Below are 55,931 nucleotides of genomic sequence, written 5' to 3'. Positions count from 1 at the left end.
GGTGGCGCCTTTTCGACTTGGGCCAACACCGATCTCAAGGTGGGCGACACGCTGGAAGCCATGCCCCCGATGGGCTCCTTCCACACCGAATTGGATGCAACCACAGACAAGACCTACCTTGGCTTTGCCGGTGGCTCTGGCATCACCCCTGTTCTGTCATTGATCAAAACCACACTGGCTGCCGAGCCGCAGTCCTCCTTCACCTTGATCTACGCCAACAAGGCGGTTGCCTCTATCATGTTCCGCGAGGAACTGGAAGATCTGAAAAACACCTACATGGGTCGCTTCAACGTGATCCATGTGTTGGAAACCGACGCGCAGGAAATCGACCTCTTCACCGGCATGGTGACCGAAGAAAAATGTGCGCAGTTCTTTCAGACCGGCTGGATTGACATCAACTCCGTGGACACAGCCTTCATCTGTGGTCCTGAACCAATGATGCTGGGTATTGCCAAGGCGTTGAAAGATCACGGGCTTTCTGAGGATCAAATCAAATTTGAGCTGTTCGCCTCTGGCCAACCAGGCCGCGCCAAACGCAAAGCCGTCAGCGCAGAGGATGCAAGCAAGCCAGTCACCGCACAGATCACTCTTGAGGGCGCAACCCAGACCATCGAGATGGACCGAGACACCTCCATCTTGGACGCGGCCCGTGCCAACACCATGGACGCGCCGTATGCCTGCAAAGCCGGTGTCTGCTCTACGTGTAAATGCCGGGTGATTGAAGGTGAGGTTGAGATGGTCGCCAACCATGCGCTCGAGGACTACGAAGTCGAAAAAGGCTTCATTCTCAGCTGCCAGTCTTATCCGATGACCGACAAAGTGGTCGTCGACTACGATCAATAACTCCAAAAACTGAGGGTGCCACAATCGGCGCCCTCAGTTGAATTGGTCACGGGACGTCTTTGGCCTGTGTTATGGCTTTGGCTCGGTCTCAAAGGCCGCGCCAAGACCGACTCCATAATCCAGAGCTTGGATGCGCGTGTCATAGCCAAGGCTGAAATCGAGATAAAAGTCCTCGTCCAGATAGGCCGCACCCACGGTTGGACGGAACGCCTGCGAACCAAACTTATAGTCCGCGCCAATCGCCAAAACCGCGCTTTCTGGCTCATCATCATGGAACATGCGGACCCCTACGCCCCAATCACCACCAAACGTATAGGTCAGCCCAACCCCAAATGACGGATCTGCCTGCGCGGCAGAACCACCAATCAAAGCGGCACCCAAAAGACCCACTGCAAAAACACGTTTCATGATTTTCTTTCCCACCTCAGTTGTTTGGCGGAAAAATATCATAGACATTGCAAATTGGCCAATGTGTCAAATCCACACGCTCCAAGTTGTGACCAAGTTCCAACATCAACCGCGGCCGGGCTCTCAGACTGCTAACTTGCTAGGCGCCTGTAAATTCAAATGGCGTCAGTTCCGCCACCATCGGTACCCCCATCACCTGTTCCACCTCCGTCCGTGCCTCCAGTGTCGGTTCCACTATCACCAGTGTCCGTGCCTGAGTCCCCGCCGCCGTCAGACGTGGCGCCCCCATCGCTGCCCGTGGTGCCCGTTTCGCCACCACCGGTAGACGCTGTATCCGTGCCAGTTGTGGTTGCTCCGCCCCCCGACGCAGCCGGTTGTTGCGTTTCAAATGCGGCCCCGACGCCGATCCCATAGTCCAACGCTTGCAAACGGGTGTCGTACCCCAAACTAAAGTCGATATAGAAATCCTCATCCAAATAGGCGGCGCCTACGGTGGGCCGGAAAGATTGAGAGCCAAACTTATAGTCGAAACCCAGCGCCAAAACGGCGCTTTCTGGTTCATCATCGTGGAAAACACGCACCCCCACAGCCCAATCGCCACCGAAGATATACGTCAGCCCAAACCCAAATGAAGGGTCGGCATTGGCTGCGCCGCTGCTCACCAAAAAAGCCGCCAGAAAGGCGTTTAAAATATGTTTCATCAAATCATCACCCATACAAAAACAACAAGAATGGGCAGATTTTAACACAAATGTGTAAAGTGATCCAAAAACAATCTAAAGACGAAATAGCCTGTCAATTGTATCAGGCCAAACCGCGCACACCACCCAACACCAGATTGGTTGCCAATTCCGCATAACGCTCTCGCGCCTCGGTATCCGCGCCGTGTTGCCACATGTAATACCAGTTCAACATGCCAAACACAGACATCGTGGTTTCCCTCAGCCGCACCGGATCATCGTCGAACACACTTTCGGCGCTGGCGGCAACCACCTTGCTCACCTGGTTGACCAAATCCCGCTGATAGCCACGCAAAACCTTCTGTTGCTGTTCAGGCAAAGCCTGCATAGCTGTACTTTGCACCCGATGCTCATAATCTGCACCTTGATAGGCAAAAAGGATTTCGCGCACCACCATTCTCAATTGAGCTTTGGCACCCAAGCCACTCAAATCAATCTCACAAATTCGATTTCTCAGATCTTTCAAGTAGCTGTCCAACACATCAAACAGCAACGCGTCTTTGCTGTCGTAATAGTGGTAGATATTGGCCTTGGAGATCCCACATTCCTTGGCCAATACCGACATCGAAGCCCGGTCATATCCTTGCTCGGCAAACACACGTGCTGCCGATTTCAGGATATGAACACGCTTCTGTTCGTGATCTTTGGCAATGGTGCGCGCCATCAGTTGCCGCCTCGATTGTCCACAACACGCTTGGCTTTGCCTTGGCTGCGTTCCACATCGCCAGGTTCGCCCACTATCACTTCAACTGACACGCCAATCATATCCTTGATGTGCTTGGTCAACATACGCGCTGACGCGGTTTTGGAAAGGTTGTCCGCCGCCGTTGGCGTGGCCTCCACAAACACTCGCATTGCGTCCATGCGACCCGATTTATACAGTTCAATCTGGTAATATGGCGCAAGCCCACCAGTCGCAAGCACCTGCTCCTCGACCTGAGATGGGAACACATTGACACCTCGCAGGATAATCATGTCATCCGACCGGCCTGTGATCTTCTCCATCCGCCGCATTGACCGCGCGGTGCCTGGCAAAAGCCGCGTCAAATCCCGGGTGCGATACCGGATCATCGGCAAGCCTTCTTTGGTCAATGTCGTGAACACCAACTCGCCCAGTTCACCATCCTCGACGACTTCTCCGGTCTCTGGGTTGATAACCTCCGGGTAAAAATGATCCTCCCAAATCACCGGCCCATCTTTGGTCTCCACACATTCATTGGCCACACCGGGCCCCATAATTTCGCTCAGCCCGTAAATGTCGACCGCATGCATATCAAACGCAGCTTCGACCTCTTTGCGCATCGCATCAGTCCAGGGCTCCGCCCCAAACACACCCACCGACAAGGAGCTCTCTCGTGGATCCATGCCAAGCTTATGATATTGCTCCAAAATGTTGAGCATGTAACTTGGCGTGACCATAATCCCGTCAGGCTGAAAATCGGTGATCAACCCAACCTGTTTCTCGGTCTGCCCGCCACTCATTGGCACGACAGTGGCGCCCAAACGTTCGATACCGTAGTGCGCCCCCAGACCGCCGGTGAACAGCCCATATCCATATGCGTTGTGCACCAGATCACCGGCCCGCAAACCAGACGCCCGCAAGCTGCGTGCCATTAGGTCGGCCCAGTTGTCGATGTCACCTTTGGTGTACCCCACAACCGTTGGTTTACCTGTTGTACCAGACGAGGCATGCAGCCGTGCGATCTGCTGACGTGGCACCGCCAAAAGGCCAAAGGGATAATTGTCCCGCAGATCGTTTTTATAAGAAAACGGGAACTTCGCCAGATCACTCAAGCTCTGCAAATCGTCCGGATGCACCCCCGCAGCGTCAAACCGCTGCTTATACATGGGCACGTTTTTATAGGCATGATTGAGCGACCACTTCAGCCGTTCCAGCTGAGTTGAGCGGATTTCATCAATCGACGCAATTTCAATGGGTTCCAGCTCGTCTTTGCGTGGTGACAAATCTTTCATAACGTCCTCCCCGACGTCGTTTATTCTTCAAACAGATGGCCTTTAATCGCACGTGAGGCACCGCGAAATTCGGCAATCACCTGACCATCCTGGTTGGACACGGACACATCATAAATCCCGCTGCGCCCGGCCAGGCTAACTTCCCGCGCAACCGCGGTCAGCACGTCCCCCTCGCGCCCTGGCGCGATGTAAGAAATGGTGTTGTGCTGTGCCACGGTCGCCTGATTGCGGCTGTTGCAGGCAAAGGCAAAGGCGCTGTCCGCCAGCGTAAACGTAAACCCGCCGTGGCAAATTCCATGTCCGTTACAGTGCTCTGGCTTCACCATCATGCTAAGCCTCGCGCAACCTTCGTCCACGTCAACGATCTGCATACCCATATGCTGGCTGGCGCGATCCGTGGACCACATCGCCGCCGCACTTTTTTCAGCCCGCTCCTTTGGCGTCATCTGTGCCTCCCAACACAATCTCCTCACGCTCCAGCTTGCATAAACCGAACGGTTGGTCAATAAATGATTCACGGAGACATATCGGGGAGAGAGCCATGTCCATCCAAAACATTTCGAGCTTTGCCGCAGGCCACTGGGTCGCGCCCGGCGCAGGTGCGCGCCATATCGCTTCTGCCATCACCGGAGAAGTGATCGCCACCGCAGGAAATGACGCCCTCGATGTTCAGGCCATGCTCGATTACGCCCGCAACGTTGGTGGCCCCGCCTTACGTAAAATGACGTTCCATGATCGCGCTCGCATGCTCAAAGCGCTCGCCCTGCATCTGCGCCAGAACCGCAAAGCCATGTACGAGCTCTCCTTCAACACCGGCGCCACCCAAGCTGACCATCAAATCGACATCGACGGTGGCATTGGCACAATGCTGGTGTTTGCCTCCAAAGGTCGCCGCGAGATGCCCGACAGCACCATCTATGTCGATGGTGAGTTGGAGCAACTCTCCCGCAACGGCACTTTCATGGGCCAACACATCTGCACCCCAATCCAAGGCGTCGCGGTGCACATCAACGCCTTCAACTTCCCGGTTTGGGGCATGTTGGAAAAGCTTGCGCCCACCCTGCTCGCCGGCGTGCCTGCAATTGTCAAACCAGCCACCTCAACATGCTACGTCACCGAGCTTTGCGTGCACATTATGATTGACAGTGGCATCTTGCCCGACGGCGCGGTGCAACTGGTGGCAGGCGGCTTGGGCGACATGTTGGACCATCTGAATTGCCAAGACGCTGTGGCTTTCACCGGCTCCGCTGACACTGCGTTAAAACTGCGGTCCAACCCTTTGATTTTGGGAAACTCGGTACGGTTCACGTCAGAGGCCGACAGCCTGAATGCCTCGATCCTAGGGCCAGATGCCAAACCCGGTTCGCCAGAATTTGACCTCTTCATTAAAGAAGTGTCTCGCGAAATGACCACCAAAGCGGGTCAGAAATGCACCGCAATTCGCCGCATCATTGCGCCTGAGGCCGTGACTGAAGCTGTCATCGAAGCTCTCTCCGCCCGCCTGTCCAAAACCGTGATTGGCGATCCTCGTTTGGAAACCACCCGCATGGGCGCGCTGGTCTCCGCAGGTCAAAAACGGGATGTGCTCGAAAAAGCCGCATTGCTGGGCACGGAGGCTGAACGCGTCTTTGGCAACCCGGATGACTTCACTGTCGAGGGCGCCGACGCCAACAAAGGCGCCTTTGTGCCACCAATGCTGTTCCACTGTGCCGCACCCGACACAGCCAAACACGTACACGCCTCTGAAGCCTTTGGTCCTGTTTCCACCCTCATGGGCTACCGCGATCTTGATCATGCCATTGCGCTGGCCAACAAAGGTCAGGGCTCGCTTGTTGCCTCCATCATCACCCGTGACGCAGAGGTTGCCCGCGAGGTTGCCATGGGCGCTGGCGCCTTCCACGGACGGCTCTATTTCAACAACCGCGACAGCATGGGGGAAAGCACCGGCCACGGCTCACCCCTGCCCCATATGGTTCACGGCGGCCCCGGCCGCGCCGGCGGCGGCGAAGAGCTTGGCGGCATCCGCGCCGTGAAACACTACATGCAACGCACAGCCATCCAGGGCAGCCCCGACATCCTCACTGGCATCAGACAGCAATGGGTTCCTGGCGCCAAAGAAAGTGACGCAGGCGCCCACCCCTTCACCCGCCGCTTTGGCGAACTGGCGGTTGGCGAAACCCTCTACACCAAACCTCGTGAGATCACGCTGGAGGACATCGAGCACTTCGCCAACTTCACCGGAGACACCTTCTATGCCCACATGGACGAGGACGCGGCTGCGCGAAACCCGTTCTTCCCCGGCCGCGTTGCCCATGGCTACCTGCTGCTGTCCTTCGCCGCCGGTCTCTTTGTCGAACCCAACGAAGGCCCTGTTCTGGCCAACACCGGCCTCGACACCCTGCGCTTCATGAAGCCTGTAGTGGCCGGGGATAGGCTCAAGGTGCGCCTAACGGTGAAGAAAAAGACCAAGCGTAACGAGGAATACGGCGAGGTCCGTTGGCACGTCACCGCCTCCAATCAGGATGATGAGATGGTTGCTGAATACGAGTTGCTGACCATGGTGGCTTACTAAGCGCCGATTGGCCGCGGCCCGACCTCTGGCGCGCCGCGGCCTTTGCCTCTATGCACAAGGCAACTTACTTGGACTCGTGCATGCCTCTCCCGCTGACCCAAATTTCCGATCTCGCCACCCTACCGTTTGATCAGATCATCGACGTGCGTTCTCCTGCAGAGTTTGCCGAGGACCACATACCTGGCGCGATCAACCTTCCGGCCATGTCCAACGAGGAACGTGCGCGGGTTGGCACCATCTACGTGCAGGAAGACCCGTTCAAAGCACGTAAAATCGGCGCGGCGATTGTCGCGCGCAACGTCGCGGCGCACCTCGAAGGTCCGCTTGCCGAGCGCTCAGGCAGCTACAAACCGCTGGTCTACTGCTGGCGCGGCGGCCAACGGTCCGGCTCCGTGGCAATCATATTAAAACAAATTGGCTGGCGTGCCGACACGATCGAGGGCGGCTATCAGGCCTATCGACGCTTGGTCTCCAAGGCGCTCTATGAGGGTAGCATGCCCTGTCCTGTGGTGGTGATCGACGGCGGCACGGGCACCGCCAAAACCCGACTACTGGATCACCTGAGTGAGCAAGGCGCACAAACGCTTGATCTTGAGGCTATGGCAGAACATCGCGGCAGTCTTTTTGGCCCCATGGGTGAAAACCAACCAAGCCAGAAATCCTTTGAAAGCCGCCTCGCAATGGGCATCGCCAAACTTCAGCCAAACCGCCCGGTTTTTGTTGAAGCGGAGAGCTCCAAAATCGGCCGATTGATCATCCCGCCAACCCTCTGGAAGACCATGATCGCCGCAACTAACCTGCGCCTTTCCGCACCACTAGACGCCAGGGCAGACCACCTCGTCTCTGCCTATCCGGACATGCTGGCTGACGGTGCCAAACTGGCCACTGTGTTGGACATGCTCACCCGCTACCACGGTCACGAAAAAGTGGCACAATGGAAAGCCCTCGCCGTGGCACAGAACTTCAAGCCCCTCGCACGAGCTTTGATCGAAGCCCACTACGATCCCCGCTACGCCCGCATTTCCCGCGCCCACGCGCCAGAGCCAGAGGAAATCGCCCTCCCTGATCTCAGCGATGAGACATTAGCGGTCTGCGCAGCCAAGTTGATCAGCTCAGAGTGATCGACGGCTCTCCGGCACGCACATCACCAATCACTGCTGCGTCATGGCCCGCTGCTCGCAATTGTGCCGCCAGTGCGACCGCCTCCTCCGCCGCGACCGCCGCTAAAAAACCGCCCGAGGTCTGCGGATCATGAAGCAGAGCCATCTTAGCGCTGTCCGGCCCAAACACCGGAGCCGCCGACCTATTGTCCTCATAAATCGTGCTGCGGTACCCCGCGTCTGCCAACGCTTCTGCCCCCGCATAGGCGGGCACATCGGCCAGGCAAACTTCCGCCGCCACACCGGAAGCCCGACACATCACCATCAAATGCCCAGCCAAGCCAAAGCCGGTCACATCGGTCATCGCATGCGCGCCTTTTAAAATCTCCGCTGCATCCCCTTGCGGATGTGCCATGATCTCGTAAAGCGCCGCCACATCACGCCCGTCTGCTTTGCCCTGCATCTCAGCCGCCAAAAGCGTGCCAGACCCAAGGGGCCGTGTCAGGATCAACGCATCACCAACTTTTGCACCCGCCAATGTGATCGCATTACCATCCATCAAGCCTGTGACGGTCAATCCGATGGTCAGCTCTGCCCCCATGGCTGAATGTCCGCCCACAATCTCCGCGCCAGCTCCACGCACCACCTTGCCAACACCGTCCAACATTTCGCGCATCGCCCGCGCCTGCATCGCTGGCGTCAAGCGCGGCAAGGTGACCGATAGCAACGCCGACTGCGGCTTTGCGCCCATCGCCCAGACGTCACCAAGCGCATGCACGGCCGCAATGCGTCCCATCAAGCCGTAATCCATCACAAACCCGCGCAGATGGTCGACACTCATCACCTGCTTCTGCCCGCCAATGTCCAGCACAGCGGCATCGTCGCCTGCGCCCTGAAGCACATCTTCACGCTGCAAAGCAGGCATCTCCGCCAGGGCTGCGCTCAATTGCCCCGGTGCAACCTTGGCGCCGCAGCCCCCACACAACATCTGTTCGTCATCGCTTCCAAGCGCAACTGGACCGTCCACCTTTACGGGTTTCATCACAGGAAGTTCCGAAAACTTTCGCATAAAGGTTTGATCAATACTATTTTTCCATTGCCACAAGCGTGCCTTGGGTGAAGCCAAACATCGTCCCCATTTTGCGGCCATCGCATCTTTTCTGCCCAAGGACATAAGCTTCAAATAGTCGGTTTGTGGCTGAAATTTCTTGAGAATCCCACCAGTCAACGTCGCACAAATGTTGCTGTACAAAACCGGTGCTGCGCGCACCGCAAACACACCTGCTTTAGGCCGGGGGCTTTCCGTCAGCGCCGCGCAATCCCCAACTGCAAACAGATCTTCTTGCCCGGCGACCAGTAACTGGTCATTAACCTGCACAAATCCACCCTGATCCTTTGGCAAGTCAGACGCCGAAAGCCATGCGTGCGCAAACCCTCCTGCGGCGCCCACTGTGAACTCTGATGGCACCGAAGACCGCCCCTTGAGCAAAACCGCGTCCTGAGTGACCGCATCAACCGCCACGGCACTCACGACTGTCACGCCCATGCCTAACATCTCTTCGCGCAAAATCCGATCCGCTCCGGGGATTGCACTGGCCAATTTGGTTTGGCCCTCGATCAACGTCACGCAGCTTTGCCTGCCCAGCCCTTTCAACTTGTAGGCCATGGCCAACGCCAGCTCACACCCAGCCACACCGCCGCCGATCACGGCCACTTGGCCTTTCTTTGCACCTACGGTCACGTCCAGCACATACGCGGCCCAACGATCCGCATATCTATCCAGTGGCTTGGCCCCGATCCCATATGCCGCAAACCCCGGTATGTGCGGAGCCTGCGCATGCAATCCCACGTCCAAAGACGCCAGATCATACGCGACCTCCCCGCGTCCCGTCACATGGATCACTTTTCGTGTCGCATCGATCCCATCAGCCGCACCAAAAATCACCCGCGCCCCGGCAAACCGGGCCAACTTCACCAAATCGATTTCCAAATCATCGCGTGTGTAATGCCCCGCGATATGCCCCGGTAACATACCCGAATACGGCGCGGTTGGTCCGGGATTGATTAACGTCACCTGAACGCCGTGCACAGGTTTCATGCCCCACATGCGCAGCATCAACGCATGGGCATGGCCGCCACCCACCAGAACCAAGTCCCGCGACAACGTGGTGTATGAGGTCATGCCCAACTGTCATATTCCTTCAACTTATTGGTTGGTTGCAGGATTTAGAGGAAGACCCCACCGTGCAACAGCAAAAGCGCGTGCGTGCGGCCTCTTAACACACTTGCGCAACACCCATTTCGCCCACCAAAAACGCACCTCCGCTATACAGTCGCTATACCAACGTGATACCGACATGCATTTTGGTCATTTTTGAACCGTTTGGTAAAATTATTTACCTCAGCAATATGATCCATGCTAGACAAGCGTCCTACGCCTTGACAGGGTGCAAATTCCAACGACCACGAGGGCACATCATGAGCGCGCGCAAGATCATCATCGACACGGATCCCGGACAGGACGACGCGGTCGCCATACTATTGGCATTGGCCAGCCCCGAGGACCTCGACGTGCTTGGTATCACCGCAGTCGCGGGCAACGTGCCATTGGCCCTGACTTCAAAAAATGCGCGTATTGTCTGTGAGTTAGCCGGCAAAACCGACACTAAGGTGTTCGAAGGATGTGACCGCCCCATGGGCCGAGAGCTTGTTACCGCTGAGCATGTGCACGGCAAAACCGGCCTCAATGGGCCTGTGCTGCCAGATCCTGTGATGGACGTGCAGGCGCAACACGCTGTTGACTATATTATCGACACGCTCCGCAACCATGAGGCAGGTACTGTCACACTCTGCCCCCTTGGACCCCTGACCAACATTGGAACGGCTTTTGAAAAGGCGCCAGATATTGTTGAAAAGGTTCAGGAAATTGTCCTGATGGGCGGTGCATACTTCGAAGTCGGCAACATCACTCCCGCCGCGGAATTCAACATCTACGTAGACCCTCAAGCCGCTGATATTGTTTTTAAATCTGGCGTTCCAATTGTTGTGATGCCGCTAGATGTCACTCACAAGGCTTTGGTCACGCCATCGCGCAACGACGCTTTCCGCAATATTGGTACCAATGTTGGCACAGCAGTCGCGGAAATGACTGATTTCTTTGAACGATTTGACAAAGAGAAGTATGGGTCCAACGGCGCACCTCTGCATGATCCTTGCGTGACCGCCTACCTGATCCAGCCAGAACTATTCTCGGGTCGCCACATCAACGTGGAAATCGAAACCACCTCGGAATTGACCATGGGCATGACCGTTGCTGACTGGTGGCGGGTTACCGATCGCAAACCGAACGCGCTCTTTATCGGAGATGTGGATTCCGATGGGCTCTTTTCCCTTTTAACTGAACGCCTTAGCCGCCTTTGAGGCGTGAAAACCCTCCCCAATATTACAAGACTGCGCACACAATCGCAGTCTTGTGAGGTGCCAACAGTGGCAATCCTCTCAAAGCCCAGTATGCTGCGCCTATGACCCTGCACATCCCCTTCGACAATACCTATGTGGACCTGCCCAACCGCTTGTTTTCACATCAAAAACCCTATCCAGTTCGTGCCCCCAAATTGGTCGCATTCAATCACTCCTTGGCCACAGCACTGGGCATCACAGGCGCCGAGGATGAACTAGAACTGGCTCACGTGTTTTCCGGGACCACTGTCCCCGAAGGTGCTGATCCAATTGCGCTGTTCTATGCGGGCCACCAATTTGGCAACTGGAACCCGCAAATGGGTGACGGACGCGCCGTTTTGCTCGGAGAATCAAAGGGCTACGATATTCAACTTAAAGGGTCTGGTCCCACACCTTATGCTCGAAGGGGCGATGGCCGCGCCTGGCTTGGGCCGGTTTTGCGGGAATATGTTGTGTCAGAAGCCATGCATGCGCTTGGCATCCCATCAACCCGGGCCTTGGCTGCCGTTGAAACCGGTGAAGAGATCATGCGCGACCGCCCTCTGCCAGGCGCCGTTCTCACTCGAGTGGCTTCAAGTCATATTCGCGTTGGCACCTTCCAAGCCTTGGCCGCCCGCCAAGATACAGACGGGTTACAGGCCCTTATGGAATACGCCTGCGCGCGACACTACCCGGACGCGAACACGCCAGCGGCCTTTCTAAAAGCAGTCATCGCTCGGCAAGCCAACCTTGTCGCCAAATGGATGTCCGTTGGCTTTATTCATGGTGTCATGAACACCGACAACTGTGCCATTTCCGGCGAAACAATAGACTACGGACCTTGCGCTTTCATGGACGCCTTCCACCCGGGCCAAGTATTCTCGTCCATAGACCGACATGGGCGCTATGCCTATGGAAACCAACCACAAATAATTGCGTGGAATATGGCACAACTGGCGACCTCTCTCCTGCCTCTCGAAAAAAATTCAGACGCCGCAGTCGAAGAGTTCACCAACCTAGTTAATGATATGCCAGACATGCTGCGGCAATTTTGGCGCCAAGCATTTGGTAAAAAACTCGGTATTGCCGAGGCCGTGGTGGGTGATGATCGGCTTATCTCGCAGCTGCTCTCCATAATGACCGACCAAAAATCTGATTTCACCAACACTTTCCGAGATTTGACAGACAGCCCAACAGCGTCTTTGGATGTAACGGACCACTCAGACTTCCAGGACTGGAGCATACGATGGCAAGATCGCTTGGCTCTACAGCATGCAGTCCCCAGTGATATCATGCGAAAGGCCAATCCCATTTTCACCCCGAGAAACCACCAAATTGAGGCGATGATCGCTCAGGCCGTGGACGGTGATTTTGCGTTGTTTCGTCAACTGAACGATGCCTTGGCAAACCCATTTGAAGCCAATCCAGATTGGACAGATCTGACCGCCCCGCCTACAGATGCCGAAAAAGTCACACAAACTTTCTGTGGCACTTAACATCAGGCCAAAACGCCCTATTCTCAATGGTATAGATATTCCGAAGTTTCGTTAGATTGGATGATCCGTGCTGCGTATTGCCAGTTACAATTTGCAAAAATGTGTCGGCGTAGACCTACAGCGCCGCCCGAGCCGCAGCATGGTTGTGATCCGCGCTTTAAAGGCAGATGTGGTGGTTTTGCAAGAAGCAGACAAACGGCTACCGCCGCGTCCAGCCGCGTTGCCACATGATCTGGTGGCAAAAAAGGGATTTAAAAACATAGACTTTGGTCAACCCAAAGGCTCGCTGGGCTTTCACGGTAACGCCATGCTTGTGCGCTCAAGTGTTGAGATATTGGATGCATCTGGATTGGAATTGCCGGGGCTCGAGCCCCGCGGTGCAATTCGAGCTGACCTGCGCACCGCCATTGGTGACATTCGTGTGATAGGCGTCCACCTAGGCCTAATCCGACGCTACCGCTTGATGCAGTTGGGGGCGGTCGCCCGCGCCCTGCGACGACTACCCGAAATGCCCACGCTCATCGCTGGAGATTTTAATGAATGGGGATCCAAAGCCGCGCTTGATGCGGTGACGCCGGAGTTCGACTTTGTCTCGACAGGTCACACCTTCCCGGCTCCGCGCCCCATTGCGGGCTTAGACGGGTTTGCGCACACAAATGGCCTAACAATCCACAATCACGGCGTTTTGACACGCATCCCGGCCCGCGTAGCCTCAGATCACCTACCCATCTGGGCCGAGCTCAACCGAACAACGCCAAGCAGCCTTTAAGGTTGGGCCTGTAATCAGAAGGTTTGCAATCGATGACCCCATACTTTGTCTATGACGTTTTTACCAAAAATCCATTTGGTGGCAATCAGTTGGCGGTAATTCCCGATGCAACAACGCTGCCTGAAAATGACCTTCAGAAGATCGCGCGGGAGTTCAATTTCTCTGAAACAACATTTGTCTTTCCTCCGGAAAACAAGGGTCACACTGCAAGGGTCCGCATCTTCACGCCGACCATGGAAATTCCCTTTGCGGGGCATCCGATTGTCGGAACGGCCTGCGCAATGGTCAGGGAAGGCCCTTCGACAAGCATGGTCCTCGAACTTGGTGTTGGGCCGCTCACCTGCGTGTCGGACGGGCAAAGCGCCTCATTTGAAGCCAAACAACCGCTCGAAGTTTTATGCGAACCTAACCCAGAATTGGTGGCTGAGGCATTGCGCATAAAAACAAACGAGCTGCACTTTCAGGTGCATCCACCGGTGATGGCATCCTTAGGACTGGCCTTCACAATCACCGAAGTCAAATCCCGCGACATTCTTTCAAGAACCGCACCGGACGTGACCGCTATCAGAAAAGGCAATAGGCTCTACCCCTCAGGTCTGGACTTTGCCCAGTTTGTCTACGTCCGCGACGGCAACACAATTTACGCGAGGATGTTTGCGCCACTCGACAATATCCCAGAAGACCCAGCAACCGGCAGTGCGTGCGCCGCGACAGCCGCTTTACTCAACCGAATTGAAGGACGTGACCAAGCGCTTACCATCCATCAAGGGGTCGAAATGGGGCGCCCTAGCCTTATCTCTGTTACGGCGACCAAACATGGCGTCACGGTCGCCGGGCATGCCCGCCGTGTGATGCAGGGCACCCTACTGCATCCCTAATCACACGCTAATTCTTGTCGCAGTTCTGTCAAAAGCAGTGGAATCCCTCCACGGCTTTAGATAGACAGGAAAGCCAATTCAGGCACACAAGTCAGGTCAGGTACGACATGAGCGATTCCATCATTGAGCGTTGCGAAACCAAAGGGTTGCGAATGACGGAGCAGCGTCGCACCATCGCCAACGTACTGCAAGAGAGCTTGGATCACCCTGACGTGGAAGAACTTTACGCGCGGGCCTCTGCCCGGGATGCAGGCATATCGCTGGCCACAGTTTATCGGACTGTGAAGCTTTTCGAGGAAGCCGGTATTCTGGATAAGCTGGAGTTTGGCGACGGCCGCGCACGCTACGAAGATGCAGAGCGCGAGCACCACGACCACCTCATTGATATTTCTTCGGGTGAGGTGATTGAGTTTGTCGACGCCGAGATCGAAGCGCTGCAAGAGAAGATAGCAGAGAAATTGGGTTACCAGCTCAAAGGCCACCGCCTCGAACTCTACGGCGTGCCGCTCAAGAAATAGGCGTCTGTGTCCGCCCGACTTTCCTACGGAACTAAGCAAGCTACATTAGCGACCATTTGTGTCGCATTTGAACATGCTGCACACCTGAACCTGCCGGTTTCATGGAAATCAGGGAACACAGGAGGCGTGCATGACCACAACGACCCGCGTAGCAGTGATCGGAGGTGGCGTAGTTGGCTGCTCTGTTCTGTACCACCTGACAAAACTTGGCTGGTCGGACGTCATGTTGATTGAACGGTCTGAACTGACCTCTGGGTCCACATGGCACGCGGCTGGAGGGTTTCATACGCTAAATGGCGACACCAATATGGCTGCGCTTCAAGGTTACACAATCAACCTATATCGCGAGCTGGAAGAGATCACAGGTATGTCTTGCGGACTGCACCACGTGGGAGGTGTGACACTCGCGGACAATCAGGATCGCTTTGACATGCTGTTGGCCGAACGCGCCAAGCATCGGTTCATGGGATTAGACACGACAATCCTCACCCCCGAGGAGATTAAGACATTTGCACCTGCCACCAACACAGACGGCATTGTCGGAGCATTGTATGATCCTCTTGATGGACACCTCGATCCCTCTGGCACCACGCACGCCTACGCCAAGGCTGCGAAATTGGGCGGAGCCACCATACAAACCCACACCAAAGTCACAGCCACCACTCAGCGACCGGACGGAACATGGGATGTGATCACCGACAAGGGAACCATTCACGCTGAACATGTGGTCAATGCTGCTGGTCTCTGGGCCCGTGAAGTGGGTGCAATGGCCGGCGTGTATTTTCCGTTACATCCAATGGAGCACCAATACATCGTCACCGAAGACGTGCCTCTCATTGTTGAAATGATGCAGGAAGGCAAGGAGCATCCCCATGTGATGGATCCCGCAGGTGAAAGCTATTTCCGCCAAGAAGGCCGCGGCCTGTGCATTGGCTTTTATGAGCAACCTTGCCGCCCATGGGGCGTCGACGGCACCCCTTGGGATTTTGGCCACGAACTTTTGCCAGATGACTTTGACAAAATCGAAGCCTCCATTGAATTTGCTTACAAACGCTTCCCTGCCCTCGCCACGGCTGGTGTAAAATCCGTAATACACGGCCCTTTCACTTTTGCGCCAGATGGTAATCCACTGGTTGGACCAGTACCTGGCATGCGCAATTATTGGTCCGCCTGCGCAGTTATGGCTGGGTTTTCGCAAGGCGGTGGCGTTGGATTGATGCTGGCGCAATGGATGGTCGAGGGAGAAACCGAGCGCGACACCTACGCCATGGATTGCGCCCGCTTTGGCGACTGGATCACGCCTGGATACACGCGCCCTAAAGTTATTGAAAACTACCAAACACGCTTTTCAGTCTCCTATCCTAACGAGGAGTTGTCCGCCGCGCGACCATTCCGGCAAACCCCCATGTACGACGTGTTTGACAAAATGGGCGCGGTTTGGGGGCAACAATTTGGTCTGGAAGTGGTCAATTATTACGCCGAAGAAGATGAGCCGCGCTATGAAACTCCATCATTCCGTCGTTCCAACGCATTTGAAGCCACCGCGCGTGAAGTGGCTGCGGTGCGCGAGTCGGCAGGCATCAATGAAGTTCACAACTTTGGAAAGTATATGGTCACGGGGCCGAATGCCCGCGCTTGGCTGAACCGTATTATGGCGGGCCGCATCCCCAAACAGGGCAGATTAAGCCTCACGCCAATGTTGTCGCACAAAGGACGGTTGATTGGGGATTTCACCGTGTCCTGCCTCTCCGAAGACGCATTCCAACTCACTGCATCTTACGGCGCACAAGCCTACCACATGCGGTGGTTTGAACAAAATGAGATGGACGGTGTGCTGGTAAAAAACGTGTCAGACCGCCTCACCGGATTTCAGATTGCGGGTCATAAGGCACGGGAAATTTTGCAAGCCGGTACCCGGGATGACATTGCGGACATGGCGTTTTTGGACGTGCGTCCACTTACTGTCGGCATGGTAGACTGCCTTGTTCAACGGGTCAGCTACACCGGCGACCTTGGATTTGAGATCTATTGCGACCCCATGGCACAACGATCATTGTGGAACACGCTTTGGGACGCTGGGGAGCCTCTCGGGATGCGCCCGTTTGGCATGCGGGCCATGATGTCTCTGCGTTTGGAGAAATTCTTTGGTTCGTGGCTATCGGAATATTCTCCGGATTATACTGCCGCTGAAACAGGGTTAGATCGGTTCATTGCCTTCCAAAAAACCGAAGATTTCATTGGCCGATCCGCCGCTGAAGCGGAACGTGACAACGGCCCTATCCGAAAACTCTGTGCCTTTGCAGTCGAAGCAAATGACGCAGACGTTCAGGCCTATGAGCCCATATGGCTGGATGGGAAAGTTGTGGGGTTCTGCACGTCTGGAGGCTATGCGCACAACGTCAAAACCTCAGTTGCCTTGGGCTTTGTCCCAACAGGTCACATTACCGAAGATCTTGAAGTCGAAATCGAAATATTGGGGGAAATGTGTCGTGCACGCCTGCTCTCGGAACCGCTTTTTGACGCGAGCAATAACCGCATGCGGGGCTAGTCAACCTAACTGTATTCCGGCAAAATCAGGCCATGACCGACGTCCCCACTTCCCAGACCAACATCGCAATTCTCATTTTGGCCGCAGGTTCCTCTTCACGGATGCGCGGTGGCGACAAACTTCTGGAAGAGGTGGATGGGCGACCACTTTTGCAAAAGATGGCAAAGCAGGCCTGTGCTGTGTCACAAACGGTTCTGATTTGCCTACGCCCCAACGACACCTCCAGGCGCGTTGCACTTCAAGGGTTGGAATGTGTTGTTGTTGAGGTGACCGACGCATCGGAAGGAATGGCACATTCCTTGCGCGCGGGCATTGCAAAACTACCAGGCAACTGTTCTGCCGTTATGGTTATCCCTGCAGATATGCCCGACCTCACGCAGTCAGATCTCAAGACCATTGCACAATCACATGAAGTGGCATCTGACGCTATTATTAGGGCAACATCAGCTGACAACCACCCCGGCCACCCCGTGCTTTTCCCAGCTCGGCTTTTTGGAGAGCTTTGTTGCTTGACCGGAGATATCGGGGCGAAGAACGTTCTAAAACGCAATGCGCCTTCAGTTCAATTGATCAAACTGCCCGATGAACACGCCTTGACAGACCTGGACACCCCAGAAGAGTGGCGCACATGGCGTGATAACAGATTACGCTAAAGCGTTTTCCCTCATGCTCTTTCAAGTCAAAAATCAAAGTGATGTTCGGCAAGACTGCCAAGGCTCACGTCTTCTAGTGTGATTTGATGGCTCCCACTCACGGAAATCACCACATCAGAACCCATTTGGGATGCATGGTTTGAAATCACGTCCGAAAAACTGGTGAATGCGTCCACAGACGACACATCCAGCACGTCCTGTGACAGATCAAAGTCGGTCACCACATCCTGCCCAAAACTGTCGTGGAATACAAAAAGGTCTCCACCATCGCCACCGGCCATAACATCGTTGCCGCTGTCACCGCGCAGAGTGTCGGCTCCGGCGCCACCAATCAATGTGTCGTTGCCAGCCGCGCCACGTAGATAGTTGTTTTGTTCATCCCCGGTCAGATGGTCATCCGCCTTGTTGGAACCCAAAAGATTCTCAATGCTAATATAGGTATCACCGCTGCTGTTGACCCCGGTGTCCAAATTCACGGTCACACCAGACGCATGCCCCCAATAAGCGGCCGTGTCCTGGCCTTCGCCACCGTCAAAAATATCCCGACCGGAGTCATCGCGTAGATAGTCGTCGCCATCACCCCCGCGGAGCGTGTCAGTTCCAGATCCGCCATAAAGCCGGTCGTTACCGCTATCGCCTTCAAGGCTGTCGTCACCACTGCGCCCAACAATATAGTCCGCACCGTCGTTGCCATGAAGCTCGTCGCTGCCCCCGGCCCCATCCAAACGGTTGTCGCCGTGATCCCCGACCAGCGTGTCATTTGCCACATTGGACCCAAGTAGGTTTTCAATGCTGACATAGGTATCACCACTGCTGTTTACACTTGTCAAAAGGTTCACCGACACGCCCGCATTGTGCCCCCAATACGACGCAGTATCCTGGCCTGCGCCACCGTCAAACACATCAAGACCGGACTCATCACGCAAGTAGTCATTGCCATCACCGCCAGTCAAAGTGTCGCTGCCTGTGCCTCCGTACAACCGATCCGTGCCTTCACGGCCTACCAAGACGTCGTTGCCACCATAGCCAAAAAGCACATCATCGCCACCGGCGCCATCCAATTTGTTGCCATTTGAATTGCCGTAAAACTTGTCGTCAGCGATGTTCGACCCTAACAGGTGTTCAATACTGTCGTAGCTGTCACCGCCGGAATTTGCCCCAGTGGTGAGGTTGGCCGTCATCCCACTTTTGTGCCCCCAATAAGACACTGTGTCCTGACCACTGCCACCAACAAAAACATCACGCCCGGACTCGTCCCGGAGGTAATCGTCTCCATCGCCCCCTTTCAAAGTGTCGTTACCGGAATAGCCATATAGCCGATCATTTTCGGCTGCGCCGTAAAGCAAGTTATCGTAATTATCACCGTACAAGGTGTCTCTTGCCAGATCCGAGCCGTAGAGATTTTCAATGCTGCTGTAAGTGTCGGCGCTGGAATTCTTACCCGTCTTCAGGTTTATATTTACTCCGGTTTTGTGCCCCCAATAAGAGACCGTATCGACTCCGTTGCCACCAACAAAATCATCGCGGCCCGCATCATCACGGAGATAGTCGTTGCCGTCACCACCAACAAGCTTGTCGTTGCCAGACCCGCCGTAAAGGCGGTCGTTTCCTGATTTGCCCTCAAGACGGTCATTGCCAGAATCTCCATAAACAGAATCATGACCGGTCCCGCCGACAAGGATATCCATGCCATCGTATCCGCGGAGGAAGTCGTCCCCTCCACTTCCGTTGAAGTCATCTACGCCATAGCCACCCCGCATAACCTCCGCCGAACTGTCTCCACTTACAACATTGGAGTGGTCTAAAGTGATCTCAATCACTTCCCAAGGGTTCAGACGAAAGCTGATATTGTCCGCGCTGCTACCCAATTGACCTTCGCTCAGCATGGTAAGAGACCCAGCCACATCGGTTTCAGTGGCAAAATAAAAGTCATCCAAAGACGTCGGATTACCCACGCCTGGACGTACATAAATGTCTTCCGGCTTTGGTAGGTAGGTCTTCCAATTCCCGGAGCTCCATTTGATCAACTCGTCATCATAGGCGTCTCCCAACACTTCAATCAGGTCCGCCCGCTCTGCGGGGTCAATTGTGCGCTTACCAAGCCGTTGAACCAGATCACCATTCTCATCATAGGCAGCGTTGTCACTGTAGCCATCAGATGTACTGGCATCAATACCGACAACTCGGCCGCTCCAAGACGATGCATTGCCAGCCAAATCGGACAAATCCAGGGAGAAACTCTTATTGAAACTCTCCGTATGCGAGGTCACATAAACCACACTTTTATATCCGTTGGAGTAGGCATTTACCTCAAGTTTTGTCTCGTCGAACCCATCAACAGATACCGCATACATCGAGCCATCTTCAGGGTTGAGACTTTCCGACATCAACTGCAACATGACGCCAGCGGGTGTCAGTTCGACGGCATTTTGATCCGAATTGCCTCCAGCAATCGACGTCGAGGTGTTGTGGCGTACAGTCCAAAAATCAGCCCCGTCCACACCCAGCTCAAGCATGTTTTGGAACTGCTCGACAACCACGCCTGCAGCTTTCAAACCCAACCAGTTCCAATGGCCAGTCTCAACGTTCCATTCTGTGACTTGAATATTCAAGTCTTGCGGCAACATGGCTTCCCACGTGGCAAATCGCAAATCCAAGTATTTGACTTCAGATCGCGTCAAACCAGCGCTCTGATCGTAGCCCTCAACGTCTTTGTCAAAATAGTAGTGTGCCACGATGCCATCAATGGATGCAGTTGCACTGTCGGTTTGGAACCCGTTGGCAATATTGTGGTCGGCATCGAGCTGCTCCAACAACTCCAAATTGCCTTTGACCACCCGCTTTTCGTACCCGTTGAGGCTTTTGTAGTATTGCTCAGCTGTTTGGGAGTCGCTCCAATCACTTGGTCGGTGCGCGACATCCCAATGTGCCATCGCCGCCATTGCATCCGCGTCACTAATAGAACCGTAATTTCCGCCTTTGTAGTTGGACGCACCGCCAGCAACGTTGGCAGTCTGCACCCAAATCTCCGGCTGATATCCATTTACTGTGGCACCACGCAGGGCATTGGCAATGTCCGCTGCGTACTCGCCATACTCAACTTCATCAATGGTTTGCCAAAACTCATTGCCAATTTCATAGCCAGCAATCAGGTCAGCCTGATCGCCCATATACTCAAGTACCAGCTCGGCCCAATCACGAATGTCCTGTTGATTGGTGTGCGCATCCGCCAAAGCTGGCACCACAAGCGTGGTCCGTGCGTCATTTGCTTTCACCCAATCAAGATAGTTACGAACGTCTTCACGGATCTGATTGAAGCCGCTTTGTCCGCGATCCAGTTCCGTGATCTGCTCGTTGGCAGCCCGCCCCGCAGGATAGCGCAACCGTGTCGCACCAACCAAATCAATAGCCTCAACATAGCGATCATTTGGAACGCCGTTGACTTCGTTTGTGCTGGTCAAAAGGTTCACGCCGAACATGTCCGAGCGCACCTCTATCGGCGCACTACTGCGATCCACAGTAATGGTAATAGGCATCTAACTGTCCTCAGAAATCGTTACAAAGTCGCGGTCAGGCTTTGGTCCCAACGCGGCTGCGCACACCCTTCTGAGTGCATAGCGACCGATCTATGCGTGATTGTCTTGATGAAGCTCGTTTGTTTGAGACGCATCTTGTTGTTCCCACCTAATGGCCCACCCCTGAGCCGCTAAAATCCCACCCTTAGTGGTAATTTGCTGGGGCTAATGAGTCCTAAACAGGAAGCGGACAATGCCGTTTAGCTTCGTGTCAAATTGTAAGAGTTTCGATAATTTCGGATTAAGCCCTTGAAAAACACGCCTTTCGGGAAAGCGACGGACAAAACCACAAAAACTGGGACATTTGCCAGATTTTAAACAGTTTTGGCATGCCCAATTGTTGCCACAATGGTGCCATTTCACCGCCTCAGAAGAACAAACTTCGACCACAAAACCGGCAAGGTCCGGCCACAATGCAAGCCAAAACCCGAATCTCCCCGGCGGCGTTCAACGTCGAATTGTTAAGAAAAGTGGCGCACCTGAGAGGATTCGAACCTCTGGCCTCTGCCTTCGGAGGGCGCAGACAGGGGGTATATTCACGCTGTGTTCCCGTTTTATGCCGTTTTTTGGCCCGTTTGGGGGAGTTTCATATGGGGGGTTTTGTTTACGCGTAAACAAAACTCGGAACCGAAGTCGATGAAACCGCGCGACTGGCCATCCAAAAGGAATCCCCCCACAGCGAGACAGCGAGGGACTCTGAAGTCAAAACCACCTTGACCGCATGAGAGAACAGATGCAGAACTTATCGCATGGACAAATGGCCTGGAAGAATCCCCGAAGACTTGCGCAAGCGTTGGCATGAACTCGACCTTCACCCCCATAAAGTGAGCGATCAGGATCGTTGGGGTGAAGTTGTAGATTGGCTATCCGCCCACGGTGTGACGCCGCCCGATCATCCGCTGCCGACTGAACCGGAAGAGAAGCACTCTGAAGGGCGATACGGATAGTTCAACCCATCGATCCGGATCAGATGCGATCCGAGTGTGAATCGCAATTTGTGCAGGATTGGTGGCCTGCATAAGCTAGTGGCTCTTGCTTATGTGTTCCAGAATCTCAGAAAGAATTGGCGCAAGCTTCTCGTGTGCTGGGTATCGGTTTTTTCCGCCATATCGGCCTGAGTAGGGGGCTTCATGATGTTCCGCGGCGAGATTGAAAATTCTCTCAAATGCCTCCATGCAGTCGTCGCGGGTCTCATAGTGCGAGCGATACTCGCGAAACCACAGTTCTTCTGCTTGATCAAAAAGTGGCGTTTCAGCCCGCCACATGTTTTTGATGTTGTGCCCGTAACGCACTTTATTGTTCTCGTTCTTAGGCCCCCACCCTTTCAACTGATCCACTGTGACATCTCCTTGGATCAGCAAATAGGCTTTAGCCAATAATTCCATCGAATGGCCCAGCATTATTGTTGCCGCCAATGGCGCCATTTGCGTTTTATGCTTGCTCATCAAAGAAACCCCAGCAATCAACCCTATTGCGATGTCCAAAAAATTACAGACGTGGCATCTCGGAACCGCACCAGAATCTATGTGAATTGTCTGTGTTTCCACCAAAGGAATCCCTCTTGCAATTAGTTGCTCCCCCTTACCCTAAATTCATTCCCATCCGTGTCTAGTTGCTACCCAAAACGCAAAAATCCCCGCTAGCCTTTAACGGCCAACGGGGGCACAGCATAAGCAGGGACAGCGTCTATGCTATTGGACTGGGGAACGTCCTTTCATGTTTGGGAATGCGTGGCTAATCCCGCCGCCGGGATTAGGTATCGTCGCCAGCGGCAGGCAGCGCCTCGACCAACCGTTCATACGCCTGCCCCGTCGCCAACAGACAGGTTGATCCGTTCGGCATGGTAACCGTGATGGTGCAACTGCCGGTTTCCTCGGAGGCGAAGATTTCCACCATGGCCCCCTGTGTGCCGAGGCCGAGCGCCTGACGACTTTCGCGGTACTTCTGCGCCAGACGCTCCACGACTAGATCACGTGCTGCGCAGTGCTGAAGATTCTGCGCAGCGGCTGGCCACGCCAAGAGGGCCGCCAGGGCGGCTGTTGCAATCATCTTCATGGGAGGAACCTTTCAGGTTGGCTGCACGTTTTGCCGGTGTGCAACTGAGCCGGTCTATTCTACGGCCATCACAACAGCCCCGTCCGGATCTCTCGATTTGAGATGATCAGCTCCTGGACTTTCTTGCCGGCCGACCTGGCGATCGTGTAGTTCAAACGCACCTCATCGATGTGGAAGCCTTCAAACCACTCGCGGATTTCCGGCGTGTCGTTGATGGACATGACAAAGGCCCCTTTGATCTCGCGGAGCTGCTCCGCCATAGCCTGGAAGTCATCGCGCGAGAACATGTCTTTGCCGTAGTCAGCCTCCCCACCAAAATAGGGGGGGTCCAGATAGAAAAGCGAGTGGGCACCGTCATACCGGCGAATGACCTCAGACCAATCCAGACTTTCAAAGACAACGCCATCCAGGCGTTCATGTGCCCGACGCAGCAGATCCTCTGCTCCTTTTACTGAGAACCTGGTGCGATCAACCGCCACCCCAAAGACGCCCCCAAGTTTGCCTCCAAAAGCCAAGCGTTGGAGATAAACAAAGCGGGCAGCGCGCTCCAAGTCCGTCAAAGTGTCGGGAGGTATCCTGCGCAACCGCTCAAACTCGATGCGCGAGACAATTTGCAGATCGAGCTGCGCGACCAATTCAGGAAGATGCCGCTGCGCGATCCGAAAGAGGTTGATGATTTCGCCGTTCAGATCGTTGGCGACTTCGAGCTGCGGCTTGAAATCACGGCGCAGGAACACCCCGCCCATGCCCACAAAAGGCTCGATGTAGGTCTTATGTGGGATCCGCTCGATCCGTTCGATCAAAGTCTTGTGTAGGGCTTTCTTACCGCCCAGCCACGGGGCAACGGGCGCGGCAGGCCGCACCGAAGTCATTGTATGCATAGTTGTTTTCCGCATAGGGTGCCGCCACTCACGCGTGAGTCGGGCGACGATGCGTCAAGGTTTCGTCGGTGCAGCTTGTGTGAAGAATGGCTGCATGGTGGGCGGTGTTGATGCACCGCCTGCCCTCGTTTCGAGGCAAAGCTGATAGATAGAAGGGCTTTTACCAAAAAATTGTTTGGTCGTAGCATGGCCTTCTTTATGCGCAAGTTGGCCAACACCGTCCTTGCAACTGGACGTGGTGACCACAGTTTGTCAAATCAGGTAGGTATACATGACACCCCAATTGATAAAATTCATCAAAAAGGACGATTTGAAGTTCTACAGGCAGGGCAGTTTTAGGGTGGGAACAAACATAATCTATGGACAGACAGAAGCGGCTAGAAGCGAAGCTGCCTCGATCCGCTTCACCGATAAAGAAGAAGGTTTGGGCAAAGACATCTACCTTGACACCCACTTAAACAATCAAACGATAGGCGGCGTAGAATTCCAAGATGTACTGATAGACGGCGGCGTTGAACTAGTGACCAGCTCTAACAACTTAGTTTTTTGCGCATCAATTGGCCCTTACGACAAGTCCCACCACGAAAAAATGCTACATGGATGCGAGCTACCAGATGGGTCATATTACCCCGGCGACACCGACCTAACCCACTATATTGTGATGGATGGCTCGAAACTCATAAAAGCGCTGTATCACGCGCTAAAAAAACACCCGACCTGGACCACAGACTCGCCCCCGCGACAATCAATCTTTGCCAAACGGGTTGAATACATAGGCCGGGTACGTACGCATAAAAACGTTCCGACCGGACACAACAGTAACACACAAGAAAGCGCCGAAGACCGTTTTTGGAGAATCAACTTCTGCAAGCCAAAACAATTTCGCCCGGAACACGAATACCGAATTGTTTTCCGACCAAAGTCACCACACCCGGTGCCCGACGAGCAGGATTATGTTGACGTAAAAAGCTTCGGGTTAAAACGTGTTATCAATTGGAATCTATCTGGATCGTATAGGGGTTAATCTAGAGCAACGCGCACTCCGTCATAGGCACCCACGGCAGCGGTTCGTTTTCCATTGCACGAAATCAGCTCATCCCCCAACCGGCCCGCGATTAACTCCCAATCACCCGCGCCCAAAAAGCTGGACGGATCAGCGCACGAGTTGGTGACCGTGGCAGGCAGCGGTTCAATCCTCAACGGCCCAACGCCTTTTGAGCCGCTGCAAGCTGGAGTCAGAAGGCACACGGCAAGGGTCAAAATCATTGCGGGCTTCATGTTCGATTCCTTCTGATTTGACGGTCTGCACCGCCTCTTCTGCAACCAAGCGCGCGCTGGTGACGCTTAGGCGATCTGCAAGATCAAAGAGGTCTGATTGAGTGTCGCGCAGCGCGGCGGCGTTTGCGGCCTCACAGGCGGCATTTCCAGCCCGATAGCCCTGCCAGCCCGTAAACACGGACAGCGCCACCCCACCGGCCACCACATAGGCCAACACGGGCAACGACTTCATGCGAAGGCCAGAACAAACCCGCGCAGAATGGCTTGTGCCAGCGCCTTTTGTTCGTGCGCCTCATCTGTGGCGGCCAAACCATTGGGCGATGATCCAAAATAAGGTTCAACAAGGATAGCGGGCGCACGGCCAAAGTGCAGGCTTTTGCCGCCGCGCCCTGTGGGCGGCACGTATTTTTCGCCCCGATCACGTAGCCCTAGCGCGTCAAGCATTTCATCCTGCACCGCCTCCGCAAAGCGCACAGACGCCTTGGTGCCGCTTGTCAGGGTTTCCGTACCCGTGGCCAGTGTGCTCCCGGCGCTGTTGAAATGCAGTTCTGCAGACGCATCCGCGCCCCACGCATCCGAGCGTTGATACACATCCGCAATCTCGCGGCTGTAGCCCCCAACGTCGTGCCGAAAAAACACTTTCACATAAACGCCGGGATAAGCCGCCGCCGCATCTTCGATCTGCGCCGCAAGACGGCTATTCCAGCCAAATTCAGTTTCGCCCGTATCACGGCGCACAGCACCTTGGGCGCGGGCGTTGTGGCCCACGACAATTGCCAATCTCATGACAGTTACTCCAATTTTACGAATTGGCCGATCAGGCCAGTAATGCGCCCAGGGCCGCCAAACCGACCCAGAGCAAAATCCCCAGAAACACGCCAACACGCAGCGTGTGCCACATGTCAGCGCTTGGGCTTTCTTTCTCGCGCCGAAACTGCTTGTTGCGCATCACTCTTCCTCCACCAGCTTTCGGCCTGCGAGGAACCGCTCAATCATCGTCACGGCGATTAACCCAACAATGAAGGATGCAGCGCAAAGGGTGCCTAGGGTGCCGGACATTTCCGGAGGCAACTCGCCCACCCAGGGGCGCACCAGGTATGGCGCAAGCACCCCAACGCCAAAGGCAGTGGCGGACCCAATGAAGGTCACGCGCACCCCTTCGCGCCATGTGGTCTTGATTGTGGCAGACCGAACCATCCCGCCAAGCGCACCAAAAAAGGCCAGAATTGCACCGCGGTCGTTAAACACCTGCTGCCACAAATTGGGATCGTGGTTGCTCATCCCCTGCCCTCCTCAGCCACAACAAAAAACCCCGCCGAAGCGGAGCTGATCATTTCCAGTTTCATGTGATTGCCCTCGTTAGATCGCGCTCAGCACAAACGCGAAGAGTTCCTCGTAACGGACACCCCAGCGCTCGATGCGCTCAGCCCCTTCTGACGCGGCCTCTTCGTCGGCAATTGTCTGAACCTTGCCGCTTTCCGCTTCGGTGACTTCCCACCAAACATCTTTGCACAACATGGCATAGGCCCAAGGGTCCAGTCCCTCCGCCTCAAACGCCGCCGCCAGGTCTTGCGCAATGACACCGAAGTGAATGCGCGCGGCATCGCCTTTGCTGCCCACAGCTGTCTGAAAGCGGTATTTGACCAGCAACGTTTTGGCGGCCAAGGCAACCCGCTTTTCTGCATCGCTTAGGCTTGCGACATCCGTTTTTTGAGTGCCATCAGAGGTCTGAATGATCGCATTGGTCGCGTAGATATTGTCAATGCGGTAGCTGGCGCTGCCAATGTTTTGCGCATCGTCTGAAGCAGGCCGAAACACACCGTTTTGATCCAAAACAAACCAATCGGTCAGCACCCCACCAGCCCCGGTCGCAAACACCATGGAAAACGCGTTCTGACTGCCTTCGCGCAGGGTTTTTAGCCGCCCCGCCACCTTCTGACTATTGTCCTCATCGTGATAAAAGACCGCGTTTGCCTCAGTATTAGCCGCATTGGTTTTACACCCAACACGCAGGATATCCCCCGTGTGATCTCGCAAATGAAGGCGGGCCAACGGATCTTCTAGACCTGTTCCAAGCCCCATCTGTCCGGTGTTGGCCAAATACAGGCGTGTCACCCCATTTGTACTCGCCGCCATGCGATCCTCTTCCGGGAACCACCAGCCAGTGTTCAAATCGCCGTCGCGATGGATAGAAGGCCGGTCCTCCGTCCCTGCCCCAAACGCGTAAGCAATCATCACGTTTGAATTAAGCCAAGCCCCGAATGCGTTGATGTTCTCGCGAAATTCGACAATCGCCAACAGGAACGCCGCCGCTTTTGACGCAAATGTTGTCCCTGGCGAAGTGCGATCCGGTGGATCCGGCAGCGGTGAAATGAATGGTGCAGGCATTATGCTTCAAGCCCCTCTATTGTAATTGAAACCTCAGATTGTGGTGATCCTGACAGCGTGACGGTGAAGTCCTCAAAGAAGCCAAAAACGCTCACCCCAAACCGGTCGAGGTCGCTGTCAGGAAAATAGGCTGTTGGAGTGGCGCGGCGGCGCGCCAGAAGGCGTTGAATGTAGGCGGAGCGCTCTGTCGCAATCGCAACCGGATAGTCCACCGAGGTCTTGTAGGACCGTTCCACCACCGTTGGCCGTCCAAAGGCATCGTCTTCTTTGATCGAGAAGTCCTCGATGCTGGCCGTGACGCCTTCCTGTGTGGTGCCGATTGTATGCACCAGGCCCAAGACTATTTGCCCAACTTTCGGAGTGCCATCACCCGAGGTCACGGTGACGTCGACCGCGTCCCCTTCAAAGGCGGGCAAGTCGGTAAAGACCGCCTTTGCAAACCGCTCGATCGGTTGGAAGAAATACGCGTGCCAGTCATCAACCATAGAGTTGTCGACCAGCTCCAGTGTCTGATCATAAGTCGCCACCTCGGTGCCTTCAGAATACACCTGAACAGTCACGTCATCTGCATCTTCGATGTTAAACACCGCCAAGGCATTCACGAACTGGTTGGGTGCCAGCGACCACCACAATGGGCTTGCCCCTTCGGCTTGGTCCGTCACCAAATTATCAAATGGTTTCCACAGGTTGGTGGCAGAAACTTCAACCCAATAAATACTGCCCAGTACCGTTGGATCGTTGCCCGTATTGTCATCCACAACAGAACGATAAACCCGATGAGTGGCTTCGATCAAAACAGAGACATCCTTGGCATATGTAACCACGGGATCGTAAGGAGGATGCTCATCCTCAGAGATACTTGAGCCCGCCAATACGGCTTCGGTGACTTCCATCGCATCGATCAGCTTCATGCGCTTTGCTCCTGGACAGGCAGGTGTGTTGCATCCCACTTGGTGTGCAGTTTGCGCATCCGCTCGGTTGTTTTGACGACCAGTTTCAGCAGATCGCGGCTTTGACCCTGGGTGTCAGACAGCTCTTGCTTGAGTGCGCGCAATTCCTGAACCAGATCGCCATTGTCCATCATCGCGCGACTGTCAGGCGCGTTGTAGACGCGCGCAGGCGGCATGTAGGCCAGCTCCGGGCCCCGCTCGCCCACCATCGCCCAACCACCGGAATGAAAACCGCCGTCGGCAAAAGCTGGAATGCGCCCAAAAATGATCTGATCGATCATCTTCATCGCTGCGTCGTAGTGCATGGGACCGCGTTTGCCGCCTTTAGGACCGGTCACCACGGTTTTGTGGTGTTTGCCATCCAACTGCTCAACGCCGAAATCGGAAAATTGGTACTTTTGGCCATGATCAACCGAAACGCCGGTTTCAAACCGGTCCCGCGCTGCACCGGTTGGATCATAGTAGACCCGATGCAGCGCATCGTTCATGTCGTTGGTCTGGATTTGCCACATCAAATCACCAAGACCGACGCCGGTTTGATCGATCCCCATGGCGTTGGCCAGCGCCCGAATTTGGGCTTCGTTCAGGAAGGTCATGCCGCGCTTGTTGGTGGTGGTTTGAGACAGGATGTCATCCACGCGCTGACGGCTCATGGCCTCTTTCAGGTTCTTGATTGACTCCGCCAGCTCAGAAACCGGCGTCGAGATCCCAGTGCGCACCGTTTTGCCAAACCATGTGGAGAAGCCCTTTGACGGATCAAATTTGACATTGCCCCCCAGCGTCACCGTGCCTTTGCTGGCACCGGACACGATATCCAACAACGCCCGCTGGCGCTTTGACAACCCGCCAAGATCAACAACTCCGTCAATCGTGTGCTGGATCACCGAGGCCTTTTCGGTCAGCAGCTCAAAGAAACGCGACCCGCGACCAGTCAAAGCGCTGAGATTGACTTTGCCGTTCAGAGTGCCCGGAACGTCTGCACCACCCTCAAACAGAACCTCTAGGAAGTTTTTCCCCCACGCGCCCACACCCTTGCCATCCACGGCTGCCAGCACCGCGCGGCGCGTAGATCCGGCCCCTTGATAAAGCTGGCTCAGATAAGAGCTTTGCCATTTGCCAAGCGCACCGCCACCCGTCACGCCTGCACTCACTGTGCGCAAAGTGGTGCCGGCACCGGCGTTCAACTGACTCAGATAGTTCCAGCCAAATTTGCCAATTGCGCCCGATCCGGTAACGCCTGCCTTGAGCTTGCGCGCAACCACACCAGAACCAACAAAGAGCTGGCCGAGATAGTTTTGGCCCCATTTGTGCACACCAGAAGATCCAACAACCGCAGCCTTGATGGACCGATCTGTTTGCCCATCACCTCGAACCAACTGCGCCAGATAGGCAGCCCCTGCCCCTTTGCCGGTTGGCACACCGCGAATGCCCGCCTTCACGTTACGAACGGTTTGCGCCTCACCTTTGGTCAAAAGCCGCAAATATTGCCCGTTGATTCCGTTTCCGGCGGGCACAGACACGACGCCGCCCTTGATGGCGCGCTGCACTGACCCAGCACCATCAAAGAGCTGCGATAGATATTGGCCATTTGCCCCCTTACCAGTCGGCACCCCGGACACGCTGGCTTTGACGCCGCGCCAAATCAGGCCAGGGCCACTGGCAAGTTGGTTCAGATAGCGATGCCCGAAAGTGCCGATGTTTTGACCGCCGTGTACTCCGGCCTTGATGCCCCGCCATGTGGTGCCAGCACCGGCATAGAGTTGCGCAAGATAGTTCAATTCAAATGCGCCAAACCCCAAGGTGCCTTGCAACGCCGTGTGAATGAACCTGTTCACCGTGCCATCGCCAATAGACAGCTGCTCCAGCATCACAAGGTCGGCGGCATCGATCCCCACTTGGTTGGTGGCGAGGTTTATGGTTTGCAAAATGCTGCGGCCATCCTCGATCAGTGCAAGCCGCTCTTTCCACGTCAGCTTATCCTTGAAGGTCCAGCCAACTGTGACCGCGTGCAGCCCTTCTGTGTTGGCATTCAACAACAGGGCTTTGACCTGATCCGGCACATTCTGCGCCAGGGTCGCGGTGATGTTGACGGCGTAGACGCCCTGCTCCTGCAACAGGATGCGCCGGGACGCTTCGTGAATGTCTGACGACAGCGCAGCCTCAACCATCACCGCATAGGATCCTGCACCGCCAAACACGATCTTGCGGATGTCTGGCGATGCATCCAGGGCCGCCTTCACAGCAACCGCATAAGCACCCACGTTGCTAAGCGCCAAGTGCAAGGCGTAAGGGTCCGTCTCCCCCAAGCTCACATTGACCACGCGGGCAAGCTCGGAGCTGCCAGCAAGAGCCAAACGCATTTCCTCATGGGACAGGCCATGGCGCAAGACGGCGTTGACTGTGCGGGTGATCGACCCAGAGGACATAAGCGCCAGCCGACGTGGCCAGCCGGTCAATTCATCCCCCAAGGCAAAGTTGATCGTCGACAGGTGTTCTGAGGCTTGTGTGACGGCCAGCCAGCGTAGGTCTGGCGTCAATTCGTCATCCATCACCGCAAAGTTGATGGTGCTGTGGATGCCGTCGGTGCCCGCTTCCATCAGCGCGCGTACGGCGTTTGGCACATCTGCGGTGGCAATCAGATCAACGGTGACGTTCAGGCGCTCTTGCAGGAAATCATAGCTGAACATCTCTGCCTGCTTGATGGCCTCTTCCAGCCCCTCCAGCGTGCCAATGAAGCCATCCAAATCATCCGGGGAAATCTCATCGGTCGATTGCAGATAGTTGTTCAGCGAATTCAGCACGCCAAGCTGTTGCTGTGCCAGGGTAACGATCACGTCTTGTGACGCCCCTTCAAGTTCGCTGATCCCAGCCAGCATTTGCGCTTGCGCGCGGATCTGCGCTTCAATGCGTTGGTAGTCCGCGAAGCTGCCCGCCGTGGCCAAAGCTGATTGCAGATAATCCTTGGCAGCCCCGCCAAAGCCGCGCGCCGCATCAACATCCCCGCCCCGCGCTTGCAGGAACAGCTTTTCGACCAGGGCCTGGTTTGTGGCCAGTTTCTCCCATGGGGACGCGGTAGAGGTGCTGGCATTTGTCAATTGAACGATCAGGCTGCGCAGGTTGTCGGCCACCCCGTACCAGCCCTCTGCGGCGCGCTGAGAGGCGCTGATCAGAGAATTGGTCTCCGAGATCATTGTGGACACCAGCGAGGACGTGCCGCCCATAAACCCGGACACAACCGCGCTGACGTCTTCCATGGTTGGCAAGATTTGATCCATGGCCCCGGCCAGGCTGATCATCCCCGCATACATCTCGCGCCCCTTTTCCGTGGTCACGTCAATGGCGGCGACCATCGCACGGAATTCCTCACGTGTTTCGGGCATGGCAAGGCCCAGATCCGCAACCGCGCGCTGGGTTTGACGGCTCAAGATGTGGAAGCGCTCTGTGTCCGAGAAGAACCCGTTATAAAACGCCTCAGTCGCGGAGCGCCACGCATCCATGCCCCCAAAGGAGTTAACGGTTTCTGTGTCGACGGCGCTACCTGAAATAAGCTTGTGCATCTGCGCTGTTGCGCTTTCCAGGCTTGGAACCAATTGATCCAAGGCTCCAGAAAGGCTGATCAGCGCCGCATAGGCCTCCCGTCCACTGGCTTTGGAGAAATTGGCAGCCTCAACCATTTTCCGGTATTCCGCCCGAGTTTTTGGGAGAGCCAGCCCCACTGCTTCCAGAGCATCCGCAGACTGCCGTGCCAGCGTATCCAGCTTTTCGGCGTCGGTATAGAATGCACTGTGATAAGCGGTTGTCGCGCTGAAATAAGCCTCAAGACCGCCAAAGGTTTCGACGATGTCAGAGGCCATTGCAGCGGCGTTCACACCAGTGTGGGTGTAGGCGCGCCCTAAAGTGTCCCCGACCAGCTGCACAGCACTCAAGCTTGCACTTAGACGCTGAAGCGTCGAAGAGGCCGACTCTCCATCCTTCTGAAAACGCTCCAGCTTAGGCACCAACAACGCCATTTCATCGCCGATACCCTGCAAGGCATCTTGGATTGCTTTGGCCTTCTCTTCGTCTGACAGACCCTGCAAAGAGACGTCCACTGTGGTTTTGAAGCGCTTGAATGCGTCTTTGCCGACATCCAAGCTGGCCGCCATCTCCACGATGTTGCCCTGGACGTCAGCAATCGCGCGAATAATCGGAGCTGCATCTTTTGCGTCCAGTTCCGACGCATCCGTCCAAGTCTTTTTGATCAGACCAAACAGACGTGTTTTCTTTTTGGTGGCGAAGCTTTCAATGAGCGCATCAAATTCATCGACGGTGATGCGCAGCCCGCTATTCAAAACCTTGGTTTTGCCAATCAGGGCAGAGATTGCGACAGCCGCAATGCCAAGCACTGGAATGGCCGCACCAACCATGGACAGAAACCCGCTCGCGCCAGTGATGGCGGAAGCCGCCGCCGCGTTGGCCCCAATATTGAACAGCCCACCGCTGGCGAAACCACCAAGTCCCATGGCAGCCTGAAACCCACCTCCGATGCCACTAAGCAAGCCGCTGCCGCCCAACAGACTGCCAAACAAACCAGCTCCACCGCCGCCAGTTGCCGCGCCACCAGCAACACTGGCCCCGGCACCGCCCATAATCAGCCGATCAAGACCAATCACACTCGAAATCGACGCAATGACTGGCAGCACGATTTTGGCGCTCGCAAACTGAAAAGCGATGTCCTTCAACATGCCTTCAATCACGTCGCCCATATTGCCGCTCTCAAAGGCGGTTCGGGTGATTTGCTCAGACCACTGCCCCTGCAAGCCGTTGATACGTTCAAGCGCGGCTTCATGGTTTTCCAGGGCAACAAGCTGACCCGCCAAACCCGCGACCTGAGTCGAGGTCATTTTGCTGGCCGATTTTCCGAGACGCTCTTGGACTTTTGTAAGCGCCTCGAATTGCTGCTTCTGGGCCCCCTGAAGCTCCAACAGTTTACGGCGATGGAGAAGCTCCGCCTGCAGATCAGACAGCGCATCCTTGCTGGCCTTAGAGGCCTTCCCGCCCGCCTTGGACACAGTGGTCAAGGCAGCGGCGTTGCCACGCAGCGCGGTTTCATAATCCGCCAACTGCGCCTTCTGTTCCGAGGTCAAACCGTAGTCAAAACCAAAGGCCGTCTCAGACGCGGAGTGCATGGTTTCTTCTAGGCGGCGCACACGAGTGGCCACCAGCTTGTCGGCTGCATTCATCCCAGCCGTTGCGACTTCGAAATCTAGATCAGACATCGCATCGGAGAAGGGAACGCTGAGTGAGGCCATCGCCTGCTGCATCGCCATTGCATTGTTGGCCGCTTGTAGGAAGCCGGAAGCCGCGTCATGGGCGCTGGAGGCAATCCGATCTGATTGACCTGCAGCAGCACCCAGCACACGGTTGAGCAAGCCGCCCTCTTCGGCCGCTTTCAGCAATCGATCTGCCACTGCATTCCCGACAGGCCCGCCAAGTTGAACCGCCAAATCCCGCGCTTCGGAGATTTCGGACACCAGCTGGTCGGCGCTCGTGGCATTGAGGACGTCTTGGTATTCTTTCTGAAGCTGCAAGAACTCAGACAAGCTGAGCTTGGAGGCATGAATAACGGCCATGCGCTCATTCAAATAACCCTGATCGATGGCGGCACCATTTACCAGAGACGTCTGAAACACATCCCATGCGCCGGAAAGCTCATTGAGCCCCTCGGTGCCGTCCTCAACAAAAACCCGCATTTGACGGCTAATTGTGGCGAACTCAGCTTCTTTTAGGTCATCAATCAGCGCCTGGACCTTCTCGGACGTCCGGCCAAAGGCTTCTGCGAGATACACTTCGAGATCCGCTGCTGAGGCCTGAGAGATGCTGGACAAGGAAGATATCGCATCTTGAAGCTCTTCGATGCGTTTTTTGACCGCCTCTGCGTTGTCTTCGGCTTGCCATGCAGACATTGCCCATTGGCCGAGCGCCGCCGCGCCAGCAATGATCCCCAACGTCGCCAAAGACGTCGGGTTGATCACTTGGAGAAACGCCGCACCAATGCCCCGAATGGACTTCACGCCGCCGCCCATCTGGTTCAGCACCTGCGACACCTGTGTGCCTTGCTGCATTGCCAGCATGAAGGGGTTCTGCCCTGCCGCCATCATCATGCCAATGTCGTTGAACTGGAAAGCCAGGTTGGCCGTGTGATGTGTGGCAACTTTGGTCTGCTTGCCATACTGCATCGCAGCCGCACCCGTGCCCAGATACTGGCTTTCTGCCAAGGCCAGCAGTTGATTTGCCTCTGCCTGACTAATGGCTTTGGAGGCCAGCGCCGCCTTGGTCTGCCGCAAAACAGCCTCATACCGTTTTGAAGCCGCGTACAGCGGATCCAGACTGGCGCGGGACTGCTCGTAGGTGCTTCGGGCGGTCTGGGCTGCTTTGGCGGCTTTTTCCTGGGCGCGCGCTGCCTGCTCACTCACAGGCACCAAGCCAAGGTATTTCTGCGCCGCCTGATCAATAACCCGGTTGGCCTCAGACTGAGAGGCAATGCCAGAACGGACCGATGCTTTTACATCATCAACGGCAGCTTCGTATTGCTTGGACGCCGCAAACACAGGATCCACAGAGGCCCGCACACGGTCAAATGCCTGCGCCTGTTTGTTCAGCGCACCGACCCAAGCGCGCGTAGAGGCCGAGGTTTTTTTGTTGGCGCGATCAACACCAGCCAGTGCGTCGACTTGCTTTTGAGCGGCTGACGATGTGCTTTTGAAGCTCGCGCCACAGGCCGCCGCCATCCTCTCCGCGTCCCGGACAGCTTCGCGAGTGGTGCTTTTGAAACCAGCCTTAAATGACGACATGGCAGAAATGCCGTTCTTGGCACCTGTCACAAAAGAGGCGGTGTCAAAGTGGGCTGACGCCCGGACTGCACCGATTTCAATCGACATAAAGGTTGCCCTCTCCGCTACCACAGAACACCCCTTCAGCTCATGGCCAAGGAGGTCAGATCGTAGAAAATTTTGGAATTTGTAAGATTGCGCCACAGTGGGCTGTGGAAGCTTTTGGACGGGCAACTGTCATCGCCCGTCCCTATTTTTTTGCAAGCCCGCTTAATGCGGATTTCATCTGCTCAGACACGCGTCTTCGCTCAACAGCAACGCCAGGATCATCATCCGGGCGATCCTCATATGCAGGCGAAACGACCATAGGTTGGCGCCCGAGATTGTACCCGGCCACATAGCCCGCGCTGCATTTGCGCAGCTGCTCAGCTTCCCACGGCTCAAAGTCAGTTTGGGTCAGACGCGCGAAGGCGTCCATTTCTCCCCAGGAGATTGGACGTAAGCCCCCCATACCATCCTGGGTGAACCACCCAAGACATTCGGAGCCAAGCCACTCAAGTATAAAGCTGACCCTTGAGATGTCCGGTAACGCCAGATCAAGCTTTTCGCGTTCCCACATCTTTCGACGTGTCAGCCCGCCCCACTCTTCTGGGGCAGCATCCAGAAAACCCAATTGCCGGGCAAACAGCGTCAGCCTTTCGAGGCGTTTCCCAGAACTTGCGCCCGATCATTGGCAGCCTCAGTCACCTGCTCAACGAAGGATTTGAACTCGCTGGGTCCGGTGAACCGATTCAGGTTCAAAAACCAATCTGCATCTTTGGCTTTTGCGGGACGCTCTTCCCGGTCAATGTTCTTAAAGCCTTTGATCATGATGCACCCAGCGGTCACCATCAGATCATGCACTTCGTCAAAGTTCACAGAAGTCTCTTCGTCCTCGTCGCCTTTGTCTTTTTCCGCCAGGGCGCGGGCTTTGCCAGCTTCGCGCAGAGCGGCCCGAACAGACGCGGCCTCACGACCTTTCAGCGTAACCAGACAAGGCTTGCCATTGTCCGCATAGATGTCATCCGAGTTGTCAAACAGCGGCTTGCCTGTGGCTGCACATTTGATGTGATAATCAAAGCCGCTCTCAGCGCGTTTGACAGAGTCAAATTGAGTGAAGTCCATGGTGTATCTCTCTGTAATGGTTCAGGTTCATTTGGGCCGGGAGGATAGAACCACCTTCCTCCCGGCCCACCATCAAGAAGCGGTTTAAACCGTCTTTTCGATGATTTCGCTTGGCTGGATTTCGATAGACGTGGTCGCTGTCACAACGTCGTCAACACCGCCGATGTTTGGCTTGAACGACATCACGAGGCCCTCCAGGTAGAACACCGTCCCGTCCTGCAGCGTGACTGCAAAATAGGCGTTGTCGTCGCTGTCGCGCGCCGTCTTCATGGCGGTCTGGCCTGCATCGCCAGGGTCCAGTGCCAGCGACGGGCTCAGCGTGCCGTTGTTGAAAGAGCCTTTGCCCTTTTTGGTGCCGCGAGACGCGAGCGGGTTGTGCGTGACCAGCGCCCACTCTTTGCCAAATTCACCCACATTGGTGATTTCACCAACGGGGATGAAAGTTAGCGCGTCGAATCCGGCCTCGGTGTGAGAAGCGGGCGGCGTTAGGTAAATGCCCAGCGTTACCCCGCTGGCAGTTTGATGACCCATTTGAGTCTCCTTTCAGGTTTGGAAAAAGCGCCGCGGGGGCGCAGGGGAATAGGCAGCGCCTATTTCTTGGAAAGCGGGGTCAGCCCGCCTTTGAACTCGGTCATGACCTCGCCATCAGCTTCGACTGCTTCGACGACGATGCCGGCATAGGTCACGCCATTTTCCAGCGTGAATTTGAGGGTGCTATCAACTGGCGGGACTTCACCCTTGAAGAATGCAACGGGATGGCCTGGCTTTCCGGATTCAAGCGGAAGGCGCCCCAACTTCACCCCTTTGACGGTGACAACAGTAGGCACAGGTTTTGGATCCGCCGCAGCGGGTTTGTCTTTGGACATCTTCTTCTCCTCAAATGGGTGGGTTTTGGTTAGCCTCGATGCGTCACAGCGAAGGTCACTGAAACGCGTGCGGCTTGGGATGCGTCTGCAACGTCGTGATCTCGCTCAGCAGTCAGTCGCGCCAACACAATTGGCGCACCCCGATAGCCCTCCAGAACGCCGCGCACGGCGACGGCTGTCAGCTTGGCTTCGTCGTAGCCTTCAGCCCAGCAATCAATTTGGACCGTCGACCGCATCAGCCCTTTGGTGTTCAGTGTGTGATCTCGCTTGCCGCCCATTTGGGTGAGTGTCACTCGCGGAAGGGCTTCGCCATCACGGAAAAACCCCCACTTTATCGGGCACGAAAGAACCCCATCGAGCAGTGTTTTTAGATGTGCCTGCATCACAGACCTTTCTTTGCGCGACGCGAAACCGTGGCGGCAATTTCAGCCCGCAGAGCGGCTGCGAGACCGGACAAAATCTGATCTTTTCGCGTATCCCAAGCGGGCGTCAGCATGGGTTGCGGCGCAACCGCACCGACGTATTTTCCGCTCTCGTGATAACGGGGTGCAGTACCCCATTCCAAAAGATGGGCATGCGGAGCAGCCTGTGTATTGCCCACGAACATGGACACTCCAAAGGCACTTTCACTTGGTTGCGGCTGCGTGCGTTTGACCCTTGCCGATACTGCAAAGGCAGAGTCATCCGCTCCGGGCCAGAGCGCATTGGCCATGTCCGCCACCGGCTGCAGCTCCTTTTTGAGAGACCGACGCACCACCGCTTTAGATGTGGCTTTAGGAAGAGCCGCCAACGCGTCCTCGATGTCGCGCAGCCCTTGCATGTCAAAACCTACCTTCACGACGTGCTCACACAAAGGAAGTCGATCAGTTGGCGCGGCTTTTCCCGGTTCGGCTCAACCGCCTTGATGTTGTAGACAATGTCTGTGGTCTTATCGCGGATCTGCCATTTGGTTGTTTGCGTCGTGGTGATCGCGGCAACGGCAGCGGACCTACGCACGGTCATCACGATGCTTTGCGTGCCCGATAGCCGCCCAGCCAAGACACCCTCTCCGCTTCGCAGAAACAGGAAGCAAGCGCGGCGATAGAAACGATGCGTTGGCGTCTTCTGGGTGTTGCCAAGCGTGCTTTCAGCCCCAGGTACCAGCTCTTCGAAGGAGATCCGTTCACGCAGGAGAACATCGGTCACGCCAAACTCCGATACCCGGCCAACAGATCTTTGACCATTGTTGGCATCCCACTTTCGGATGCCTCGGATAACTGCCCACGATGCTCGTAAAAATGCGCTGCCAAAAGGAGTGCAGCTTGGGCAATGGGTTTCGGCCAGCCTCCTGGAAAATCCGTCGCCAAGTTCCGGCGAAGGAAGGTCTCCACATGGGCACAAGCCGCGTCCAAGAAAGACGTCAGCAGATCGTCATCGTCATCAAAATCTGTGGCTGTGACGACCTGCTTGAGCGCATCGAGATCCGGCTTACTCAACTCTGATCGCCTTCGGAAACAGAGCCATCTGAAGCGTCGCCGCCAGAAACTTCCTCTTCAGAAAACGTTGATCCAAGCGTGTCGTCACCAGCCGTCTCATCGGTTGCCAAAGGCATATCTGGGGCATCACCCCCGGTAACTTCATCTGACGGGCCCAAAGTCACAACGGACTCTTTGGAGGCTTTTTCGGCAGCTTTCGCAGACAGCTTTTTGAATGGTCCCCCATCAGTGAGATGTGGTTTCACTGCATCCAAGGTTTTGGCATCCGCCTTTCGCAGATCATAAACCAGCCCCGCGCGAAACAGACCTGCCGAGGTGTCACGGCTTGATTTTACTTTGATAAACATCGCAGCTCTTTCTCTTGGTTGCGGACCAGGGCAGCCAACTGCCCTGGTCAGGTTATCGACCAGACTGATCAGACAAACGTAAAGTCGCCAGTCACCAGTGATGCTGGACGCTTCACTGCAAGCGCGGCGCGCATGCGTCCCTTCATGGTCAGCATGTCTTCGACAAAGTTGGTGCCGTGTTCCGACGAAATCAGAACTTCCACGTCAGAGCGCAGATAAAGCGTCGCCGCCATTTTAAACGCGCCGACCAGCCATTCGCCTGCCGACATGCTGTTGCTTTCCACAACAGGCTTGCCCCAAAGCGTTGGGCCGTTGCCAGTACCCGGGTTGCCCCAAATGAACCGACCGTTGCCGTCTTTAAGCAACTCGATCGCCGCCCAATCGGTTGGGTTAAGGGTGATGCCGTCAGCCACATGGTCCGCCAGCGCCACCTGCAGAATGGCCAGGCGCAGACGATCAATGCGGGTGGCATTTGGCAAACCGTTTGCAGCCAAGAATGGGGTTGCGTTGGGGAGCAAGCCGCCCAGGTTTTCGCCAGTATTGTCACCAGCCAAAACTTGCGTTTCCAACTTCAACTCACAGCCATATCGCAACTCAGTATCAACCATCGTCTGAAGCTGCGCGGCGTCTTTCATCGCCTCTTCCGAGATGTGGGTGATATGGCCAATTTTGCGCACATCGGCTTCGGCTTTGGACCAGCCATAGCTGCTGGCACCATAAGTGCCCTGCTCTGCCACCATGCTGGTGCCATCGGTACGGGTGGTTTGTTTGGTATATTTCACCTTGTCGGTGTCGGTAGAACCGCGACTAATCAAGTCGACGATTTTCAGCTGACGACGCGCCATCTCGACCGGATCTCGCTCTTCAGTGTGGAAAATCATGCCACCACCGGAGCCTGCAGCAGTGGTGATGGCGTTTTCCACGTTCAGAGTCAGAGTACCGCCAGCATAGGCCTGCAGACGATCGCCGGCCGCAGCCACCGCAGCCTGACCGAACGATTGCACCGAGCTGCCGGAAGGCATGCCCTCGGCAACCTGCTGAGAGACGTCTTTGACCTTGCCGTCCATGCCTTCGACCAAGGCCTTCAGGTCTTCGACCACCTTGTTCATTGCGGTCTGTTGGCTCAGCAGTTTGTCGGCAGTCTGCTTCACCTCTGCAGACACCTCACCAGCATCCTTCGCTTCTTTTAGCGCGGTCTCAGCGGTCTGTTTCACTTCGCCGTTCAGTTTGTCCAGCTTTTGGTTCACTTCAACCAGCATGGTTTCAGCGTCACCAGCATCTGACAGCGGGGAGCCAATCACACCGTTTGGGCACGTGGCTGCGAGTGCCGCCACAGAAATGGCGGGCATTGCGAGTTTTCGCATTGGATTTCTCCGTTACATTGAGTTGATTTTATCCAGCGCCTTTTGCGCCAAGTCGGAAACGGCAGCGCCAGACGTGCCGGTTGGGGCAGCGCCAGACTTGCCCCCTTTCAAAGCGGCCAGCAGGTTGCGGCGCTCAGACTTTGGGATCCGGTTGCCGGTTGCGAGAACCAGATCCAGTTTCTTTTGGGCAGCTTTGGGAGAAAGCTCCGTGGCGTTTTGCGCCTCTGCAGCGATTTCATCGGACGCCAGCAAGCTGTCAGCAAACCCTTTATCGATCGCCGCGTCTCCGCCGATCCAAGTTTCCTTATCCAGCATTTTGCCCAGCTCTTTTTCGCCGATACCAGTGCGCGCGCCGTAGATACTCACGGCAGCCTGATCAAACGGTTCAAGCCAATCTGCAACATCGCGAAACGCGTGCCGATCGCCCGCAGCCAAAACCCAAGTGTTGTGGATCATCATAAAGCTGGCGCGCGCCATCTGAATGGTATCGCCAGCCATGGCAATGATCGACGCTGCCGACGCTGCCATGCCGAGGATCTTAATTGTCACTTCACCGTCGTGTTCACGCAGCAAATTGTAAATTGTCAGCCCTTCAAAGAAGTCGCCGCCCGGACTGTTTACGTTTGCGGTAACTGGTCCGGGCCCCAAATGGCGCAGAGCAGCCGCAATGCGCTTGGAGGACACACCGTCACCAAACCAATCTTCGCCGATCGGCTCCAAAATCGAGAGTGTCCGCTCATCTCCACCGGTTGATGCAGCACGGACATCCGGGTTCCAGCGATTGACCGCTTTCTCTGTCACCTCTGTACGCACAGCAGGTTTTGTTGGCACCGCAACGGCGGGCAGGTCACGCAAGCTCATGTCTTGTCCTTTCCGAGATCTTCGAGCGGCACCAAAGCCGATTGTGCTGTGAGGCTGTCAGCCGCAGGATCATCGTGAGGCGGCAAGTTCAGCTTCGACCGGCGCTCATTTGCTGTCATCGTGCCAGAGCTGCCCATTTTCGAGAGGAACTCACCCTTTGCCTTGCTGTCCATCTGCAGCATGCCTTCACGGTTCCACTCAAAAACCCATTTGCCGCGCTTGGAAGGTGGGATCAGGTCTTTTGCGATCCTGGCTTCAATGCGCTTCAGGAGCGGATTAATTCCCAACGTCAGCCAACTCAGCATGATGGCTTCAACGCCACTGCCCCACATGGTTTGCCCTTTGGGCGCATGGCCAATGACAATCGGAGGAACACCAAACCAACGACAAACATCCTCGACACCGAATTGGCGTGTCTCCAGGAGCTGCGCGTCTTCAGGGTTCATTTGGACAGCGCGATGTTTGAGTCCTGCCTCCAAAACCAGTGTTTTACCGGCCTTCTTGGATCCTACAAATGTGGACAGCATCTCCTGCAACTGATCGCGCTGATCAGATGACAGTCCTTGATCAGATTCCAGGACCGCTGCGGCCATCATCATGTTTGAAAACACGGACCCAGCAGTCTCATCCGCTGCCAAAGCAGCACCTATCGAATTGGCTCCATAGGCGATCGCTGACATGCCGAGGCCATCACCAGGACCAAAGCCGCGAAGATGAAACACTTTGCTTGCCGGCATTTCATAGGATTTGCCGCGATCCACCACCCGATAGCTAAAACCGCCACCAGGCAGACGCTTTGGCGTCACATTGAAGAGCGGACGTAAACCAACCAACCGATCCTTAATTAGCAATCGCTCAGAGTATCCATTGCCGCGCAAAACCGTCTGTGCAGTCCCACCTTCCCAGAACTCCGTCGCGGTTTGGCTGGTATTTGGTGCGCGGGTCAAGATGTCAGACAGATCATTGTCTATGCGAACTTTGGAGCCATCTGCCTGCCGCTCATAAAGAGACGCTGGCAATGTAGAAACCACTTCGGATGTCTTTCGCACGCAATCCCAGACAGCGGAGACTTCCATCGCCGTTTTCGGCGACACGGATTTGCCCGCGTGGGAGGCATAACCACCCGCAGACAAGGCATCTGTAGCCGAAAGAGTGACCCAGCCACTCTCGCCCGCCGCCAACTCTGCCTTCACCCCACGTATGGCTGCCTTCAGAAACTTAATCATACAACCATCACCGGTTTCGCCAAGAACCCATCAAAGTCAACGCGTGGCGCTGCCTTTGGATGCCAAGACATCAATTCAGCGGCGTCAAGCAGCGACATGGTGCCATCAATCTTGCCCCCGCCGCTTTCCTCTTTGGAGGGATACTCGGCATTCGCTCGTTGATACATTTTTGTGTTCTCCACGCACCAAGACATGATCTCTTGGCCAGAATGCAGGAATGACCCGCCCTTCAACTTCACCGCCACAGTCGCTGCGATGTTGTTCAACCGGTAACCTTGACTAATCGCCTGAAGGTGTTTCGCGGCATCAAAATCTTCTTCTTCCAACGCATCTACCGCCAGGTTTGCGGCTTTTCCCGCGCCATCGATGCCGATGCCGTTTTCCTCTGGAAACAGCCCAAGATCCCTGACCTCGGCGCACATCTTGGCAATGTCGCTGTAAGCCTCTTCTTCGAGATCGTGAACCATGAGCAAATCGCCATCTTTCTCAAAATCGGCCAACTCTGGCGCGATCGATTTGCGACGTTCCAAAACTATAAAATCAGCATAATGTTTGGCCCAATGCATCCAAGCGCCCGTGTCGCGGTTGCGGCCAATCAGAGAAAACGAAAGGAGGTCATCCTGTCCGCCCGGATCAATTCCGGCAGTAATCACTTCGCTTCGTTCAAGCAGTTCCCCAAACGTCAAACCATGAACTGCGCCCTCCCAAAAATCGGCACCAGTCCAGCGATCGTTTTTCAGGCCAATGCCAATCTCAATATTGAGGTGCTGACTGACCCAGATCTGTTCCTTCTCTTTGTCTACTGACCCATTGTTGACGTAGTCAGCTTCCAAACGGTCGAGATTAATCGACCACCCAAGATTGGGTAGCACGTAGTGCCAGTTCTTGACGTCCCGCCAAAACATTTCGTCTTTCTGAAGCTCGATCGGAAACTCATACAGCACAGGCAACATGATTGGTTTTGGCCCAGCCTCGCCGTCCCGAATACGCCGGGCTTTTGCGATTTCAGACTTCCAGATACCCGCAGGACGCTCATCGGATTGGGTGGTGATCATCAAAAGCTGACCGCCAGTTTGCGTGATCCCACCCCCACGGATCTGCTGCATCACCTTTGCCGCTTTTGCCTTCTTTCCGAGCTCGTGCACCTCATCGATGATTGTCAGGATCGGGATCTCGCCAGTGATAATCCCGGTGTCAAAGGTTTTGACCTCCAACACTGTTTTGGTCTTTTTGCGCGTGATCTTCTTCAGGTGATCCTGAACGTGGAAAATCTGCACAAGATCGTCGTCCAGCTCAATCATCGCCTGTGCCTGGTCAAAGCATCGAGCAGAAATGTTCTGACTGGGACCGATCAACAGCATTTGGCCGTTTGGTGTTTCTTCCATGTAGAGCGCAGTAATTCCAAGCGCTGCCGAATAGGTCGATTTTGAGCTCTTCTTTGGGACCGCACACAGCAATTCCCAAACTAGGCGTTCTTTAGTTTCGGGATCTTCACTGGCCAGAAAGACAATGAGAATGTCCTTGAACCACGGCCCGCAAGCGTCGGCCAAGCGCGGATTGCCAGGTACGTCTGGCAATCGAAGGCGGTTGAAGAAGGCGAGCGCCCGAGCCGCCCGATCGTCATTGACCGGAACATCCGCCATCGGCGTTTCGCCCCGCTGCAACTTCTCCCACCAATCAGGGCAAGCAAATCTTGGAGCCGGTTCAATTTGGTCGAGCGGCACCGGCTTCCCCCTTCAGTTCTTCCGACAAACGCGCTTCCGCCTCTTCAGCGTCAAACGCATTTTGCTCCTTCTTCCCTAACGCCACCGGCTTTGGGGGCGAGTTGTCTTTGGCGCGATTTTTGACGCGATCTTCAGCACTCATAAGATCGTTTCTTGCGACCATCTGATCAAACAAACGCTGCGCACCTACGTTTCCGTTCTCCGCCTGATCGAAAGTTTGCATAAGGCGGAGAGCCAGCAAGCGATCTCGTGCAAAGGCGCGAACCTTTAGCTCGGATCTAAAATGCCGTTTTAGAGTGGGCACACTAATCGGTTTACCGGTCCGTGGATCGAGGACACACCCCGCAATCCGGTCATTACTCCACCCCATCGCCAGTAACATACTGACTTTATTGGAGTTTTCTTCCGTCCACTCAAATGCCGGACGCCCTTTGGTTCGAGGCGTGAGATATCGTTCATTGCCGAACAGGTCTACAACAGTCTGATTTTCATCACTCACGAAAAAAAATCTCCGACAGCTAGGAGTGCGGGTCTGGGCTTTGGCAGGTTGGGGACTTTTCACCCCCCCCTCCCTATGCGAGACCGCGCTTCTCCAAGCTCTGTTTCGTTGTGTCGTGGTAGGCCTTTGAGACAGCCTGAAGATTGTCCTGATCCCAGAACAGATCTGGATCACCACGGTGCGGAACCTTGTGGTCGACCACCGGGCTATTAGGCGCAGGATACTTGCCGACCAAGGCGACGCCCGTCTTCTGGCAGATGTAGCCGTCACGCTTCAGAATGATGCGCCGCAACTTTTGCCACTTCGATGTCTTGTACCAGGCGCGCCATGCTTGCGTGGCATCACGCTGGCGACTTCGATCCGCCTCTGATTTGGGAGCTGTCCCAAACCGGGAAGGCTCCCGGCCAAGACGAGGCGGAAGGCCACGACCCGATAGGCGTCCCATGTCCTGCTCCCTCACCAACTTGAATGTCGTGAACGCCAGCGCGCCGCCGTAGCAGCATCTCATCCGGCCAGCGCTCACTTCAGTGCTTCCGTCGGGCACCACTCCGGCTGTCGGATCGTGCTCTTCAAAAGCAAAACGCCCGACGGTTTCCCGTGGGCGTTCTTGTAGATGATGCATATTTAGTAAGGGGCTGACGACTTTGGCGTCAATAACTATCTTATAACCACCTGTTACCAAACAACTAAATGTCAATCACTTCCAACACAGTGCCGCGACTCACTCAAACAGCGGAACACAGCCACCGCCAAACGCCGCCGATGCCATGCGTGGGCAACGCATTGGCCCCGCCATACGGTCCAAAGCAACGCCCAAGGAAGCAACCAACGCCTTCACGTGTTCACCCTTGGCGCTCTGCCCGTCCTTGACCCAACCACTGGCGCGCAACACATCCGTGACGCTCTTCTCTCGAAGACACACCGCATCCACAAGGTAGCGATCTAGGATCAAGCCGCGCTTATGGCGATTGGTTGGACGCACACGGCGCACCGCCAACGCAACACCCGTGCCAATGCGACGGCGCAGCAAGTCGACACGCTGCCCGTCCGCCAACACCGCATCCATGAAATCGCCACCCGTGCCGCTGCTGCCCTGTGACAGGCTTTCCAGCGACGAACACTTGACGCCCGCGCACTCCCATCGCTCCACAAGATCACGGTAATGACGCCCCATAGCCACCTGACCAGGCGAGAACGGTGCGCACCACACCGGCACGGCCTGCCCTGCCTGCTCTGCCTTGCGCGTGGCCTTGGTATGGGCGGCACGGGCCTTAGCTTGGATCACGTCAAAGGCATCGGCCCGGTGCAATGTCTTGCGACCCTGATAGCCATCATGCACCCGAACCATGCCACCGCCATCCGTGCGCACCATGCGCCTTTGATCAGACATGCGCACCGGCCCACGCGCGGGCGCTTCTATCACATCCGGCCCAACCTCCGGCGGGACAGCGCCACGCGCCTTGACCGCCGCTATCCGCGCCGATTCTTCCTGCGCCCGTTGCTCAACCAAACGTGCAACCAAACGTGCAACACCGTTTGCCCCAACCACAATCACCTGCTGATCCGTCATGCCGCTGCCCCTTTTGTGTTTTGCTTGCGCACGTCGCGGCATTCCTGCATCGCCGCTTCACGCCCGTCATAGAATGCCTGATCCTCCGCCGAGATGGCGTCGCGTCGATCCAAGCGCATTTGAATATCCCGTTGCCGCCGAATGGACTGATAGGCGTCTTTCTTGATCTGACTCACCGTGTAGCCTTGCGGCCACTTGCGCTCGCCCAAAGGCACGACGCGAAACCACTTCATTAACTCCGGTGCCCATCCACCTTTGATGGCATCTGCGCCAAGCTGGTTGGAAAACACCTCCTGCATCAACGGCGATACCGATTTGCCACCCGTAGGCCGCGTGGTGTCCTTCACTCGCGCCAACAACACCTGACCATTTGGCACCCGATCCTTTTGCGGCCCGCCGGGATGGGCCTGCGCCCACTCGCGCAACTCGCCAAGCTGTGCCTCTGTCAGATGTGCCAAACACCCGCACACCATGCGCTTCATTTTCTCATAACCCGCCTTGTTGGTGGTGGTAGGCTTACCAAGTCCCAACCCCTCCAACGGATCAAACAAAAGCGCCATCACTCGCTTTTCACCTTCTGCCTGCGCTGCCGCATCCATGCCTTTCCCCTTCTCTGCAAATCCCACTTATCCACAGGCCAAAACGCCAATTATTGCCGTGCCTCGGAAGTTTCTTTTTCTTTTAATTTCTTCTCCTTTCCTTTCAGCGGCGCGGTTTTCGGAAGAAACGAAAACTTCCAAAAACGGCGCAAAGAATTTCCAAAACTTCCAGCGGAAGAATTGGCGGAAGAAATTGAAGCTGTCTCAGCGGCGCGTTGACAAAGCATTTAGCGCCTCTTTGATGCGTTTGACCGTGGCGCTGCCACCCGGATAGGCGACCTCCACCCAATCACTGATCTGATTCACCAGCTCCTCGTTGTCGGCATACATGGCCGCGCCGTTGATGCTCTCACGCAGATGCTTGGCAATGGTGTTGAGCCGCTTGCGCATCCGGTCGTCCGCGTGTTTGGCATCGTTGCGCGCCTTGGCCCCGATGGCATCCAGCGCCACTTCGGTGACCACCTTATGGGCAAGCCGCATCTGGCCATTGTCGCACTGCACCTGATACCAGCCATGCAGCGGAGACTGCGCCCGCGCCTTAAGCTCTTTCCAGCGCTCCACAGGCATCCGCAACAGAAAAGCCAGAGAGTCATCATCCACCGGCAAGGTGCCGATGGGTGTTTCATCCTGCGCCACAAAGAACAGTTCCATGCCAAAGAACCCAACCGCCGGGTCCGCGTAGCCATGGCGGCGAAACTCACTGCCTCGCCAGCGTTTGAGGTTCCATGGCACAAAGAAATGACTGTCCAGGCGCACCGTGGCGGAAATCGGGTAGTCTGCAATCGTGTCGTCTTCGACCACCTGCAAACGCGGTTTGGTTTCGGTCATGACGTCCTCCGATTGTCGCGTGCAAACCGTGAAGCGCAGACCAACTGCACACCGCGCCACGCCTGCGCATCCGCGCTGTCCACCGCGAGAAAGACTTCAGGGTCAATTTCAACCAACCCTCCCCACGCGCGCGTCGTTGCCGTGGGATCATTGGCCGCCGGGGCGAACCGAAGTATGGCATCGCCAAATTGCATGATCCGGCTCCGGTTTTTACCGGTTGGCGTGCGCAGCTGGCTGGCCAATGCCATGGATTGCGCGATATCTATGTGCGATGGCACAACGTAAATGTAGCTGACGCCCTGCGAGACCTCTTCCAGCACCACGCTGAGCGCTTGGGATGTGGCGTTGATCTCAATCATCCCTGCCCCCTGGCCGTACGCCGCCGCGCTAGCTCACGCTTGATATAGAACTCAGCCTTCTCAAGGTCTTCGATGTCGTCACCTTTCAAGCCCGCCCGCCAGATATATTTGACAGCGTTGCCAAGGGAGAAATTCATGTGTTCGACGATATCGATGCACTCCACACCGCTTGGATGTGAAGCGTAATGGGCCGGATGATTGACTGGATCGCTCATGCCTGCACCCCTGCCTTTTTCAGCCCGCGCGGGCCAACCGCAACTTTGATTTTTGCAACTTGCGATTCCAGCGCCTGCGCCTGCTCCAGCTTCTTTGTGCCAAGCTCAACAAGCGTGCGACCGGACGAAAGCAATTCGGTGATGTCTTCGACAACCTTTCGGATATCCCGCAAAGCAGCGTCCATATCGTCGTTGCCACCATCAGCGCCAAAAAACTCCTCACGCAACTGCGCGACCCACCCCGGCATCATGTCCAAAACGCTGGCCACGGTGTCATCGGTATCGCCACCGAGATAGCGCCCTGCATCAACGTCATAGACCTCGCCGAGCAAATCCATGATCTGGCGTTTTTGCGCCCGTGTTGGCTCATTTAGCTGCGCCGCTGGGGCCGCTTTGGTTTGGCTTGCATGTGCCATACTTACCGCCTTTCTCTTGGCCTCGCAGGTCGGGCACCGAAGCTTGCCACCGCTGACGACCCAACCCATGTTTTGAAGTTTCTTGTGCGCCATACCCGCCACGACGGTTGGCACTTTTTTGCGGCGCGACGGTTCGTGCTCACAGGCAAAAACCTCCGGTTCGCGATCACAGGAAGAACAGAACGCCCGCGCTCGTGGTTGACCATGGGCCTCGCGAAATGCTTCGATCATGCCCGCCCCCTTTCCGCCCGCGCGCGGCGGTCATTCCACCACGCGGATTGCAGGTTGCTGACATAGTTGCGGCCCGCTTTGGACAGGTCGCGCAGCGCGGTGTCGTCGCGCTCATATTTGCCCATGCGCCACGCCAGAAGTGCAGGCGCGGCCTTGTGGCCGACCTTGCGCATTTCCACTTCACCCACCTTGCGGCAGACTTCGCAGCAATAAAGCTGCCATGGGCGCTTGGGTGCGAAGTCTCTGGAGCACATCGGATTGAAGCACACACCGGGCGCAACCAGCGGATAGGCCGCAAGTTCCCGGCTTGCTGCCACGTGAAACGGCTCTGGGTCAAAATGCACCGCCGGTGCATTCGCGCTTATGGGGGCCAGCATAGTCATACCGCCAAAGCCCCCTTATGGGCGCTCACAGGCGCATTTTTTGACACCTCATAAACGGCCTGCTCCACTCGCTCAAAGGCCAGATCAAACCATTCGCTTTCAAGCTCTATGCCAATCGCCGCACGGCCTAGCTGCGCCGCCGCCACAAGCGTGGTGCCCGCCCCCATAAACGGATCAAGCACCAACTGCCCTGCATCGGTGGAATTGCCGATGTAATGCGCCATCAAATCAACCGGCTTTTGCGTCGGATGCAGCGCGTTTTTTGGGCGCGGGCAACGAAAGATGCGATCAGAGCCACCAAAATTGATGTCACGCGCCTTGCCCTTCCACAGGTAAAGCACATGCTCCAACCGCTTGCGGTAATACCGTGTCCGCGAGGCGGTGAGTTTGTCCCAAACCAAAAGGCTGTGATAATCAAACCCCGCCCCAACAAAGGCGGCGTGCGCGCGAAAGATGTTTTTGTCTTCGGCCATGACATAGGCGTCGGCATCATCGGCCAACGCGGGATAGATCACCGGGGCCATGTCTTCCCACGGCACAACCGCCATCAACTCACCGGAATTGTCATAGACCGATGGCGCAAATTTGCCGCCCATGGCTTTGGAAGCCTTGCCGCCCGATGTGAGCTTATATGGCGGGTCTGTGGCCAACAAATCGGCACGCACGCCCTGCTTGATCAGCTCAGGCAACACCGCGCGCATGTCCCCTTGGATCAGGCGGATATTGCCAATCGTGACCTCGCGCACGATGCTCATGAATGCACCCCGCGCCGCGCCATGCGCGCCACAACATCAGGGCTATACATGTGCTGGTGCACCTTCGGTAAAATGTAATCGCCTTCAAGACCACCAAGCCCGCAAATGGTGTAGAAATGCGCCGACGCCCGGAAGAAATCCCGCGACACCAAAATCTCGCTTAAGGTGTCTGCACTGCCCGGCTCTGTTGCCACTTTGAAGGCATCGCGGATCACCTCACACCAAAGCCTTTGACATTCCAATAGCTCTGGCTTCTCAGAAAACTCTGCACTGCCAATCACTATTTCAGCGTCAATCGTGCTCAGGCTGCGATGCACCGTCATACCGCCACCCCGTCAAAAAAAGCGACCCGATGCGCTGCGAGTAGGCAGGCACACCGGGTCAAGTTAAACAGGGAGGTTAGCGGGCAAAAAGACGACTCGCGGCCACGCCCGCAAAGTGGTGGCCAAGTGATGCGTGTCGAATTGGAGGAGTGACAAGCGCAGGTCATTCGGCAGGCTCCGCCGCGGAACTTGTCGGAACTCCCTCTGCCTCAAGGTAGCGCTCTATTTGCGCCATCTTAGCAGCAGTCACTCTGCCCGCGTCACGTAGCCGCCTCACCACATTGACATCACCGGCAGCCAACTTGCTGAAATAGCCTTCTGACCACCCGCGCTTCACGCAAAGAAACTCAACACGCGCAAGAAGAGACGCGGCAAGTTCCTCCGTCTCCGTCTCTAGCTGCTCAACTGGCCCAAGCCATACGTTATCATCATTTGCCATGCCACATGGCTATGACCGATATATCGGATAGTCAATGTCCGAAATTAAGGACGTGCCATTTTATCCGACATATCGGATAATGACGGCATGACCAATCAAGCGAACAGTGAAGAAATCACCGCAATCAAACAGCGGCTGAACGACCAGATCAAAGAAGCTGGCCTGTCAATGCGCGCCGCTTCGCTCGCGTCCAACAAGGGACCGGGATACGTTCAGGCGCTGATGAAAACGGGAAGCGAGCCTACAATTGGCGCGATCTTGGATATCTGTAAATCAAATAGTCTAAATTCAGTATTTGTTATTTTTGGTATTGAGATGTCTCCTGAGACGCTTCGTCTAGTTGAGCTGATGGAGCAGAACCCAGAGAAGCGCGACAGTCTGCTGGCACTTCTTGGGAACTGATCCCCTCTATCGTGTCATTTATTTCGCGCAATCGAGGCTCTGATAACCCAAGCGCAAGTAACTTAAATCGCGTAATTTTCATGGCCGTCCTCCTTTTGTGAAAAACCGCCCCCACAACCCTAACGGTAATATATCCTTGACAGAAGCCGTCAAGATCAACATATAACTTTCCTAAATTTAGGAAAGGTTGCCAGTTATGAAGGGTTTTCGTGCCGCACTGGGAGACGCCATCTCCTGCTCCGAAGAATACAAAAATGATGTGTATCGGTTTTCAGAGGACGCCGGGCTTGGGCGCAAAACGATCTATAACATCCTGAGAGATACCCGCCTGGATGAAAGCAAGACAGGACCAGGTATCTTTGGAATGGCCCGTGCCGCAGCGCTGCTTAACACGACACTTGATGCCCTCACCACAGAGAGAAAACTTCCGAAAGTTGAAACCGCGACGAAGTCAATTAAACCGCTCGCCACCCACACCCTGGAAACTCTAATTTCTCAAGTGGAGGCGGACGAAAATCGACTATCCGTCGATGCTCTTCTTCGAACTTACGCAAAATCGGGTGGGCGCATTGAAGCCTTCGTGCCGTGGCTTGATCGCTGTGATCAATACCACCCGCCAAATGCAAGATCCAAGAGACTCGAATGCAAGGAAGTCGGGCAGCAAAGCCTTGCAGCCATCACAATGCGATGCGCAGACAAAGACGTTTTGCAAGAAGCCGTTGACACCTTAGAGGACCGGGAACTTGCGGATAAGTGGCGGCGTGACTATGCGAAGGCTAGTAAGCTTGGAACTTTAACAACCATTGAAAACTTAAGCATCCAAATGCCAAATCAACCAGTTAAGGTCAGAATGGAGTTTTTGAGGTGCCTTCTGCATGTAGAAGACGCAGAAGGCACCAAAACCATTCTGAACTTTTCACTGCTGATCGTCTAAGAAGCCCCGGCCCGCGCCGCGCCAGAACGCTCGACAGCCTGCATCACCAAGCCCGTCATGGCAGGCAGATCGTCACTTGAGACAGCCACAAGCAATTCACTGTTAGAACGCGGCGCAGGCGGTTCAATCCCCCACTGGAAAGGGCGTCCAAAAATTCGGTTAAATCCATAAATTCCAGCGGTGGATAACATCCCGTCGCTTTCCTTAATAAAGCAGTAGGTCCAGTTGGGCTTCCACTTTAGCGAAACTGCCAAGTGGCCAATTGCGACAAACGCGCGCAAGGCAAGACGCGATCCGCGAACCTCCTTAGAGACGAACAAGTCCCCAAAATAGACCAACCGCCCCCGTATTTCATCTTCAATCGTTGGCAGAACAGCCCCCACCACACGGTCACTTTCCCCCCTGGCATACGCCCGCGAAAATACTCGCGACCAATAACGCCCAACCGTTTCCGATCCGAGATCCTCAAGGCGAGCGCACCCCATCATAACGGGCACACCGTCGCGCCTTGCCACAAGGCACAAAATGTTTCCCTCAGTGAAGTCATTCTGAAGAGGCGATGACATTGGCGTCAAATATGGCTTCCCGACATCGGTGACCAAATCCGCAATTTCGGATGGGTCCGTCACTTCCTCAACATCAAATCCCTTTTCTTCCAAATACGCCACCAAACGGCCTAATCTCGCAGCTTGCGCCAGTGTTCTCATGGTTACCCCCTTTAGTGCACCGCCGGAATTTCGCCCCAACTCCCCTGCATTTTGCAAGAGGTCAGACGACTCATTTCACCCCAAAGGCGATTGTCGCACGCGGCCCTAACCTATATTTCGGACATAAATATTGACTATCCGATAAATCGGACATAACGTCACCGAAACATCGGAGGTATTTCATGACCAACATTTCAAAAATCATCCGCGTTGAACAAAAGAAGGCCTTGCCACTCACCGCCGAAGAGGAATTGCCTGACGAATGGTTGCAGAAGGTCGCGGCGGGAGACGTGGACGCGCTCAACGAGGCGGCGCACTCCCTGAAAACCCAAGAGATGGCGCAACAGGTTTTGACGCACCGTGCCTTTGACCGCGCCCGTGCAAGCTTCCGCCAAACAACCGGCCAAACGCTTGTGACCCGCAAGGCGGGGCGCATCCAATGAGCTTTCAGGCCCAATTCACCCGCTTACAGCAATTCCTTCTATCGCTGGAATGCCTGGACGCCGCAGGACAGGCCGAGGCCTTTGCAAACGAGGCCCGCGAAACCGGTGGCACCCTGATCCCGCCCAGCGACAACACAGGCGCAAGCCACCTATTTGAAATCCAGCTTCACGACACTTTTGGCAGCGGAAGCTCAGAGGAAGAGGCAGTGCGAAACTGGAAAATGGCAGCCAAACGCAGCCTTGCACCACTGACCGTCCCTCAAGAGGCGATCACCGTCGACGATGACGACACTCGCGCTCACCGCGCCCTGTGTGGCGACCTCTTCTAGTGCCTGCCGCTCTTGCAAATCATCTTTTCCATGTCCGTGGGGTGGCGCTGGGGGCCGCTCCAAACCGGGCGCGTGTGACTTCTGACAGGCCACTGGCTCACGGGACGGCATCACACGCGCCCACAGATCAGGACAACAGCACCTGCCCCCAATTCCCGCACTGCGCCTGCCCCGGCGGCGCAACGCGCCCCGAATGCCCCAATCAAGCGAGGTAACACATGCCATCCCCCGTTGATCAAAACATGAGCCAAGCTGCCCATTTTGCCCGCCTAAATGGGTACAGCCAAATTCGCCTCTACAACACCGAAACACGCGCCTACCTGCATTTGTCTGGCGAGGGTGAAACCAAGGGCACGGACTACGCATGGTGCGGCTGGCGCTATCAGGCAGACGCCCTGCGCACCAATGCACGCGCCGATGGCAAGCCGTGGCCCTATGTGGCGGTCAAGAAACGCGATGAAAAGGCGCTGGCGGCATGAAATCTCCCAAAGACATAAACGTCTTAATTGGCTGTGAAACTAGCGGTGCAATGCGTGATGCGTTTTTGGCGCGTGGCTTCAATGCCTTCTCTTGCGACGTTCTGCCAGCAGACACGCCGACCAATCGACATATCCAGGACGATGTGCGCCGCGTGATGCACGAAGGGCGCTGGGATTTGCTGTGCGTCATGCACCCGCCCTGCACCCGCCTGTGCCGCGCCGGTCAGCGGTGGCTTTACGGTCCAAACAAGAGCCACCCCAAAAAGCTGCCCAAGGGCCGCACCTGGGCGGATATGATTGCCGAGTTTGACGAGGCCTGCGCGCTATTTGAGGATTGCCTTAACGCGCCGATTCCCCTGCGTGTGATTGAAAACCCGGTCATGCACAAATGGGCCAAAGAGCGCATTTGCGACCTGCCCACCCCTCAAATTGTGCAGCCGTGGTGGTTTGGTGAAAAGGCATTCAAGGCAACCGGCTTTTACCGCATGGGTGGCCTGCCTGGTCTAACCGCTACCAATAAACTGACGCCCCCCAAGCACGGCACCGACGAATATAAGCGCTGGTCAGCCATCTTCCGCGCACCTCCAGGACCCAACCGGTGGAAAATCCGCAGCAAGACCTTTCAAGGCGTTGCAGATGCCGCTGCCCATCAATGGGGTAACCACGCCCTAAAGGTGGCGGCATGACCCGGACTCCCTTTGACCATCTCCCCGCTGCAACTCAGGCCGGAATATTGTGCAGTGACAAGCGGTTTCACCGGTTTGTTGAAGTGCAGCTAAAACTGCAATCCGGCTGGATCACAGAAACCGGTGCCGCTGAATATCTGCGCCAGACCTGCGAGGTCCAAAGCCGCCGCGAGCTAACCACCAACCCAACCGCCGTCGCAAAATTCCAAACCCTGCGCACAGAGTTTGACGCACACATCGGCAAGATTTCACGCCCACGATAGAGAGGAATCCCAACGTGATGACCCATGAAAAACCACCAACAGAACCCACCGCATCCGGTGACGTGTTGGAACATGACCCCTATGCAATCCGCACAATTGAGCAGCTCTTTTCGCTGTTTGATGATGGCGAATTTATGAAAGACATTCAGTCAGGCCACAAAGACCTGC

General features: G+C 55.7%; 62 protein-coding genes (2 of these 62 cut by a window edge). 19 read left to right on the top strand and 43 right to left on the bottom strand.

All coding sequences use genetic code 11. The features are described from left to right. A protein-coding gene (locus tag QOL67_RS18520; RefSeq protein WP_283427472.1) for a 2Fe-2S iron-sulfur cluster-binding protein crosses the window boundary here: on the top strand, positions 1 to 843 show its 3' portion. The gene continues 228 nt to the left of window position 1, outside the view; only the last 843 of its 1,071 coding nucleotides appear in the window; its start codon lies off the left edge, out of view; the stop codon is at positions 841 to 843. Between the two features lie 69 nt (positions 844 to 912). On the opposite strand, the gene QOL67_RS18515 is transcribed toward QOL67_RS18520, so the two are convergent. The 5 genes from QOL67_RS18515 to paaI form a co-directional block, all read right to left on the bottom strand. Further along, positions 913 to 1,251 carry a hypothetical protein gene (locus QOL67_RS18515; RefSeq protein ID WP_283427471.1) on the bottom strand — a complete coding sequence of 113 codons (339 nt, stop codon included), beginning with the start codon at positions 1,249 to 1,251 and terminating at the stop codon, positions 913 to 915. Positions 1,252 to 1,406: 155 nt separating this feature from the next. Further along, complete coding sequence (locus QOL67_RS18510; protein WP_283427470.1) at positions 1,407 to 1,952, bottom strand: hypothetical protein; 546 nt, start codon at positions 1,950 to 1,952, stop codon at positions 1,407 to 1,409. 103 nt (positions 1,953 to 2,055) lie between these two features. After that, entirely contained in the window at positions 2,056 to 2,655 is a 600-nt protein-coding gene (locus QOL67_RS18505) for a TetR/AcrR family transcriptional regulator (RefSeq protein ID WP_283427469.1), read from the bottom strand. Next, on the bottom strand, positions 2,655 to 3,965 hold the full coding sequence (paaK, locus tag QOL67_RS18500; RefSeq protein WP_283427468.1) for a phenylacetate--CoA ligase PaaK: 1,311 nt from the start codon (positions 3,963 to 3,965) through the stop codon (positions 2,655 to 2,657). The genes QOL67_RS18505 and paaK overlap by 1 nt, the downstream gene beginning before the upstream one ends. Before the next feature lie 20 nt (positions 3,966 to 3,985). Continuing rightward, complete coding sequence (paaI, locus tag QOL67_RS18495; RefSeq protein WP_283427467.1) at positions 3,986 to 4,411, bottom strand: hydroxyphenylacetyl-CoA thioesterase PaaI; 426 nt, start codon at positions 4,409 to 4,411, stop codon at positions 3,986 to 3,988. 95 nt (positions 4,412 to 4,506) lie between these two features. Here paaI and paaZ point away from each other — a divergent pair, with 95 nt between their 5' ends. Beyond that, positions 4,507 to 6,537 carry a phenylacetic acid degradation bifunctional protein PaaZ gene (paaZ, locus tag QOL67_RS18490; protein WP_283427466.1) on the top strand — a complete coding sequence of 677 codons (2,031 nt, stop codon included), beginning with the start codon at positions 4,507 to 4,509 and terminating at the stop codon, positions 6,535 to 6,537. An 80-nt stretch (positions 6,538 to 6,617) separates the two neighbouring features. Further along, a complete protein-coding gene (gene mnmH, locus QOL67_RS18485) occupies positions 6,618 to 7,658 on the top strand; it encodes a tRNA 2-selenouridine(34) synthase MnmH (protein ID WP_283427465.1) in 1,041 nt (346 codons plus the stop codon). Here mnmH and selD read toward each other — a convergent pair. After that, the gene (gene selD / locus QOL67_RS18480; RefSeq protein WP_283427464.1) at positions 7,645 to 9,819 is read right to left on the bottom strand and encodes a selenide, water dikinase SelD; all 2,175 of its coding nucleotides are present in this window, start codon (positions 9,817 to 9,819) and stop codon (positions 7,645 to 7,647) included. The genes mnmH and selD overlap by 14 nt on opposite strands. Positions 9,820 to 10,115: 296 nt before the next feature. Between selD and QOL67_RS18475 the strand changes: the two genes are divergently transcribed. The 7 genes from QOL67_RS18475 to QOL67_RS18445 all read left to right on the top strand — a co-directional run bounded on the left by QOL67_RS18475 (position 10,116) and on the right by QOL67_RS18445 (position 17,937). Further along, positions 10,116 to 11,057 carry a nucleoside hydrolase gene (locus QOL67_RS18475; protein ID WP_283427463.1) on the top strand — a complete coding sequence of 314 codons (942 nt, stop codon included), beginning with the start codon at positions 10,116 to 10,118 and terminating at the stop codon, positions 11,055 to 11,057. Positions 11,058 to 11,158: 101 nt separating this feature from the next. Then, on the top strand, positions 11,159 to 12,571 hold the full coding sequence (locus QOL67_RS18470; protein WP_283427462.1) for a protein adenylyltransferase SelO: 1,413 nt from the start codon (positions 11,159 to 11,161) through the stop codon (positions 12,569 to 12,571). Positions 12,572 to 12,638: 67 nt separating this feature from the next. Further along, the gene (locus QOL67_RS18465) at positions 12,639 to 13,340 is read left to right on the top strand and encodes an endonuclease/exonuclease/phosphatase family protein (protein ID WP_283427461.1); all 702 of its coding nucleotides are present in this window, start codon (positions 12,639 to 12,641) and stop codon (positions 13,338 to 13,340) included. A gap of 32 nt (positions 13,341 to 13,372) precedes the next feature. Beyond that, on the top strand, positions 13,373 to 14,218 hold the full coding sequence (locus QOL67_RS18460) for a PhzF family phenazine biosynthesis protein (RefSeq protein WP_283427460.1): 846 nt from the start codon (positions 13,373 to 13,375) through the stop codon (positions 14,216 to 14,218). Positions 14,219 to 14,325: 107 nt separating this feature from the next. Then, the gene (locus QOL67_RS18455; RefSeq protein WP_283427459.1) at positions 14,326 to 14,736 is read left to right on the top strand and encodes a Fur family transcriptional regulator; all 411 of its coding nucleotides are present in this window, start codon (positions 14,326 to 14,328) and stop codon (positions 14,734 to 14,736) included. A 130-nt stretch (positions 14,737 to 14,866) separates the two neighbouring features. Beyond that, entirely contained in the window at positions 14,867 to 17,284 is a 2,418-nt protein-coding gene (locus QOL67_RS18450; RefSeq protein WP_283427458.1) for a GcvT family protein, read from the top strand. A 32-nt stretch (positions 17,285 to 17,316) separates the two neighbouring features. Then, positions 17,317 to 17,937: a nucleotidyltransferase family protein gene (locus QOL67_RS18445; protein ID WP_283427457.1), complete on the top strand. Its 621-nt coding sequence runs from the start codon at positions 17,317 to 17,319 to the stop codon at positions 17,935 to 17,937. Positions 17,938 to 17,963: 26 nt separating this feature from the next. Here QOL67_RS18445 and QOL67_RS18440 read toward each other — a convergent pair whose 3' ends face one another. From QOL67_RS18440 to QOL67_RS18425, 4 genes are all read right to left on the bottom strand, one after another. Next, positions 17,964 to 21,473 carry a calcium-binding protein gene (locus QOL67_RS18440; RefSeq protein ID WP_283427456.1) on the bottom strand — a complete coding sequence of 1,170 codons (3,510 nt, stop codon included), beginning with the start codon at positions 21,471 to 21,473 and terminating at the stop codon, positions 17,964 to 17,966. Positions 21,474 to 22,534: 1,061 nt separating this feature from the next. Further along, the gene (locus QOL67_RS18435; protein ID WP_283427455.1) at positions 22,535 to 22,957 is read right to left on the bottom strand and encodes a hypothetical protein; all 423 of its coding nucleotides are present in this window, start codon (positions 22,955 to 22,957) and stop codon (positions 22,535 to 22,537) included. Between the two features lie 307 nt (positions 22,958 to 23,264). Continuing rightward, the gene (locus QOL67_RS18430) at positions 23,265 to 23,531 is read right to left on the bottom strand and encodes a hypothetical protein (protein WP_346770616.1); all 267 of its coding nucleotides are present in this window, start codon (positions 23,529 to 23,531) and stop codon (positions 23,265 to 23,267) included. Between the two features lie 104 nt (positions 23,532 to 23,635). Beyond that, the gene (locus tag QOL67_RS18425) at positions 23,636 to 24,439 is read right to left on the bottom strand and encodes a DNA adenine methylase (protein WP_283427512.1); all 804 of its coding nucleotides are present in this window, start codon (positions 24,437 to 24,439) and stop codon (positions 23,636 to 23,638) included. A gap of 280 nt (positions 24,440 to 24,719) precedes the next feature. Between QOL67_RS18425 and QOL67_RS18420 the strand changes: the two genes are divergently transcribed. Next, a complete protein-coding gene (locus QOL67_RS18420; protein ID WP_283427453.1) occupies positions 24,720 to 25,472 on the top strand; it encodes a hypothetical protein in 753 nt (250 codons plus the stop codon). Between the two features lie 165 nt (positions 25,473 to 25,637). Here the strand turns inward: QOL67_RS18420 and QOL67_RS18415 are convergent, their stop codons facing one another. From QOL67_RS18415 to QOL67_RS18260, 32 genes are all read right to left on the bottom strand, one after another. Beyond that, positions 25,638 to 25,958: a hypothetical protein gene (locus QOL67_RS18415; protein ID WP_283427452.1), complete on the bottom strand. Its 321-nt coding sequence runs from the start codon at positions 25,956 to 25,958 to the stop codon at positions 25,638 to 25,640. Then, positions 25,955 to 26,512: an N-acetylmuramoyl-L-alanine amidase gene (locus QOL67_RS18410; RefSeq protein ID WP_283427451.1), complete on the bottom strand. Its 558-nt coding sequence runs from the start codon at positions 26,510 to 26,512 to the stop codon at positions 25,955 to 25,957. The genes QOL67_RS18415 and QOL67_RS18410 overlap by 4 nt, the downstream gene beginning before the upstream one ends. Positions 26,513 to 26,543: 31 nt before the next feature. Then, complete coding sequence (locus QOL67_RS18405; RefSeq protein ID WP_283427450.1) at positions 26,544 to 26,675, bottom strand: hypothetical protein; 132 nt, start codon at positions 26,673 to 26,675, stop codon at positions 26,544 to 26,546. Then, the gene (locus tag QOL67_RS18400; protein ID WP_283427449.1) at positions 26,675 to 27,007 is read right to left on the bottom strand and encodes a hypothetical protein; all 333 of its coding nucleotides are present in this window, start codon (positions 27,005 to 27,007) and stop codon (positions 26,675 to 26,677) included. The genes QOL67_RS18405 and QOL67_RS18400 overlap by 1 nt, the downstream gene beginning before the upstream one ends. Positions 27,008 to 27,085: 78 nt before the next feature. Continuing rightward, positions 27,086 to 28,114, bottom strand: coding sequence for a tail fiber domain-containing protein (locus QOL67_RS18395; RefSeq protein ID WP_283427448.1), 1,029 nt, complete (start codon positions 28,112 to 28,114; stop codon positions 27,086 to 27,088). After that, positions 28,114 to 29,025 carry a hypothetical protein gene (locus tag QOL67_RS18390; protein WP_283427447.1) on the bottom strand — a complete coding sequence of 304 codons (912 nt, stop codon included), beginning with the start codon at positions 29,023 to 29,025 and terminating at the stop codon, positions 28,114 to 28,116. Before QOL67_RS18390 ends, QOL67_RS18395 begins: the two co-directional genes overlap by 1 nt. After that, positions 29,022 to 35,984 carry a phage tail length tape measure family protein gene (locus QOL67_RS18385; RefSeq protein WP_283427446.1) on the bottom strand — a complete coding sequence of 2,321 codons (6,963 nt, stop codon included), beginning with the start codon at positions 35,982 to 35,984 and terminating at the stop codon, positions 29,022 to 29,024. Before QOL67_RS18385 ends, QOL67_RS18390 begins: the two co-directional genes overlap by 4 nt. 142 nt (positions 35,985 to 36,126) lie before the next feature. Beyond that, positions 36,127 to 36,549, bottom strand: coding sequence for a hypothetical protein (locus QOL67_RS18380; RefSeq protein WP_283427445.1), 423 nt, complete (start codon positions 36,547 to 36,549; stop codon positions 36,127 to 36,129). A 17-nt stretch (positions 36,550 to 36,566) separates the two neighbouring features. Beyond that, positions 36,567 to 37,040 carry a hypothetical protein gene (locus QOL67_RS18375; RefSeq protein ID WP_283427444.1) on the bottom strand — a complete coding sequence of 158 codons (474 nt, stop codon included), beginning with the start codon at positions 37,038 to 37,040 and terminating at the stop codon, positions 36,567 to 36,569. Between the two features lie 84 nt (positions 37,041 to 37,124). After that, the gene (locus QOL67_RS18370) at positions 37,125 to 37,571 is read right to left on the bottom strand and encodes a phage tail protein (protein ID WP_283427443.1); all 447 of its coding nucleotides are present in this window, start codon (positions 37,569 to 37,571) and stop codon (positions 37,125 to 37,127) included. Positions 37,572 to 37,630: 59 nt separating this feature from the next. Continuing rightward, complete coding sequence (locus tag QOL67_RS18365; protein ID WP_283427442.1) at positions 37,631 to 37,906, bottom strand: hypothetical protein; 276 nt, start codon at positions 37,904 to 37,906, stop codon at positions 37,631 to 37,633. A 29-nt stretch (positions 37,907 to 37,935) separates the two neighbouring features. Further along, positions 37,936 to 38,289 (bottom strand): tail completion protein gp17, encoded by a 354-nt coding sequence (gp17, locus tag QOL67_RS18360; protein ID WP_283427441.1) that lies wholly within the window; start codon positions 38,287 to 38,289, stop codon positions 37,936 to 37,938. Further along, positions 38,289 to 38,744, bottom strand: coding sequence for an HK97-gp10 family putative phage morphogenesis protein (locus tag QOL67_RS18355; RefSeq protein WP_283427440.1), 456 nt, complete (start codon positions 38,742 to 38,744; stop codon positions 38,289 to 38,291). Before QOL67_RS18355 ends, gp17 begins: the two co-directional genes overlap by 1 nt. Beyond that, on the bottom strand, positions 38,741 to 39,091 hold the full coding sequence (locus QOL67_RS18350) for a head-tail adaptor protein (RefSeq protein ID WP_283427439.1): 351 nt from the start codon (positions 39,089 to 39,091) through the stop codon (positions 38,741 to 38,743). The genes QOL67_RS18355 and QOL67_RS18350 overlap by 4 nt, the downstream gene beginning before the upstream one ends. Next, on the bottom strand, positions 39,088 to 39,381 hold the full coding sequence (locus QOL67_RS18345) for a head-tail connector protein (RefSeq protein ID WP_283427438.1): 294 nt from the start codon (positions 39,379 to 39,381) through the stop codon (positions 39,088 to 39,090). The genes QOL67_RS18350 and QOL67_RS18345 overlap by 4 nt, the downstream gene beginning before the upstream one ends. Then, positions 39,378 to 39,728, bottom strand: a complete 351-nt coding sequence (locus tag QOL67_RS18340; protein ID WP_283427437.1) for a hypothetical protein — start codon at positions 39,726 to 39,728, stop codon at positions 39,378 to 39,380. The genes QOL67_RS18345 and QOL67_RS18340 overlap by 4 nt, the downstream gene beginning before the upstream one ends. Positions 39,729 to 39,796: 68 nt before the next feature. Continuing rightward, on the bottom strand, positions 39,797 to 41,092 hold the full coding sequence (locus tag QOL67_RS18335; RefSeq protein WP_283427436.1) for a phage major capsid protein: 1,296 nt from the start codon (positions 41,090 to 41,092) through the stop codon (positions 39,797 to 39,799). Between the two features lie 12 nt (positions 41,093 to 41,104). Further along, positions 41,105 to 41,953, bottom strand: a complete 849-nt coding sequence (locus tag QOL67_RS18330) for a head maturation protease, ClpP-related (protein WP_283427435.1) — start codon at positions 41,951 to 41,953, stop codon at positions 41,105 to 41,107. After that, the gene (locus QOL67_RS18325) at positions 41,950 to 43,179 is read right to left on the bottom strand and encodes a phage portal protein (protein WP_283427434.1); all 1,230 of its coding nucleotides are present in this window, start codon (positions 43,177 to 43,179) and stop codon (positions 41,950 to 41,952) included. The genes QOL67_RS18330 and QOL67_RS18325 overlap by 4 nt, the downstream gene beginning before the upstream one ends. Beyond that, positions 43,176 to 44,822: a terminase large subunit gene (locus QOL67_RS18320; protein ID WP_283427433.1), complete on the bottom strand. Its 1,647-nt coding sequence runs from the start codon at positions 44,820 to 44,822 to the stop codon at positions 43,176 to 43,178. Before QOL67_RS18320 ends, QOL67_RS18325 begins: the two co-directional genes overlap by 4 nt. A gap of 61 nt (positions 44,823 to 44,883) precedes the next feature. After that, positions 44,884 to 45,402 (bottom strand): hypothetical protein, encoded by a 519-nt coding sequence (locus QOL67_RS18315; RefSeq protein ID WP_283427432.1) that lies wholly within the window; start codon positions 45,400 to 45,402, stop codon positions 44,884 to 44,886. Between the two features lie 73 nt (positions 45,403 to 45,475). Then, positions 45,476 to 45,847, bottom strand: coding sequence for an HNH endonuclease (locus QOL67_RS18310; RefSeq protein ID WP_283427431.1), 372 nt, complete (start codon positions 45,845 to 45,847; stop codon positions 45,476 to 45,478). Between the two features lie 276 nt (positions 45,848 to 46,123). Further along, positions 46,124 to 46,972, bottom strand: coding sequence for a hypothetical protein (locus tag QOL67_RS18305; protein ID WP_283427430.1), 849 nt, complete (start codon positions 46,970 to 46,972; stop codon positions 46,124 to 46,126). Next, positions 46,969 to 47,571: a hypothetical protein gene (locus tag QOL67_RS18300; RefSeq protein ID WP_283427429.1), complete on the bottom strand. Its 603-nt coding sequence runs from the start codon at positions 47,569 to 47,571 to the stop codon at positions 46,969 to 46,971. Before QOL67_RS18300 ends, QOL67_RS18305 begins: the two co-directional genes overlap by 4 nt. Positions 47,572 to 47,621: 50 nt before the next feature. Beyond that, positions 47,622 to 47,798 (bottom strand): hypothetical protein, encoded by a 177-nt coding sequence (locus QOL67_RS18295; RefSeq protein WP_283427428.1) that lies wholly within the window; start codon positions 47,796 to 47,798, stop codon positions 47,622 to 47,624. After that, positions 47,776 to 48,399, bottom strand: a complete 624-nt coding sequence (locus tag QOL67_RS18290) for a hypothetical protein (protein WP_283427427.1) — start codon at positions 48,397 to 48,399, stop codon at positions 47,776 to 47,778. The genes QOL67_RS18295 and QOL67_RS18290 overlap by 23 nt, the downstream gene beginning before the upstream one ends. Beyond that, a complete protein-coding gene (locus tag QOL67_RS18285; protein WP_283427426.1) occupies positions 48,396 to 48,758 on the bottom strand; it encodes a hypothetical protein in 363 nt (120 codons plus the stop codon). The genes QOL67_RS18290 and QOL67_RS18285 overlap by 4 nt, the downstream gene beginning before the upstream one ends. Then, positions 48,755 to 48,973, bottom strand: coding sequence for a DUF3310 domain-containing protein (locus QOL67_RS18280; protein ID WP_283427425.1), 219 nt, complete (start codon positions 48,971 to 48,973; stop codon positions 48,755 to 48,757). The genes QOL67_RS18285 and QOL67_RS18280 overlap by 4 nt, the downstream gene beginning before the upstream one ends. Next, positions 48,970 to 49,620, bottom strand: coding sequence for a hypothetical protein (locus QOL67_RS18275; RefSeq protein ID WP_283427424.1), 651 nt, complete (start codon positions 49,618 to 49,620; stop codon positions 48,970 to 48,972). Before QOL67_RS18275 ends, QOL67_RS18280 begins: the two co-directional genes overlap by 4 nt. Beyond that, positions 49,617 to 50,003 carry a hypothetical protein gene (locus QOL67_RS18270; protein WP_283427423.1) on the bottom strand — a complete coding sequence of 129 codons (387 nt, stop codon included), beginning with the start codon at positions 50,001 to 50,003 and terminating at the stop codon, positions 49,617 to 49,619. Before QOL67_RS18270 ends, QOL67_RS18275 begins: the two co-directional genes overlap by 4 nt. Continuing rightward, entirely contained in the window at positions 50,000 to 50,758 is a 759-nt protein-coding gene (locus tag QOL67_RS18265) for a DNA-methyltransferase (protein ID WP_283427422.1), read from the bottom strand. The genes QOL67_RS18270 and QOL67_RS18265 overlap by 4 nt, the downstream gene beginning before the upstream one ends. Continuing rightward, positions 50,755 to 51,081 (bottom strand): hypothetical protein, encoded by a 327-nt coding sequence (locus QOL67_RS18260; RefSeq protein ID WP_283427421.1) that lies wholly within the window; start codon positions 51,079 to 51,081, stop codon positions 50,755 to 50,757. The genes QOL67_RS18265 and QOL67_RS18260 overlap by 4 nt, the downstream gene beginning before the upstream one ends. 526 nt (positions 51,082 to 51,607) lie before the next feature. On the opposite strand from QOL67_RS18260, the gene QOL67_RS18255 reads away from it, so the two are divergent. Both QOL67_RS18255 and QOL67_RS18250 read left to right on the top strand, forming a co-directional pair. Then, positions 51,608 to 51,922 (top strand): hypothetical protein, encoded by a 315-nt coding sequence (locus tag QOL67_RS18255; protein WP_283427420.1) that lies wholly within the window; start codon positions 51,608 to 51,610, stop codon positions 51,920 to 51,922. A gap of 196 nt (positions 51,923 to 52,118) precedes the next feature. Next, entirely contained in the window at positions 52,119 to 52,856 is a 738-nt protein-coding gene (locus QOL67_RS18250; RefSeq protein ID WP_283427419.1) for a hypothetical protein, read from the top strand. On the opposite strand, the gene QOL67_RS18245 is transcribed toward QOL67_RS18250, so the two are convergent. Further along, positions 52,853 to 53,563 carry a hypothetical protein gene (locus QOL67_RS18245; RefSeq protein WP_283427418.1) on the bottom strand — a complete coding sequence of 237 codons (711 nt, stop codon included), beginning with the start codon at positions 53,561 to 53,563 and terminating at the stop codon, positions 52,853 to 52,855. The two genes, QOL67_RS18250 and QOL67_RS18245, sit on opposite strands and share 4 nt — an antisense overlap. Positions 53,564 to 53,745: 182 nt before the next feature. On the opposite strand from QOL67_RS18245, the gene QOL67_RS18240 reads away from it, so the two are divergent. From QOL67_RS18240 to QOL67_RS18215, 6 genes are all read left to right on the top strand, one after another. Continuing rightward, complete coding sequence (locus QOL67_RS18240) at positions 53,746 to 54,006, top strand: hypothetical protein (RefSeq protein WP_283427417.1); 261 nt, start codon at positions 53,746 to 53,748, stop codon at positions 54,004 to 54,006. Beyond that, positions 54,003 to 54,335, top strand: coding sequence for a hypothetical protein (locus QOL67_RS18235; protein WP_283427416.1), 333 nt, complete (start codon positions 54,003 to 54,005; stop codon positions 54,333 to 54,335). Before QOL67_RS18240 ends, QOL67_RS18235 begins: the two co-directional genes overlap by 4 nt. A gap of 218 nt (positions 54,336 to 54,553) precedes the next feature. Continuing rightward, positions 54,554 to 54,814 carry a hypothetical protein gene (locus QOL67_RS18230; protein WP_283427415.1) on the top strand — a complete coding sequence of 87 codons (261 nt, stop codon included), beginning with the start codon at positions 54,554 to 54,556 and terminating at the stop codon, positions 54,812 to 54,814. Next, positions 54,811 to 55,500 carry a hypothetical protein gene (locus tag QOL67_RS18225; RefSeq protein ID WP_283427414.1) on the top strand — a complete coding sequence of 230 codons (690 nt, stop codon included), beginning with the start codon at positions 54,811 to 54,813 and terminating at the stop codon, positions 55,498 to 55,500. The genes QOL67_RS18230 and QOL67_RS18225 overlap by 4 nt, the downstream gene beginning before the upstream one ends. Further along, a complete protein-coding gene (locus QOL67_RS18220) occupies positions 55,497 to 55,763 on the top strand; it encodes a hypothetical protein (RefSeq protein ID WP_283427413.1) in 267 nt (88 codons plus the stop codon). Before QOL67_RS18225 ends, QOL67_RS18220 begins: the two co-directional genes overlap by 4 nt. A 17-nt stretch (positions 55,764 to 55,780) precedes the next feature. After that, positions 55,781 to 55,931 carry the beginning of a hypothetical protein gene (locus tag QOL67_RS18215; protein WP_283427412.1) on the top strand. The gene runs 281 nt beyond the window's last position, so only the first 151 of its 432 coding nucleotides appear in the window; it begins with the start codon at positions 55,781 to 55,783; the stop codon falls past the right edge of the window.

It is taken from the genome of Shimia sagamensis, assembly GCF_900182745.1.
In the GTDB taxonomy this organism is placed as follows: Bacteria; Pseudomonadota; Alphaproteobacteria; order Rhodobacterales; family Rhodobacteraceae; genus Shimia; species Shimia sagamensis.
The sequence above is the reverse complement of the archived record's forward strand: the minus strand, read 5'-3'. Positions and strand labels throughout refer to the sequence as shown.

Bases quoted from the DNA above. Each gene is read 5' to 3' on its own strand.
- QOL67_RS18410 (WP_283427451.1), bottom strand. From the start codon at position 26,512: ATGAGATTGGCAATTGTCGTGGGCCACAACGCCCGCGCCCAAGGTGCT.
- QOL67_RS18305 (WP_283427430.1), bottom strand. From the start codon at position 46,972: ATGACGGATCAGCAGGTGATTGTGGTTGGGGCAAACGGTGTTGCACGT.
- QOL67_RS18425 (WP_283427512.1), bottom strand. From the start codon at position 24,439: ATGACTTCGGTGCGGCCTGCCGCGCCCGTTGCCCCGTGGCTGGGCGGT.
- gp17 (WP_283427441.1), bottom strand. From the start codon at position 38,289: ATGCAGGCACATCTAAAAACACTGCTCGATGGGGTTCTTTCGTGCCCG.
- QOL67_RS18460 (WP_283427460.1), top strand. From the start codon at position 13,373: ATGACCCCATACTTTGTCTATGACGTTTTTACCAAAAATCCATTTGGT.
- QOL67_RS18340 (WP_283427437.1), bottom strand. From the start codon at position 39,728: ATGTTTATCAAAGTAAAATCAAGCCGTGACACCTCGGCAGGTCTGTTT.
- QOL67_RS18415 (WP_283427452.1), bottom strand. From the start codon at position 25,958: ATGAAGTCGTTGCCCGTGTTGGCCTATGTGGTGGCCGGTGGGGTGGCG.
- QOL67_RS18440 (WP_283427456.1), bottom strand. From the start codon at position 21,473: ATGCCTATTACCATTACTGTGGATCGCAGTAGTGCGCCGATAGAGGTG.
- QOL67_RS18230 (WP_283427415.1), top strand. From the start codon at position 54,554: ATGCCATCCCCCGTTGATCAAAACATGAGCCAAGCTGCCCATTTTGCC.
- QOL67_RS18470 (WP_283427462.1), top strand. From the start codon at position 11,159: ATGACCCTGCACATCCCCTTCGACAATACCTATGTGGACCTGCCCAAC.
- QOL67_RS18390 (WP_283427447.1), bottom strand. From the start codon at position 29,025: ATGAAGCTGATCGATGCGATGGAAGTCACCGAAGCCGTATTGGCGGGC.
- QOL67_RS18275 (WP_283427424.1), bottom strand. From the start codon at position 49,620: ATGATCGAAGCATTTCGCGAGGCCCATGGTCAACCACGAGCGCGGGCG.
- QOL67_RS18515 (WP_283427471.1), bottom strand. From the start codon at position 1,251: ATGAAACGTGTTTTTGCAGTGGGTCTTTTGGGTGCCGCTTTGATTGGT.
- QOL67_RS18245 (WP_283427418.1), bottom strand. From the start codon at position 53,563: ATGAGAACACTGGCGCAAGCTGCGAGATTAGGCCGTTTGGTGGCGTAT.
- QOL67_RS18220 (WP_283427413.1), top strand. From the start codon at position 55,497: ATGACCCGGACTCCCTTTGACCATCTCCCCGCTGCAACTCAGGCCGGA.
- QOL67_RS18510 (WP_283427470.1), bottom strand. From the start codon at position 1,952: ATGAAACATATTTTAAACGCCTTTCTGGCGGCTTTTTTGGTGAGCAGC.
- QOL67_RS18285 (WP_283427426.1), bottom strand. From the start codon at position 48,758: ATGATTGAGATCAACGCCACATCCCAAGCGCTCAGCGTGGTGCTGGAA.
- QOL67_RS18385 (WP_283427446.1), bottom strand. From the start codon at position 35,984: ATGTCGATTGAAATCGGTGCAGTCCGGGCGTCAGCCCACTTTGACACC.
- QOL67_RS18400 (WP_283427449.1), bottom strand. From the start codon at position 27,007: ATGAGCAACCACGATCCCAATTTGTGGCAGCAGGTGTTTAACGACCGC.
- QOL67_RS18260 (WP_283427421.1), bottom strand. From the start codon at position 51,081: ATGACGGTGCATCGCAGCCTGAGCACGATTGACGCTGAAATAGTGATT.
- QOL67_RS18330 (WP_283427435.1), bottom strand. From the start codon at position 41,953: ATGAGCTTGCGTGACCTGCCCGCCGTTGCGGTGCCAACAAAACCTGCT.
- QOL67_RS18335 (WP_283427436.1), bottom strand. From the start codon at position 41,092: ATGCGAAAACTCGCAATGCCCGCCATTTCTGTGGCGGCACTCGCAGCC.
- QOL67_RS18300 (WP_283427429.1), bottom strand. From the start codon at position 47,571: ATGGATGCGGCAGCGCAGGCAGAAGGTGAAAAGCGAGTGATGGCGCTT.
- QOL67_RS18225 (WP_283427414.1), top strand. From the start codon at position 54,811: ATGAAATCTCCCAAAGACATAAACGTCTTAATTGGCTGTGAAACTAGC.
- QOL67_RS18370 (WP_283427443.1), bottom strand. From the start codon at position 37,571: ATGGGTCATCAAACTGCCAGCGGGGTAACGCTGGGCATTTACCTAACG.
- QOL67_RS18455 (WP_283427459.1), top strand. From the start codon at position 14,326: ATGAGCGATTCCATCATTGAGCGTTGCGAAACCAAAGGGTTGCGAATG.
- QOL67_RS18320 (WP_283427433.1), bottom strand. From the start codon at position 44,822: ATGGCGGATGTTCCGGTCAATGACGATCGGGCGGCTCGGGCGCTCGCC.
- QOL67_RS18435 (WP_283427455.1), bottom strand. From the start codon at position 22,957: ATGAGCAAGCATAAAACGCAAATGGCGCCATTGGCGGCAACAATAATG.
- QOL67_RS18475 (WP_283427463.1), top strand. From the start codon at position 10,116: ATGAGCGCGCGCAAGATCATCATCGACACGGATCCCGGACAGGACGAC.
- mnmH (WP_283427465.1), top strand. From the start codon at position 6,618: ATGCCTCTCCCGCTGACCCAAATTTCCGATCTCGCCACCCTACCGTTT.
- QOL67_RS18450 (WP_283427458.1), top strand. From the start codon at position 14,867: ATGACCACAACGACCCGCGTAGCAGTGATCGGAGGTGGCGTAGTTGGC.
- QOL67_RS18445 (WP_283427457.1), top strand. From the start codon at position 17,317: ATGACCGACGTCCCCACTTCCCAGACCAACATCGCAATTCTCATTTTG.
- QOL67_RS18235 (WP_283427416.1), top strand. From the start codon at position 54,003: ATGAGCTTTCAGGCCCAATTCACCCGCTTACAGCAATTCCTTCTATCG.
- paaK (WP_283427468.1), bottom strand. From the start codon at position 3,965: ATGAAAGATTTGTCACCACGCAAAGACGAGCTGGAACCCATTGAAATT.
- QOL67_RS18265 (WP_283427422.1), bottom strand. From the start codon at position 50,758: ATGAGCATCGTGCGCGAGGTCACGATTGGCAATATCCGCCTGATCCAA.
- QOL67_RS18395 (WP_283427448.1), bottom strand. From the start codon at position 28,114: ATGCCTGCACCATTCATTTCACCGCTGCCGGATCCACCGGATCGCACT.
- QOL67_RS18405 (WP_283427450.1), bottom strand. From the start codon at position 26,675: ATGCGCAACAAGCAGTTTCGGCGCGAGAAAGAAAGCCCAAGCGCTGAC.
- QOL67_RS18420 (WP_283427453.1), top strand. From the start codon at position 24,720: ATGACACCCCAATTGATAAAATTCATCAAAAAGGACGATTTGAAGTTC.
- paaI (WP_283427467.1), bottom strand. From the start codon at position 4,411: ATGACGCCAAAGGAGCGGGCTGAAAAAAGTGCGGCGGCGATGTGGTCC.
- QOL67_RS18505 (WP_283427469.1), bottom strand. From the start codon at position 2,655: ATGGCGCGCACCATTGCCAAAGATCACGAACAGAAGCGTGTTCATATC.
- QOL67_RS18295 (WP_283427428.1), bottom strand. From the start codon at position 47,798: ATGCTTTGTCAACGCGCCGCTGAGACAGCTTCAATTTCTTCCGCCAAT.
- QOL67_RS18325 (WP_283427434.1), bottom strand. From the start codon at position 43,179: ATGATTAAGTTTCTGAAGGCAGCCATACGTGGGGTGAAGGCAGAGTTG.
- QOL67_RS18240 (WP_283427417.1), top strand. From the start codon at position 53,746: ATGACCAACATTTCAAAAATCATCCGCGTTGAACAAAAGAAGGCCTTG.
- QOL67_RS18365 (WP_283427442.1), bottom strand. From the start codon at position 37,906: ATGTCCAAAGACAAACCCGCTGCGGCGGATCCAAAACCTGTGCCTACT.
- QOL67_RS18375 (WP_283427444.1), bottom strand. From the start codon at position 37,040: ATGGACTTCACTCAATTTGACTCTGTCAAACGCGCTGAGAGCGGCTTT.
- QOL67_RS18270 (WP_283427423.1), bottom strand. From the start codon at position 50,003: ATGACTATGCTGGCCCCCATAAGCGCGAATGCACCGGCGGTGCATTTT.
- QOL67_RS18255 (WP_283427420.1), top strand. From the start codon at position 51,608: ATGACCAATCAAGCGAACAGTGAAGAAATCACCGCAATCAAACAGCGG.
- QOL67_RS18290 (WP_283427427.1), bottom strand. From the start codon at position 48,399: ATGACCGAAACCAAACCGCGTTTGCAGGTGGTCGAAGACGACACGATT.
- paaZ (WP_283427466.1), top strand. From the start codon at position 4,507: ATGTCCATCCAAAACATTTCGAGCTTTGCCGCAGGCCACTGGGTCGCG.
- QOL67_RS18310 (WP_283427431.1), bottom strand. From the start codon at position 45,847: ATGGGACGCCTATCGGGTCGTGGCCTTCCGCCTCGTCTTGGCCGGGAG.
- QOL67_RS18250 (WP_283427419.1), top strand. From the start codon at position 52,119: ATGAAGGGTTTTCGTGCCGCACTGGGAGACGCCATCTCCTGCTCCGAA.
- QOL67_RS18280 (WP_283427425.1), bottom strand. From the start codon at position 48,973: ATGAGCGATCCAGTCAATCATCCGGCCCATTACGCTTCACATCCAAGC.
- selD (WP_283427464.1), bottom strand. From the start codon at position 9,819: ATGACCTCATACACCACGTTGTCGCGGGACTTGGTTCTGGTGGGTGGC.